The sequence below is a fragment of the Lacihabitans sp. LS3-19 genome (assembly GCF_024343575.1).
Classification (GTDB): domain Bacteria; phylum Bacteroidota; class Bacteroidia; order Cytophagales; family Spirosomataceae; genus Leadbetterella.
Map to the genome: position 1 here is coordinate 57672 of NZ_RJUA01000014.1, position 49500 is coordinate 107171.

Consider the following 49500-nt stretch of genomic DNA (forward strand, 5'->3'; position numbering starts at 1 on the left):
GTTTCGTCTTTTGAAAACTCAACCATGTTTTTGCTCAAGTTAGCCAATGGAATATTCATAGCTTCGTCAATATGCTCAGCCATATACTCTGATGGTTTTCTTACATCTTTTACAATGATTTTGCCTTCTGATTCTTTAAATTTATTAGCAAATTCTTCAGCACTGATAGATACGATGCTGTCTGTTTCTTTACCTGCATTTTCCCATGCTTGTATTCCACCTTCCAAGTATCCAATGATATTGTCATATCCAACTCTTGATAGTCTCGTTATAACGTCCTCGCGACTTTCTTCGTCAGCTATTATAAGAATTGGTTGCTCAATGTCAGTCAAAAGTGTACCCACCCAAGGAGCAAAATCACCCTTGATACCAATAAAAATAGAGTTTGGAACAAAAGCATTTTTAAATGTTTGCTGCTGACGCGTGTCTATCATGATTGCCCCAGTTTCGTTAGCTGCGGCTTCAAATGCAGCTGGAGAAAGTGCTTGTACATGAGATTTTACCGTGTCTACATCTTGTGCTCCTGACTTGTTTATCATCACGTTTTTAGGGAAGTAGTATGGTGGAGGTACTAATTCAAGACCATCCGTAACTTCTTTGATAAACTCTTCCCTGGTCATATTAGCTCTTAGGGCATAGTTTGTTTGTTTTTGATTTCCTAGCGTATCAAAAGTCTCTTTGCTCATGTTTTTTCCACATGCTGAACCTGCTCCATGGGCTGGATAAACTATCAAATCGTCTGGCAAAGTCATAATTTTGTTTCTCAGAGAATCAAAAAGATACCCAGCTAGGTCTTCAATAGTAACGGTAGATTTTTGAGCTAAATCCGGACGTCCAACATCACCAATAAACAACGTGTCTCCAGAGAAAATGCAATATTCTTTGCCGTTTTCATCAAACAATAAATAAGTTGTTGACTCCATCGTGTGTCCTGGCGTATGTAATACTTTTATTTTTAGCTTTCCAAGTTCAAGTATTTGCCCATCAGTAGCGATAAGAGCGTCAAAAGATGGAGTAGCTGTTGGTCCATAAACTATGGTAGCACCTGTTTTTTTTGACAGTTCAAGATGTCCACTCACAAAGTCCGCATGAAAGTGCGTTTCTAGAATATATTTGATTTTTGCACCATTTTCGGTTGCCTTTTCGATGTATTGATTCACCTCACGAAGTGGATCGATAATCATACATTCGCCATCAGATTCTACGTAGTAAGCTCCTTGAGCCAAACATCCCGTATATATTTGTTCTATTATCATTTTTTTAAAAAGTTTGTTTTGAAAATTATTTAAGGAGAAAATTTATTTAAAAAATAGTTCTTTCGTGATGATATAAATACCCATTATCAATACAAAATAGCCAAAAGCAGGTTTAAGTTTTTCGTCTTTGACTTTTTTAGAATAGTAGCTGCCGAGAAATATTCCTACTGCGGCAATGCTTGAAAATATCATCAAGAATTTCCAATCAATTACTTCTGAGCCGTTTACATCACCAAGGAATCCAATTAGAGATTTGAAACCTATGATTACCAAAGAAGTACCTACCGCTTTTTTCATTGGTAATTTGGCCAATAATACCAAGGCCGGAATTATTAAGAATCCACCACCAGCACCAACCATTCCTGTGACCATTCCCACAACTGCCCCTTCAATAAGAATAAGCGGATAATTGTATTTTGGTGCAGTTTCAGCTTCTTCTTTGATTTTTTTGCTTGGTTTAATCATAGAATAAGAGGCAAAAACCATGAGGAAAGCAAAAAGGAGGAGCATCAAAAGAGGCTTGTCGAGATGAAAAGTACCAATCGTAAAAATTTCTTTTGGAATAAGAGGTACTAAAAACTGACGCGTAATAAAAACACTTATAATGGCCGGAATACCAAATACGATGGCTGTACGCCAATGGATATTTCCTTGTTTTATGTGGCTTGCAGAACCTAAAATGCTGGTAAACCCGACTATAAATAATGAATAGGCGGTGGCTAGTACGGCATCGACTGAGAACAAATATACTAAAATAGGAACTGTAAGAATAGAGCCTCCGCCTCCTATTAAGCCAAGCGAAACTCCCATTAATAATGCACCTATGTATCCAATAATTTCTATCATATTCTTTTTATTCCAATCTTTATTTTTTGAATTTAATTAAAGTTTTGTGATTAATTAATAATTTATGAATAAATGATAATTTAATCATATGTATATTAAAAAAATATCAAAAATTGCATGTACAATTTTCAATACAATCTAATAAGTTGTTGATTTCTTTTAGCCTTAACGAATAATTGATAAACTGACCATCTCTACTTGATTGTAAAATTCCCTTCAGTTTCATATTAATCAAATGGTGAGAAACTAAAGATTGTTCACTTTGCAACTTCAAGCATATTTCGTTAACAGACAATTTGTTATTTTCTGTTAATAATTCTACAATTGCTAGTCGCATTGGGTGAGCGACTGTCTTCAAAATAAAGGCAGCCTTTTCAAATTTCTCTAAGTCCATTTCGTACGTCATAGTCAATAAACACAGCTTGTTTTAAAATGATTCAAATATATGGTAATATTTTCATATGTCAAGTTTTTAGAGAAAAAAGTCTATAAAAATAAAATCCATTGAATTTTTATTTTTCTTCAATGTGCTTGTAATTAGGTGGTTGGTGTTTTGTTTTTGGTTTTTATGCTGTATTTTGGATTTTCGAAAGTTTTATTAAAATTGAACAAAATTGATTTTTTTAAGAAATAATCTTTCCTTTAGCCTTTTATCATAAAGTATTTTTTGCCGGATTTATCTTTGTTTAGATTTGTGAATATTCATTATATGAAATTTTAAAATTATGAAGGCTATAAAATTTGAAAAATACGGTTCCCCAGAAAAAGTACTTAGAATAAGTGAAGTTGATAAGCCAGAACCTAAGGAAAATGAAGTGTTGGTAAAAGTGTATGCCACAACTATCAATGATTACGACTGGAGTTTGGTTAGAGGAAAACCTTATTTATATAGATTAATGTTCGGTTTTACCAAGCCAAAAAATCCAATTCCAGGCATGGAGTTGGCTGGAATAATAGAAAAAATAGGCTCGAAAGTAAAAATGTTTAAAGTTGGGGATGCTGTTTTTGGAGATATTTCTCAATATGGATTTAGTAGTTTTGCCGATTTCTGCTGCGTAGACGAAAGAGCCCTTCTTAAAAAACCTGATTATTTAAGTATGGAAGAAGCCGCTGCCATTCCCCATGCTTTGGGTTTGGCTTTTCAAGCTTTTAAACAAATAGGTGGTATAAAAGATGGACAAAAAATATTGATAAATGGTGCTGGTGGAGGAGTTGGAAGTTTTGCTATTCAATTGGTTAAGATGCACAATTGTAATGTTACGGGAGTTGATTCTGCGAACAAAATTGAAAGATTAAAGAAGCTTGGTTTTGATAATGTGATAGATTACAAAAAGGAAAATTTCACCAAAAATGGCGAAAAATATGATGTTGTATTAGATTGCAAAACAAATAAGCCAGCCTATTCATTTCTAAGGTCTTTGAGTTCGGGAGGTAAATATATTACAATTGGTGGCGAAATTAATAACTTAATTATGGTTTTTGTTTTGGGAAAAATCATTTCACTTTTTTCTTCAAAACAGTTAAAAGTTTTGGCATTAAAACCGAACTATGGAATAGCTGAGGTTTTGGAATTGATAAAAGAAAATAGGCTTAAAACGCAAATAGATGGGCCTTATAAATTTGAAGAAATCCCAAAACTTATCCAGTATTTTGGTAATGGGAAACACAATGGGAAAATCGTAGTAAAACTAAATTAAAAGCGAGGTAAAAACCTTCCAGTTTTAGCCTTGTAATTTGAATATTCTGGGTATTTGTTTTTTAGTTTTTTTTCTTCATAATTTGTTTTAAAATAAAATAAAACCAAAAGTGAAAAAGATATAATAAGGCGATAAATTGAATCTGAAAATGCTGAAAAGCCGAAAACGGTCAACAAAATTCCTGAATATATTGGATGCCGCATAAAAGCATACAAGCCTGATGTAATGAGTTCAGATTGAACTTTGGGCGTTGGAAATGCAGTGAGATTTTTATCTAAATGAAATAAGGCAATAATGACTATTGCTAAACCTAAAATTGCTATTCCCAATCCTAAATATTTTACCCAAAAGTGGATGCCAATAGAATAGGGAAAATTAAATAAAAAAGCAAAAAATAAGGTGAATTGTATGCCTACAAACCAATAGTCTTTTGGAGAACGATTTTGCATTTTGTGATTTTTAAATAATAAAATTACAATCTATAATTTTATTATTTAGTGATAAATCATACCAAAAAAAAGAAATACGGATATTCGTTGAAAATTGGTCTGAAATCTGCGATCAAAAATGCGTATTTTTGTACATTATTTTTTGAAAATATTGATTGCTAAAATAGCCAAACATATTAATTCCTTCGACTTTTTCAGGGCAGCTATCGTGAGTTTGATTCTTTCGGCTGCAATCTTTTGGGGATTCTCCACGCATCAATATCCACAAGGAATATCTATAGTAGTGGGGGTGATGTTGGCCTATTTTTCGAATATTGAAGGCACCAACCGCAACCGTATTTTCGGTATGTTTTCGAGCCTTACCTTAGGTTTGGTGGTGGTAATAATATTTTTTTTGGTAAAAGACCTTCCTGTTTTATTCAACTTGGCCATTTTATCTGATTTGATATTTGGCTCCTCAATGTTGTCGGTTTTTGGGTTTCGGGGATCAATGATAGGTTTTGCAGGGCTTTTCGCAATTGTAATGGGTTTTATGCTGAAAAAGAGCCCTTTGGCGTGGTATGAGATTGCATCTCTTGTTGCTTTTGGAGGCCTTTTTTATATTTTGGTGTCTTCAATATCTCATTTTTTATTCCAAAAACGACATACACAATTACTGTTGGCCGATTGTGTAGAATTAACTGCCAAATATTTGAAACTGAGTGATGCCATCAAATGGCACAAAAATGGGGAAACTGCTGACTCACAATTCCAATTATTGAAAGTACAGAGTGCAATAAACGATAACCATGAATTGCTCAGAAGCCTACTATTGAGTGAAAAAACAAAGCTTATTTCTAACGAGCAGAGTCAGAAATTGTATCTCTTGTTCATTGAGATGCTTGACATTTATGAGATGGCAATAGCCTCGAATCCTGAAATAGAGACTTTTCAGGAGGTTTTGGGAGACCAAATTGATCTTTTAGAGCCCTTCACTATTTATTCCGAAAAAGTCATTGAGAATTTGGAAAGCCTATGTGATGCATTGAGGAAAAATAATTCGTTTGAGCTTAGCTTGGATTTAGAAATTTTACTAATTTCTGCAGAGAAAAATATCGCCGTTTATGTACAAAAAATCAAACTTCCTGCCGCCAGAGAGGGTGCTCTGATGATGAGAAGTTTATATGATTTAAAGCTAAAACAGTTTGAAAAACTTAAATTTCTGTACAGAGTTTATAATAATTTATTGAATCAAAATAGCATTGTACCGCAGCGGAATAGTGCCTTTATAACTACAAACAACTATTCATGGAATACCATAAAAAACAACCTCAATACTGACTCTGTAATTTTCAGGCATGCTGTTAGGTTAACTGTTGCATTTTTGTTGAGTTATTTTATCGGCCAAGCTCTGAACCCCGCCTATTCAAACTGGATCATTGTAACTACAATGGTGATTTTAAGACCCAACTATGGCTTAACCAAAAGTCGAGCAAAAAGTCGAATGATTGGGACTGTTTTAGGTATGATTTTTACATTGGCATTGGTTTACTTTTCCGGTAATCATCTCTTGTATGGTTGGGTGGCTGTTGTTGCCCTTTTGGTAGGCTTTTCAAATATTCAAAAAAACTATCTTTTAGCTTCAGCTGGTTTGACAATCAGTATTTTATTGCTTTATGTTTTGAATGAAAAAGGGACTATAGATGTAATTCTATTTAGAGGGCTGTACACACTTATTGGAGTCCTAATATCGCTATTTGCTATGTATTTTGTCTGGCCAATTTGGGAAAAAGAAAACATTAAAGATGCCGTAAAAAACGCTATTTCAGCTAATCTAGCGTATTTGGAATCTGTAAATGTGGTTTATAAAACCAAAGAGCCGCTAGATACCCAATATAGGTTGGTGAGGAAAGAAGCATTTTTGAAAAATGGCAACTTGAATGGTGCATTCCAAAGGTTAAAGGACGAACCAAAATCTAAAAAGGATTCACTTAGTAATATTTATGCCATAGTGCTTCTGAATCACAATTTTCTTTCCGCTGTTGCGTCGTATTCGGCTTATATACAAGGACATAAAACTACCAAGCCTTCGGTAGAGTTTGAGATAGTAATGGAAAATGTATATCATAATCTAAACATGGCTATTGGAGTTTTTGAAGAAAAAGATATTGCGGAAATGGAGGGTAAAACCCGTAAGGCTTTTGATGTTTTAGATAAAAAATATGCTGAACTTAATATTCAAAGAAACAAAGAGATTGACTCAGGTGTAAGCATTATGTCGGACGAAATGCGAAGCAAACTCCAAGAAGGAAAAGTGATTTTGGAACAATTGCGATGGTTTATAAACCTTTCAGAGAATATTTTGGGTGCTTGTGGTGTTTTAGGGTGATGTTTTTTGCTTTCAATTTTTCTTTTTTGAATTTCCAGAAAAGAATATTTCCTCAAGTCTAAAATGTTTATTTGCCAATTCTGAAACTCAAAATCTCACCATCCCAAGGTCTCCTTCAGTTCTTTATAGCCGCTTTTGCTTACTCCCACTCTCACCCCATTTTTGAGTAATAATTGATACGAATTTTTCTCGTATAATTCTAGTTTTTGGATACATGTGATATTTACCAAAAACGAGCGATGGACTCTAAGAAAAGTAGAAGGAAGGAGCAATTCAAACTCTTTCATTGTTTTTTGTTTTAGAAACTTACCCTTCTCGGTGTAAATCCAAACATAGTCACCATAGGTTTCGAGATAGGTAATGTCTTGAAAAGGCACCATTTCTATTTTGGAGCCATCTTTTATCACGATTCTCTCAAGCGGTTTTTCGGGATGAAGAGGAGCAGACAGCAAGTTTTTGATTTCTTCTTTTGTATCTACTTTTGCTTCTATCTTCTCTTTAATTTTTGACAAAGCCTTACTGAAACGGTCCCTTGAAAACGGTTTAAGAAGATAGTCTACCGCATTTTTTTCAAAGGCCTCGATAGCATATTGGTCATAAGCAGTTGAGAAAACCACAATGGGTGGCTCAGGTAAAAGCTCTAAAAGTTCCAGTCCAGTTAGCTTGGGCATCTGGATATCAAGAAATATCAGATCTGGTTTAAGTTCGGTTATGAGTTTCATTGCTTCAAAACCATCAGCTGCTTCGCCCACAACCTCAAAGTCGGGGTCTGCTTTTATGAAATTTTGAACCAATGTCCTTGCTAAAGCTTCATCGTCTATAAGTAATGTCCTGATTTTCATGATTCTAATGGTAGATTAAGCCAAACAATAAATTTGTTGTTATCGGTTTGAGTTTTAAAAATTGCTAAGTTTTTATATATCAACTTTAGGCGTTCTTGTATATTCTTTAAGCCCGTTTTTGTGCCAATTTTTGTGCCGCTGTCTTTGTCAAAAGTGTTTTCCATGATCAGTTCGAGTCGGTTTTCTTCAATTTTTGTTTTGAAAAATATCTTTTCAGGATTCAGCGAGTTATAAATGCCATGTTTTATGGCATTTTCAAAGAGCGTTTGAAGCAACATACTTGGAATTTCTATATCTAAAGTTTCTGGTGCTACTTCAAATTCCACCTTTATTTTTTCTCCAAACCTAATCTTTTCGATATCTAAATATGCTTCACACATCTCGAGTTCTTTTTTGAGGGGCACTTTGTTCATTTTGCCATAACCAACCGTATACCTCAAAAAATCCGAAAGTTTTATCACCATTTCATGGGCTTTTTCTGGGTCAATAATAGTCAGTGAACTGATACTGTTTAGACTATTAAAAATAAAGTGCGGGTTCATTTGATTGCGTAAAAGCGTCAGTTCTGCTTCTTTTATTGACTCACTCAATCTGCTTTCAATCTCTTTTTTTTCGACATAAGAATTATAATATTTAAGCAAATAAATAGAGATCACAAAAACGATGTAAGCAAAAAAGCAAAATGGTATTTTACTCACTAAAGCTCCTGATATATAATGTTTTATTTCAGGAACTGGGAATATTAACTTTAAGAGTAAATGGGTGAGGTTAATCCAGGTAAATGAAAAAAGCAAAAAGAGCAAAAGGTGGTTTAATAAAAGCATGGGAATTTTCTGGTTTTCCCATGACATATAATTTATCGGATACCACATTCCCAACATCAAGCAGGCCATAATAAAGTTCTGAAGGAACATATCCGCCCCTAAAAAGTCTTTCGGAACATCGATCAAATTCGACATGATAATAAAGAATATCATTCCGAATAATGCCCATATAGAGAAATACCTTAAAAGCCTTAATTTGCCGCTCAATATTGGGTTTTGCATACCTTAAATTCTATATATTTCTAAGGCTCCCATTATTACGGTACCTTCTATATTCAGCACTTTATTTTCGTCAATTTGCCCTTCTAGACCATCATTGAAATCTTTAGAGGCACCCATTATGCTAGTAGCATCCAATACAACTCTCCAATCTTTTGGCACCGTGATTTTTACTGCACCCATGGTTACAAATACCTCAATGTTGGAGTTTTTAGAAGGTAAGGCTTGTGTTAAGTCTATTTGAACTTCACCCATAGCACAATTTATGTAACCATTTCTTAATTCTTCATCTTTTATGGTTTTCTTACTAGCTCCCATTAAGTTATTTACTTCAAACATCTCTTTTTCGTCCACATCTTCTTTATGTCCAGAAACTCTCTCTTGAAGTTTACCTAAAACACCTAGGCCACCAATCAAGACCAATATGATTACCAAATATTTTATAAATAATTTCCTGTTTTCCATTTTTAATAATAGTTTTTATTGAAAATATATGATTAAAATCTTTTGATTTCTACACCGCCCATTATAACATTTCCAGACAGGTAGAATTTCTTCTCTTTGTTTACTACAGAGTCAGGAAACTTTGTGATTTGGTCTTCTACACCGCCCATAATAGGTAAAACATCGATGATAACGTTCCACTCTTTCGGTATTTTTAATTCCAAGCCACCCATCAAAATAAATACATTAAGGCCTGATTTTTCGGCTAAATCTGCCTCTGTTAGGTCTATTTGTGCACCGCCCATTACACAGTTTACTCGGCCACCTTCAAAGCTCTTCGAAAACACTTTTTTGTTGGTTCCAGCCATGATATTTGACTCGTTTATTAATTCATATTCAGATCCGTCGGGCTTGAGTTCTCGCCTTGGCATATCAAATTTTGGATTGTAATATTTGTAAAGTGTCAAACCTCCAAATCCTACCAATAACAATGGCCAAAGTTTGTAATAAGTTTGGCGTTCGGCAATGGTAAGGAAATCAGGAACAAAAAATATGACTGCAATCGAGGTTGCAATAATCCCTTCCATATTTTTACCCTTCAAAAAAGCATTGATGCCAATGATTAGAGGAATTAGACGCCAAGTGAATATTTTGACAGGAAAGGCGAAATTTAATAAGCCAAAATTTCTAAGTAAAAATAAACTTCCAGCAGCTACTAAAGCTATAGACCAGAAAAAGACAGAGTTTTTGTTATTCGAATTCATAATTTGTTTTTTTTATGCTTCAAAATTATATTGAACATACTCCAAAGAAAACAGGAATTCGGTAAGGGTTCAAACTTTTACCGATAAATGAATAGTTTTTGTCGTTAAATGGAATTCAATCGAATTTGATGTTTTTAAAATCTCAGTTTTTCTTGGTAAAAATCTTTAGTTTTTCGAAAGAATTGCATTTGAATTGATAATTAAGCGAAAATTTAATTTAGAGATTTTGTTTGTTTTAATCTATTTTCAGGATTTTTTCTTAGTTAAAAACCTTTCGAAATGTTCATTTTTCGTGAAAATTTTAGAATATTTAAGGTTTTTAAATTTTTTTAAGAAATATTTAAACCCAATCCTACTTTAATTCGTTTGTTTTGAAATGTTAAAATAATTACCTGTCCTAGGGTATTGTATCGCATAAATAGAATTTGTTAAGGTTTTTTTTATAATAAATCATAATTCTAAAAGCTGTGAGATTGGAATAAATGAATAGATTTTTAAAAAATATTTTACCACTTTTAGGTATTTTTCTTTTTGGAGGGATATACCTTTCTAATGCTGTCAATCTGCAGCAGTCCAATGCTGGTGAATTTTTTAAAAATGATAACTATTCTATACAATTAACAGAATTTGCGAATTCTAATAATTTTTATTTTTCCAATTTCTTAAATCAAGAAAAACTAAGTCAGAAATTTTTAGCAGAGGAAATTGTCGAAGAGGATGAAGTTAATCATCAATTCAAATTTGTAGCCAATAGCTATTTTTTAGATCCTCTTTCTATTCCTCGAATTTTTGTAAAATACCTTATTTTCTTAATTGTATCTTTTGGTTTTTACCATTTTTGGAAATACAAAACCTTAGAAAGATACCTACTGCTGCAAGTATTTAGGCTGTGATATGCTAATTTAGCAACCCTTCTGTTGCCAGTACTCATTATTATTTTTTTGCAAACAAACCAATCAACTAGCCAGATTCTGTTGTGGTTTTTTGTTTGCCTAATCTCAATTTAACATTACAAAAAAATGAAAAAAATAAGCATGCTATTAGGCTTGGGCGTATTTCTATGCACTTTTGCCTGTAAATCTGAAAATAAAGAAATGAAAGAAGAGGCTACTAACTTTACTGTTACAAGCCCAATTAAAAAAGACACAACTGTAATAAAACAATATGTTTGTCAAATCAAATCTATTCAAAATATCGAAATCAGAGCCCTCGAAAAAGGTTATCTGAAAGGTATTTATGTTGACGAAGGAAAATTTGTAAAACAAGGCCAAATGATGTTTCAAATTATGCCAAATATATACGAGGCAGAGTTGATGAAAAACGAGGCGGAAGTTAAAGGAGCTGAAATTGAGGTTTTAAATGTTAAAACTTTGGCCGAAAAAAATGTTGTTTCTAAAAATGAACTACTCATGGCGGAAGCCAAGCTCGAAAAAGCAAAAGCAGAAAGACAATTGGCAAAAGTACATTTAGGTTTTACGCAGATTACTGCTCCATTTTCAGGAATAATGGACCGACTGAAAGTAAGAAAAGGAAGCCTTGTAGACGAAGGAGATCTACTAACGACCCTTTCGGACAACAGCAAAATGTGGGTGTATTTTAATGTTCCTGAAGCTGAATATCTCAATTATAAAACCAAAACTAGTAAAGATAAAATGTTAAGTGTCAATTTGTTGATGGCTAACAATGAGTTGTTTAAACATGCAGGAGTAGTGGAAACCATAGAGGGAGAATTTGACAATGAAACTGGAAATATCGCCTTCAGAGCTACTTTTCCTAACCCAGAAGGATTGCTTAGACATGGCGAAACGGGAAATATACAAGTAACTGTGCCTTTAAAAAATGCTATTCTTATTCCCCAAAAAGCCACGTTCGAGGTATTGGATAAAATCTACGTTTATGTGATTGACAAAGAAAATAAAGTTCGGTCAAGAGCAATTACAATAGCCGCCGAAATGCCTCACCTGTATGCCGTTGCCTCAGGTTTATCTACTGGCGACAAGATACTTTTAGAAGGCCTTAGGAAGGTAAAAGAGAACGAGAAAATCGAATTCAAGTTCGAAAATCCTTCAGAGGTAATTACGCACTTAGGCCTTTATGCTGAATAAATATTATCCACTAAAATAATTTAAAATCATGTTTAGAAATATAATTCATAGGCCAGTTTTGGCCATTGTGATTTCTGTTATTATAGTTTTTACGGGATTACTTGCTATAAAACAACTGCCTACTTCACAGTTTCCTGAGATTGCTCCCACCACGGTCAATATTTTCATTGCTTATCCTGGTTCGAGTGCTGATGTGTTGGTAAAATCAACATTAATTACACTTGAAAATGCCATAAATGGTGTGCAAGGCATGCGGTATATGGCTACCGATGCAACGAGTGCGGGAGAGGCTACACTTAGAATAATTTTTGACCCTGGTACTGACCCCAACTTGGCGGTAATTCGAGTCAAAACTAGAGTTGACCAAGTGATGCCACTATTACCTGATTTGGTACAAAGAGAAGGGGTGGTTATCACGCCTATTCAGCCGAGTATGTTGATGTACGTAAACCTCTATGCTAAAGATAAAAGCCTAGACGAGAAGTTTTTATACAATTATGCCAACGTAAAAATCATCCCTGAGATAAATAGAATAAACGGGGTGGCACGTACCCAGATTTTAGGTAGCCGCCAGTTTGCTATGAGAGTGTGGCTAAATCCTGACCGTATGCGTGCTTATAATATTTCGGCAGAGGATATTATGAAATCGCTCGCCGAACAAAGTATCGTTGGTAGGCCGGGTCGGATTGGACAAAGTTCGGGTATTTCTGCTCAGTCTCTTGAGTATGTTTTAACTTACAAAGGAAGGTTTAATACACCAGAAGAGTACGGAAACGTAATAGTAAGAGCAAACGCTGCCGGAGAAAGTATACGATTAAAGGATGTTGCAAAAATTGAATTGGGAAGTGAGTTTTTCGATATCTATTCCAATCTCGACGGACACCCGTCTGCTGCTATTTTGCTAAAACAAAATGTGGGAAGTAATGCCACCGAAGTGATAGAAAACGTAAAAAGTAAGCTAGAAGAAATGAAAGCTTCATTTCCACCTGGGGTAGATTACAAAATCAGTTATGACGTTTCGAAGTTTCTGGATGCCTCTGTGGAGCAGGTCACGCATACTTTGAGAGATGCATTTATACTTGTGGCTTTGGTGGTATTCTTATTTTTGGGGGACTGGCGATCTACGATTATTCCGATTATTGCAGTTCCTGTTTCGCTTATCGGAGCATTTTTTGTGATGCAACTTTTTGGCCTATCTATAAATCTAATCACGCTTTTTGCACTTGTACTTGCCATTGGTATTGTGGTTGACGACGCCATAGTGGTGGTGGAAGCCGTACATGCCAAAATGGAAGAGGAGCATCTGTCGCCTTACAATGCCGTAAAAAAAGTAATGGGCGAAATCAGCGGGGCAATTATAGCAATAACATTGGTGATGGTTTCTGTGTTTTTGCCAATTGCATTTATGTCTGGTCCTGTAGGTACTTTTTACCGGCAGTTTTCTATTACTATGGCTAGTGCTATCATATTATCCGCTATTGTGGCTTTGACACTTACGCCTGTTTTGTGCGGTATGATTTTGAAAAATAACCATGGCAAACCAAAGAAAAAATCGCCGATAGACTGGTTGATAGGTAAATTCAACCAAGGTTTTGATAAAATGACTGGGAAATATGTCAGTCTCCTTAAGTTAATTGTAAATAAAAGACTTCTGACTTTTCTGATTCTTTTTGGCTTTGGTTTGGGAATAATCTTTGCCAACAAAATTCTTCCAGCAGGTTTTATACCAAGCGAAGACCAAGGGACTATTTATGCAATAATACAAACTCCTCCTGGGGCTACTTTGGAACGTACCAACAAGGTGACTTTGGAGCTGCAGAAAATATGTAAAGAAGTGGAAGGGGTGGAGTCTGTATCATCCTTAGCAGGTTATGAAATCATGACCGAAGGTAGAGGCTCAAACGCAGGTACATGTTTGATAAATCTAAAGCCTTGGTCTGAACGAGAATCGTCAGTAAATGAGGTAATAGAAGAACTTGAAAAAAAATCAAAAGATTTAGGGGCAATTATTGAATATTTCGAGCCTCCGGCTGTGCCAGGCTTCGGTTCGTCTGCTGGTTTTTCTTTGCGTTTATTGGATAAATCTGGCACTACAGATTATCATGAGTTTGATAAAATCAACAAGGATTTCATGGCTGCACTGAGCAAACGAAAAGAATTGACGGGTTTGTTTACATTTTTTGCGGCAAATTATCCTCAGTACGAGCTGCAGATTGACAATAATGCCGCTATGCAAAAAGGCGTGTCTATTGGCAAAGCAATGGAAAATCTGAATATCATGATCGGAAGTACCTATGAGCAAGGTTTCATTCGTTTTGATAGATTTTTTAAGGTTTATGTACAATCGTCTCCTGAGTTTAGGAGGTTGCCATCAGATGTTTTAAACATGTTTGTGAAAAACGAAAATGGTGATATGGTGCCCTATTCTTCGTTTATGAAAATCGTGAAAAAACAAGGTCCGAATGAAATTACGCGTTACAATATGTATAATTCTTCTTCTATAAGAGGTTTGCCTTCAAAAGGTTACACTACTGCGGATGCTATTCAAGCCATCAGAGAAGTTTCCAAGGCCACCCTACCAAGAGGATATGATATTGCATGGGAAGGATTGTCTTTTGACGAAGCCCAAAGAGGCAATGAGTCTTTGTATATTTTTGGGGTTGTTTTGATATTCGTGTATTTGGTTTTGGCTGCCCAGTACGAAAGTTTCCTTTTGCCAATGGCGGTAATATTTTCACTTCCTGTAGGTATTTTTGGCTCATTTGTGATGCTGAAAGCCATGGGATTGGCAAATGACGTTTATGCTCAAGTAGGATTGATTATGTTGGTTGGTTTGCTGGGAAAAAACGCAGTATTGATTGTAGAATTTGCCGTAATGAAACGACAGCAAGGCATGAGTGTGCTAGATGCGGCTATCGAAGGAGCAAAGGTAAGATTCCGACCAATTTTGATGACTTCATTCGCTTTTGTGGCTGGTTTGATACCATTGGTACTTGCCCACGGAGCAGGTGCTATTGGTAACCGTACTATTGGTGGGTCTGCTATGGGTGGCATGTTGTTCGGTACCATGTTTGGTGTAATTATCATCCCTGGCTTGTATTATATTTTCGGTACACTGTCTGATGGTAAGCATCTTATCAAAGACGAAGACGATGAGTCGCTATCTGAAAGTTTTGTTCGCTCAGGCGAAGAAAAAGGTAAACTTCTTGAAAGAATAAAGAAATTATTAAGGAGAAATGATGAAAACAAAAATGAAGAATAACATGAAACGAAACATAATTTATATAGTTTTTGCTAGCATTTCTTTGTTTTTGAATGCTTGCAAAACGCCTGAAATTGTTGGTAAAACTGAAAATAAAAACCTGCCTTCAAGTTTTGGAAATGTAACGTCTAATTCAGCTATAGAGAGAGTAAATTGGAAAGACTATTTCCAGGATTCATTCCTAAATAGTTTGATAGATACAGCTTTGAAAAACAACCAAGAGCTGAACATCACAAGGCAGGAAATAGAAATTGCGAAAAATGAGGTAATGGCCAGAAAAGGGGAATACATGCCTTTTGTGAGATATGGCGGCTCGGCAGGTTTAGACAAAGTACCTCGATATACCAATATTGGAGCTATGGAAGCCAATACGGAAATGAAACCTGGCAGAGAAATGCCGGACCCTTTGCCTGATTTTGGTGGCGGATTGTATGCCAACTGGGAGCTGGATATTTGGCATAAACTACGAAATGCCCGAAAAGCTGCCATGTCGAGATATTTAGCAACAACTGAGGCCCGAAATTTTATGATTACGAATCTGATTGCTGAGATAGCCAATTCGTATTATGAGCTTTTAGCCCTTGATAATCAATTGGTCATCGTGAAACAGAATATTGAAATTCAAAGTAATGCACTTGGGATTGTTAATATTCAAAAGGAAGGATCTAGAGTGACGGAATTGGCCGTAAAGAAGTTTGAAGCGGAGGTTTTTAAAACCCGAAGTCTTCAGTTTGATATCCAACAGAATATTATCGAAACTGAAAACAGACTAAATTTTCTTGTTGGTAGATTTCCTTCTCCAATTCCAAGAAATTCATCGGATTTCAACACCATGGTTCCTCAGTATATGAGCACGGGTCTGCCATCGCAGCTTTTAGCCAACAGACCTGACATTCGGCAAGCTGAGCTAAATCTTGAGGCTGCTAAAATAGATGTTCAGGTTGCTAGAGCAAATTTTTATCCTTCACTGGGTATTTCGGCAGCCTTAGGTTTAAAAGCTTTCAATCCTATTTATTTGATAAATCCGAAGTCTTTATTGACTTCATTATCATCGGATTTAGTAGGGCCTTTGATAAATAAAAATGCGATAACGGCCACTTATTTTAATGCAAATGCGAGCCAAATTCAGTCAGTTTACAATTATGAAAGAACCATATTGAACGCATATCTGGAAATCGTGAATCAACAAGCGAAAATCACAAATTTAGCACAAAGTTATGAGCTAAAATCAAAACAGGTGGAGGCTCTAACAGCGTCAATTGGCATATCAAATGATTTATTTAAAAATGCCAGAGCAGATTATATGGAGGTTTTACTTACGCAAAGAGATGCTTTGGAGTCAAGATTTGAATTGGTAGAAACCAAAAAACAACAAATGAACGCAAGGGTTAATATTTATAGAGCATTGGGTGGTGGTTGGAATTAAAAACATCCCATATTCTAGATTTTAGCTTTTTCTAAAAATAATTACAATTCAGATTAGGGTTTTATTTGTAATGTTTATGCTCAGACAGGCTGTCTATATTATTTGGGCAGCCTGTTTTGTTTTTAATATTCGATTTTTTAAGTAAAATGATTCGAAAAATATTCATGCTCGATAAACATTCTCAAAACTATTTTCAAGGCCAGGTTCTAATGGAAATATCTGCTTTAAGTGATGCTTTAAATGCTCAGGGTAATCCTTCATAATATAAGCCAAAGTGGAAGGTCCTTCGTCATCGATGTAAATCACGTTTTCTAATACTGCTGGATTTACATTAGCCATTATATGTGCTATATGTAGATTAAATGTCGCCCAAAGATCAATCAATTCTGGCCAATAAGCAGCATTATAATTTTGCGATGCCACCCACTCATCTTGCCTATAACCCATGAAATGAAGCTCGGTTTCGTTCATCATTCTCACAAATTTTTGTTGATTGTTGCAAGCTGAATCTATTAAATGTCCCAAAATTTCTTTTTTCGACCATTTTTTAGGGTTTAGTTTTATGCTGGCTTCTTCATCTGAAATCAGGCTGAGTTTTTCTTTAAATTCGAGTATAATTGTTATTAGTTTTTGACTTATATTTTGCATTTTTTTAATTTTTTTGTGGGAACTTGCCAAGAAAACCTTTGGCGTAATGAACCGCTGAGTAAATTTCTTTAAATTAAAACTATTATTTGACCATTAATCACTTTTTTTCTTAGCATTTATCCTATTTATTTACTTTTGATTTTAAACAATTTCTAAAATTATAGTATTTCGAGTAAAACGGTGATTCGATTTACGCCAAAATCCTTATTTCATTTTAACAAAAAACAAACTATGACAAAAAAAATCTATGTCCTTTTGCTAGCTATCTTGGTGTTTGCAGGGTCTGCTACACATGCACAAAAGAAGAAGAAAAAGGAGGAAGCCGCCCCAGTAGAAACCCCGGCCAAAAAACCAGAAGCTCCAGCCAAAAAGCCTGACGCAGCTAAGAAAGGTCCAAAGCCTTATAAAGAGGTTATTGATAGTACTGCTGTAACCCAAGTTGGATTAATGACTGTACATAAAATGGATGATAAATATCTATTTGAAATTCCAGATTCATTAATTGGTAGAGACATAATGTCCATCACTAGATTTTCTAAGACTCCTGCTGGAGGTGGAATATTTGGTGGTGAAGAAGTTAACAGACAAGTAGTTAAATGGGAATTGGGGCAGAATAAAAATTTGCTATTAAGATCTATTACTACAGTTATAATGTCGCCAGATAGTACCAAACCTATGGCTCAAGCCGTGAAAAACTCAAGTGCTGATCCAATAATAGGAAACTTCGAGATCAAAGCCTACAAAACGGATTCGTCAGGAAAAGTGAAAATGGCCTATGTAATTGATGTAACAAGTACTTTCGATAGCGATATGCAAACATTCTCTTTGGGTTCTATTGATAAGCAGGTTTTGAATATTACCTCTTTTCAAAAGGATAAATCATTTATTCAAAAAATATCTACTTATCCTATAAATACAGAAATAAGAACGGTTAAAACTTATGCCACTACACCTCCAAGGATTTCATTAACGCCTATGCCGCAAATCGGCAGAAATCTACCTGCTGGCTTGGATGCTGGAGTTGTGACTATGGAGTTTAATACTTCTATGATTTTGTTGCCAAAAGTACCAATGCGTAAAAGAACTTTTGATGCACGTGTAGGATATTTTGCCAATAGTTATGCCGTTTTTGGTGAAGAATCTCAAAAATCTGATAAAGATGTATTTGCAGTAAGATGGAGATTAGAGCCTAAATCAAAAGAGGATGCGGAAAGACAAAAAAATGGAGAACTGATTGAGCCTAAAAAGCCAATTGTATATTACATTGACCCTTCTACGCCTGACAAATGGAAAAAATATATAAAAGCTGGTATTGACGACTGGCAGCCAGCATACGAAGCCGCAGGTTGGAAAAACGCCATCCGAGGTGAGTATTGGCCAGAAAATGACACCACAATGAGTTTGGAAGATGCAAGATTCTCAGTAGTGAGATATTTTGCAGCAGATATTCAAAATGCTTATGGTCCAAACGTTCATGATCCCCGCTCTGGAGAAATTATCGAAAGTCATATTGGTTGGTACCACAATATCATGAGTTTGTTGAGAAACTGGTATTTGATACAAACTGCCGCTGCTGACCCAGCCGCTAGAATGAAGAAATTTGATGACCAATTGATGGGCGAATTGATACGTTTTGTTTCGTCTCACGAGGTAGGACATACTTTAGGCTTACGTCACAACATGGGAGCTAGTTCGGCAACACCTGTTGAGAGTTTGAGAGATCCAGCTTTCCAAGAGAAAAACGGACATACTTCCTCTATTATGGACTATGCTAGATTTAACTATGTAGCTCAGCCTGAAGACGGCGTGAAGCACTTTTTCCCGAGAATTGGTGACTATGACAAGTGGGCAATCACTTGGGGCTATAGCTATTTTGCTGACGCCAAAGACGAGAAAGCAGAAAAGGCAATTTTGAACGATATGACCAAAGAAGCTTACAAAAATCGTAGACTTTGGTTTGGTACTGAAATTAGCCCTTATGACCCTCGTTATCAGACAGAAGACATTGGTGATAACGCTATGCGTGCATCAGAGTATGGCATTAAAAACTTGAAAAGAATCTTGCCTAACTTAATGGAATATAGCAAAGAAAATGGCGAAAGTTATCAAGAGTTAGACGAGCTATACATGAACTTGGTAGGTCAGTACAGAAGATATATGGGCCATGTAACAAAAAACGTGGGTGGTATATATGATTCGCCTAAAACTTATGACATGGAAGGTGATCAATTTGAAATAGTACCAAAAGCTATTCAAAAAGATGCCGTGGCCTTTTTGAATACGCAATTGTTTGACACGCCAATTTGGTTGATGGATCAGAAAATTCTTTCGAAAATCAAACCAGAGAATGGTGTGGAGGCTATAAAAGCTATGCAAGATGCAACACTCTCAAGTCTTTTGGCTGGTGATAGAGCCGTGAGATTGATGGAAAGTGGAGCTGCAAGTGGAAATAATTATTCTTTGGACGAAATGATGAGCGATTTGAAAAACGGAATTTTCTCAGAGCTTAAAGGAAAGTCAAGTATTGATATTTATAGAAGAAACATGCAGAAACTTTATGTAGACAAAGTAATTGCATTGTTGAAACCAGGAAAGGCTTCTGTAAGATCTATTCCAGTTGGTGTGACGTATGGTTTTAGCACAAGAACGGTTAACCTTCAAGAAACTGATTTGCCTTCTATAGCAAGAGGCCAATTGACGGCTTTGAAAAACGAAATGAAAGCATCTTCAATGAGAATGTCGGATAAATTGAGCAAATACCATTTGCAAGATTTGATAGCTAGAATAGAAGCTGCTTTGGATCCGAAATGATTTAGAGATTAGATTTTATACGAAAGCCACCTCGTTTGGGGTGGCTTTTTTGTTGTTTTTAGGAAAAGATAAAAATATTTCTTCTCTTGTAGATCCACTTCCAATTATATCCAATAAAACATTGTAAATTCGAAGAAAAAATTAAGAGACCAAATATGATTTCGTAAATTATTTTCAACCAAAAAAAATCGAAATGAGGATAATAAAATCCACCAGTCTGTTGCTGGCCCTACTAACTATTAGCAGCTTCTTTCTTATTGAATGCACAAAGTCATCTTATAATACTCTCAATAAATCTATTATTCAAAGCAGAAAACATATAAGAAATGAAAAACTCAAAAAACAACTTCAAAAAATGGATGTTTTTAGAAATGATTTTTTAGAATTTGTTTCAAATACAAAGAGTATTAACTTAGAAAACAGAAGAGACACACTAATCCTTGTTGAGTATTTCGACAACATTTGTCTAAATTGTAATTACTATGATATTACGCTTTTAGACGACAGTATCGCCTTTAAAATAAATGAGATAAACTGGACTAAAAAACCTTACCAGCATAAAATAGAAGTAGATACTCTAAGTTTCAAAACACATTCAAATTCAATTGGAGATGGGCTTTGGAATCTAAAAATTCAAAAAAACAACAATGACCCTTTTAAAAAAGATTTATATAGCAAACCTTGTTTTGATGGCTCAAGAGCAATAGTTACTTGGATTCTACCTAATCAAAAAACTATTTCAATACTTGCGGATTGTTTGTTTTAATCCGCCCTATAATTATTTCATCATTATTCGAGAATCTTGAAAATTCTATTTTTCTCTTTGAGACACCTCGAATGGCATCTTCAAAACCAGACAAAAAGGGTTTCCAATCCAACCAAGCTTTAACCTTTCTATATCCCCTACAAAAAAGTCTTTTCCAAAGCAATAGCTTGCCTTTCAGGCATTTGGGCTTCTTGAGCGAAGTTTTTCCAATTGCTCACCGTTTCTTTTACTTGGGCTATGATGTCTTTGGGTTTCTTGATGTTCATTTGTTTTGCTACGTTCAGCAAATCACTTTGATCAATACCCTCACGTTTTCCGTTCACTGACATTTGATGGCGAGCTATCCATTTGTTTTCGGGATTATAGGCATAGGTGACATCATAAGCTGGCGAAAGCTTCCATTTGCCAGAGTTGTCCATCAGAAACGAAATGTTTTTAGTGTGGTCGTCTTGGTTACGGGCAATTACGTTAAACACCATTCTGAGGTACAATTGCTCGGCATCGGTATAGGGAAGCCTTAACTCACGCATGGCCTGAAACGCCTGCTCGTAAGCGTAGGCATTCGGATTGTTGTAGTCATAATGACACAGACCGCAGAGTGTCTGCATGTGTAGTTTTTGGTTGTTGGGTAATCTATCAAACCGCTTAGTCATAAAATGGGCTCTTCCGCCTTCTTCCAATAGTTTACTTTCGGTCATGTTTATGCCGCATGCTATCGCCATTTTATAGTAGGCATATTCTATTCGGCCATAACCCTTGGGGTCGCTTAATTGTTCGTTTGTTACACCATCAAACTTTATCAACCAATGCTCAAAGCCTTCTGGGGCAACGAGCTGGCCGCTTCGTACCGCTTTAGTGAGTGGATTATAGGCTATTACGGCTTTTGCTCTTGCACCACCCGCTGATGTCCCCACCTTTACGATATCTTTCAGAGCTTCAGCTTCTGTTTGACTTAGAGCGGTACTCAATTCGGTTTTTTGTTCCAAAGCTTTTTTTGACAAAGCCACCAAATTACTTATTTCTAGATTTTTATCCGTTTCTTTCTCTTGCTTTATGGCTGGGTCAAATTCCAATGCACCCATGCCTCTGTTGCCCTGGTAGCAGAGTCGTTCTACAGGATTCATACTATTGCGGGCCCTACCCTGTGATGCCAGCCAAATATCTATCAACTGTCCACCAAATCTATCGGGAAGTGCATCGGCCAATAAACCGGGCAAACCTTGGTATGTTTCTCTTGGTAAAGCTGGAAACTGAAAAATCGTACCCTTTGATGCACTTTGAAGCGACATAGTTAGTGGGGCAATATCAAGTCCTAGACGAACAAAGGCAGCATCCATCTCAAAAGATGCTACCTCACGAGCCTCATCCCACAAAACGGCACCCACTAGCTTATCCCACAATATCACATTTGCTAGATTTACCATTCGCTTGCGGGCTTAGTTTTTTTATTTCCAGTAGCTCTTTTACGGTATTTGGCTTGTTGCTCGGCCACCATAAGTGGGCTGATGCTATCCGGAACCACAAATGCCCCAAGTATGTCAAGCTGCTCCAACCCACGTAAAATCTGAACAAAACTCAGCATATTACTTACACGCCCATTCTCAATTTCGCTAATGGTACTACGAAATATACCACTTTTGTCAGCCAACTCTTGCTGGGTAATATTGGCCTTGATACGCATACGTTTTAGCTGCTTACCAAGCTCGGTTATTATGGCAGCATCACTCATGCTATACCAATTTAAATTGTTGTATAAATACGACATTATGCTTGATGTTTTATATTAATGTTTTCTTTACACAACAAATATACCAAATAAATATGGAATAAAAAAATATGTCGCTAAAAGACAACAATAAATTACTTTAAGCACAATAATGTTGCTTTAGGGCAACATTTAAAATAAAATTAATTAAACAAAATTCCAAAAAGAAAAAAATCAAACCAAAACCTCTTTACCAACATTCAAAAGTATCAACTCCTTATCTGCACTTGAAAAAGCGGCCTTGGCCGCATGATGGTCGATTTTGATGGGCGGAAATGAATCAAAATGGCAACCGATGATTTTGCTACATTCAATAAAATCGGCAGCAATAACAGCATCTTCGTAACCCATTGTGAAATAATCGCCTATTGGCAGAATGGCGAAATCAAGCGGCGGACATATTTTTGGGAGCAATTGCATGTCTAAAGTTAAAGCAGTATCTCCTGCATAATAGAAACAATTGGTGTCGTTCCAAACCACAAAACCCATGGGATTACCTCCATAGGTGCCATCAGGAAGTACGCTGGAGTGTATTGCTATTACATTTTTAAAAGTAAAACCATCCAAACTCAATTTGCCTCCGATATTCATTCCGTGGCCTTTCAAGCCTTTTTGCTCAAACCAGCCCATGATTTCATAATTTGAAATTATCAAAGCACCTGTTTGCTTTGCAATAGCTTCAGCATCAGCCATGTGGTCGCCATGTCCATGCGAAATAAAAATATAATCGGCTTCTATTTCATCTATCTTGATGCCACTAGCCATAGGATTTCCAGAAATAAAAGGGTCGAATAAGAGTTTTTTGCCTCCAAAGTTCACCAAAAATGATGAATGACCTAGGTATTGAATTTTTGTTTGTAGCATGATATTTTAAATTAGATTTTATTTAAATTGGCAAAAAAGTGGTGTTTTTTATTTCAGTCATAACAAATTGACTTTGAGCATTGCCTATGTTTTCTAAAATAGCCAATTTGTTCACAATAAAATTTTGATATTCTTTCATGTCTTTTATTAAAACCTTTAACATATAATCGAAATTGCCTGTTACATGATAACATTCCACAACCTCGTTAAATTGTAAAACATCTTCTTCAAATTTATCCAAGAAAGGTTTTGCATGTTCCTTTAAAGATACATGGCAGAAGCCAATTAAGGTAAAACCCATTTTTTCTTTATCCAATATCGTAACATAAGCGTTTATATAACCATCTTTTTCTAAGCGTTTTATTCGCTCATATATTGGTGACAAAGACAAATTTAAATGAGTTGATAACTCTTTTGAAGTTATCTGAGCATTTTGTTGTAAAAGTTTTAATATTGTTAGGTCTACATTATCTAAATTTTCCACAGTTATTTTCGCTGAATGTTATTATAAAATTTTATAGTAAAAGTGAATTTACTTTAAATATAATCATATTTCAGTGATTTTTATTTAAAAGTATATCTTGTTTGATTTTTTTAATTAAAATTTTAAACTTTGACCAATAAAAAGTAAATAAAATGGAGACAAGAAGTTTTAGTCCTGAAAGTTTAATGATGTCATATGGCTATAATCCTCATTTGTCAGAAGGAGCCATTAAATGCCCCATTTTTCAAACTTCTACCTTCGTTTTTAAAAACGCTGAAGAAGGCAAGGCTTATTTTGAAATTGCCTACGGGCTGAGAGATAAAAAAGAAAAAGAAGAGTTAGGATTAATTTATAGCAGAATTAATAATCCTGATTTAGAAATTCTAGAAAACAGACTTACGCTTTGGGATGGAGCGGAGGATTGTGCAGTTTTTGAGAGCGGCATGTCAGCCATAACTACCGTTTTTTTGGAATTTCTAAAACCCAATGACATCATTTTAGTAAGTAGTCCTCTTTATGGCGGCACGGATCATTTTATAACTCATTTTCTTCCAAAATTCGGTATTAAGGTTGTTGAGTTTAGTCCATTTGATACAGAAGAAGAAATAATTAAAAAAGTTGAGATTTCAGAAGGCAATCTGGCAATGGTTTATTTAGAAACCCCTGCCAATCCAACCAATACTCTGATAGATATTGCAATGTGTAGAAAAATTGCAGATCGATTTCAAAAAGATGGACACGATAAGGTAATTGTAGCTGTAGACAATACCTATATGGGACCGCTTTGGCAGCATCCATTAAAATTCGGTGCCGATTTCTCAATATATTCTGCTACAAAGTATATTGGCGGACATAGCGATGTTATAGCGGGTGCAGTTTTGGGAAATAAACCTTTGATGGGTAGAATAAAAGTCTTGCGGACTTTTCTTGGCAACATGGCTGGACCTTGGACAGGTTGGTTACTGCTGAGGAGCCTAGAAACGCTCAAAGTTCGAATGGAACAACAAGCAAATAATGCCTTAAAAGTGGTAGAATTTTTACAATCTAATGACAAGATAGAAAAAGTTTATTTTCTAGGTTTATTGGAAGAAAAAGACGGAGAGCAATTCGAAATATATAAAAAACAGTATTCCTCGGCTGGAGCAATGATAGCTTTTGACCTAAAAGGTGGAGAAAAAGAAGCTTTTGTATTTTTGAATAATCTTAAACTCATAAAGCTCGCTGTAAGCTTGGGAAGCACTGAGTCATTAGTAGAACACCCTGCAACCATGACCCATGCCGGAGTGGATATTGAGCATAAAAAAAGAATGAATATCACGGATAAAATGATTAGACTGTCAGTTGGTGTAGAAAACTATTCAGATATAATTTGGGACATCGAGCAAGCATTAAATTCAATATGAAAAGAATTTGGTTGTGATTGAAATCAATACCCCAACGGACTCACTCCCTTCATTTTTTTAAACAATTTATTGAAATACGGCACATCATTAAAGCCGCTTTCATAGGCTATTTGGCTAACTGACAATTCGTTTTTTCTAAGAAGCTGACAAGCATATTGTATTCTATATTCGTTTACAATTTCTAGAAATGTTTTGCCAGTTAAGGTTTTAAAATATCTGCAAAAAGAAGTGGGTGAAAGATGTGCAATTTCTGCTATTTTCTCAAGCGATATTTCTTCGCGATAATGTTCGATTAAATAGGCGAAAACACGCTGAAATCTTATTGTTTCATTATTAGAATGTTTTATGCTTGAAAAAGATGGATCAATGGGCTTCAAATCATTTGAATTTGCCAAAATACCTAGAATTTTTAAAAGAGCTAATAGTTTTTGGTAATCGTCTTTCTCATCCAAAAGCCCCATTTCTGTTAATATTTCTGTTTTTACTTTACCCGAAATCTTTAATCCAGCGTTTGATGCTGCAAAAAGAGCTTTTATTTTTTGTATTTCGGGCAATTCCATAAAGGCAGAACCTAAAAAATCTCTTTTAAATTGAACAACTGTTGCCTCAACGGTTTCGCCTTCCGGCAAAGATTTGGAAATCCAACAATGCGGCAGATTTGAACCTAAAAAAATTAAGTCGTCCGTTCCAAAATCTTCAACTTGAGTACCCACGTAGCGTTGGCCTTCGCCTTTTTTTATATGTGTAAGTTCAAATTCGGGATGAAAATGGAAAGGTGCGTCAAAAGCAGGAAGCTCAAATTTTCGAAGTAGAAATGAGCTTGTAATATTTTGGTCTAATTTTTCAAAAACAGCTTTCAATTGTCTTTTTTTATCAAAAATATCATTAATTATTTTCATTAATGATAATATTAGACAATTTTTTGAAAATTTTGTCAAATTTATTTTCCTGAATTCTCTCCAACTTGCATCATCAAAATTTAAACCTTTTATGAAACTCGACCTAACCTACGAACTGTCGCAAGAACAAATCGACTTTTATCAAAAAAACAGATACATCAAGCTAAAAAATGTGTTTGATGCAGAAACTTTGGCTTATTATGGCCAAAAAATCTCGGAAAAAGTAAACGAACTCAACAATCAAGAAAAACCTCTTGATGCTCGTGATACTTATGGTAAGGCTTTTTTGCAGATTTTCAACCTTTGGCGAGAAGACGAAACCATTAAAGAATTTGTGATGAGCCGCCGTTTGGGTCAAATAGCCGCCGAACTTATGCAGGCAGAAGGAGCAAGAATTTATCATGACCAAGCACTTTTTAAAGAAGGTGGTGGTGGCATCACGCCATGGCATGCTGATCAATATTATTGGCCTTTAGAGACAGATAAAACAATCACCGCTTGGATTCCTTTACAAGAAATTCCACTAGAAATGGGCCCCTTGGAGTTTAGTGCGGGCAGCCATGCTATAGTTGAAGGTAGAGAATTGGCCATCAGCGATGATAGTGAAAATATGATTGCCCAAAAGTTAAGAGTTACTGATTTCAAACATGTTATTGAGCCATTTGACTTGTGCGAAGTAAGTTTCCATTCGGGTTGGGTTTTTCACCGAGCAGGTGCCAACCAAACAGATAAGATGCGTAAAGTAATGACGGTAATTTACATGGACAAAAATATGATTTTAAAAGAACCTGAAAACGAAAATCAAAAGAAAGATTGGGAAGTTTGGTGTCCGGGTGCACAAATTGGAGAGGTGATAAATACGGAATTGAATCCTGTGGTTTACTGAAACTGTACTTTATTTCAGAAAAAATAAATTTTTGATTTTAAAGTAAACTCATGTATTCTTTCCAAAATTAATTTAGATGAAAATAAAACAATTCTTAATAATTTGTTTGTTGCTGTCCTATGATATTTCATTTGCACAGTCACTAAATGAAAAATACCATGCCCTGCCATTTGGAAGTATCAAACCTAGCGGATGGCTGAAAGAACAAATGCAAAAAGACCTGCAAGGGTTTGTAGGAAACTTAGACAGATTAGTTCCTTCTTTAATCAATGACCCCATATATGGCGAGGGCCGAATGCACAAAAATAGCAAAGAAAAGGACCTGGGAAATTCGAAATCGGGAGATATCGAAGGCTCAAGTCAGTACATGTGGTGGAATTCTGAAACGCAATCCAATTGGTGGGATGGCTACATGCGAAATGCTTTTTTGTTAAATGATAAAGCGGCCATTGAAAAGTCCAGAAAACATGTTTATGAAATCTTAAAAACCCAAGATAATGATGGGTATTTAGGTATTTATGATAAAGAACTGCGGTATAATTTCAATTCTGAAAATGGAGAATTATGGGCAAAAGCTACTTTGTATCGTGGACTTTTGGGGTATTTTGAGGCTACTCAAGATACAATTGTATGGAAGGCACTACAGAAAGCGGTTGCTAATGTAATGGAGAATTATCCGATTTATAAATCCCATCCTTTTTATTCAGGTGATGGATTTTCGGGTGGTGTAGCCCATGGACTTACCTTTACGGATGTTTTGGATAGGATGTATCAGTTGACCAATGATAAAAAATATTGGGAGTATGCCGCATTTTTATACGCTGATTTTTCAGAAAATCATACTTCGGAGTCAGATGCTCAATTAAATAATATTTTAGATGAAAAGTACCTTTTAAGGTCTCATGCCGTTCATACTTACGAACACCTTCGACCGCTCATTACGGCCACTTATGCTACTGGAAATCCTCAATTAGAAAAGGCATTAAAGCTCTATTTAACGAAAATAAAAAAGGCAACTACCATGACTGGAGGTGCTACTGGAGACGAATGGATTTGGAAACAAATAGCCGATGCCACCGCTACTGGTTATGAGTATTGTTCTTTGCATGAGTTGATGGATAGCTATACTTCATTGTTACAAAAAAGTGGAAATGCGGCTATTGCAGATGATATAGAAAATATTTTTTACAATGCCGCCCAAGGTAGCCGTGACCCCAATCATTCGGCTATTGCCTACCTTAAAACCGACAATAGTTTCGTAATGGATGGTACAAAAAATGGGGAGGTAGAACCCAACCGAAAACAAACCCGCTATAAGTATTCTCCAGCTCACCAAGATGTGGCAGTTTGTTGCAATCCTAATGCAGGCAAAATAAGTCCGTATTTCGTAAAATCTGCCTGGATGAAACAATCTGATAATACTTTGGTAGCCACATTACTTTGTCCAAATATTTTGGAAACAACGATAAATGGAATCCCAGTCAAAATTGAAGAGATAACAGAATATCCTTACAAAAATGAATTTAAATTCAAAATTACTGGTGAAAAAGCGATAGGTTTTAAACTAAAAATCAGGAAACCAGAATGGGTAAAAAATATCATTACAAGAGAAAAGTTTAGTATCGAAGATGGGTATATAGTAATAGAAAGAGAATTTCAAAAAAATGATGAATTTTCGATTAACTTTACTACATACATCGCAATAAAGGAAGATTTAAATAAGGAAAAATATTTTAAATATGGAGCCATTGTTTACGCAAAACCAATAGCCTCAATTTCCGAAATTGGGAAATCTTATGCCGACGCTTTTAATGATTTAACCTATAAACCCAAATCGAATCAAAGATTTAAATTTGTTGAAAACCATAAGGCAACTTATAAAAATGGAAATATTATAGCTCAGCTTAAAAATTTAGAAAACAACAAAATTGAGCCTGTTACTTTAATACCTTTCGGAAAAACGGTTTTAAGACAAACAAGTTTTTAAAAATATGATAAAATCTAAAGCAGCAATAGCATCAGGCGAGGGTAAATTTTCGATTCAAACCATCGAAATATCAGAACCTATAAACGATGAAATATTGGTAAAAATAAAGGCCGCAGGTATTTGTCATACCGATTGGGATTCGCAGTCGTGGGGCAAAACTTTGGTAATGGGCCACGAAGGTGCTGGCGAAGTTGTGGCCATTGGCGAGGCTGTTAAAAACTTTTCTCTTGGAGACAAAGTAATGCTCAATTGGGCGATTCCATGTTATGAATGTTTTCAGTGTCAAGAAGGAAACCAACATATTTGCGAACGTAATTCGGCAGTAACGGCTGGAAATAAAGTAAGTGGAGGCCATGCTACTTTTGAGTCAACCATCTTTAATGGCCAAGCCATCGAAAAAGCATTTAGCTTAGGAACCATGTCGGAATACACCTTGGTAAGAGAAGCTGCTTGTGTTAAAATTCATGTAGATATGCCATTTACTTCAGCTGCAATAGTAGGTTGTGGTGTAATGACGGGTTACGGTTCTGTTATCAATGCCGCCAAAGTAAAGCCAGGAGCCAATGTGGCGGTATTGGGAACTGGTGGCGTTGGTCTCAATGTGATTCAAGGAGCAAGAATAGCGGGAGCAGGCAAAATAATTGCTGTTGATGTAAATCCTTTAAGACTTGAAATGGCCTTGGAATACGGTGCTACGCATACACTTTTGACAGAAAAAGAAGATGTCGGTTTATTAAAAGCAGCCGAAGCCGTAAAAGATTTGTGTGGTGGGAGAGGAGCAGACTATGCTTTTGAATGTACTGCCATTCCTGACTTAGGAGCTGCACCATTGGCTATGATACGCAATGCAGGTACGGCAGTTCAAGTCAGTGGCATTGAGCAAGAAATCACGATAGACATGAATCTTTTTGAATGGGATAAAGTGTATATAAATCCGCTTTATGGAAAATGTCGACCGCAAATAGATTTTCCTATTTTGCAAGATCTATATGCCAAAGGCGACTTGTTTTTGGATGAAATGGTTACGCGAACTTACGCTTTAGAAGACCTAGCTCAAGCATTCCAAGATATGCACGAAGGCAAAAATGCCAAAGGCGTGATTCGATTTGAAGATTGATTTGATTGATTCGATTTGATGATTGATTTGATTTACGATTAATTTGATTTACGATTTTAGATTTTCGATTAATGCGATTTTAGATTAATTCGATTGACGATTTTAGATTTATAATTGAATTGATTTAAAATTAATTTCATCTGACAAAAATATTGAAAATTAGCATTCTAAATCTTAGACAATTTGAACCCCGAAGAGGTGACATTATTATAACAAAAACGAACCTCTTTGAAAAAAAAAACCATGAAAGGGTTTAATTTTCATACGCTTGCATTTGTTTTATGGAGGTAAATATTTAACGAATACTATGAGTAGTTTTTTTACAACAGAAATAGCTGATTATCAAAACCTTGAATTCATTACTGTAAAAAGCAATGCTCTAAAAAAGCGTGCCGATATCACGGTTTATAATCCTTCAAAAGACGATATAAATGCAAAATCTTTACCCGTAGTTATTCTTCTACACGGCGTTTATGGTAGCCACTGGGCTTGGGCGATGAAAGGCAAAGTGCATGAAACAGCTCAGCGTTTAATTTCTGAAAGTAAAATAAAACCAATGGTCTTGCTTATGCCTTCGGACGGACTTTTTGGAGATGGAAGTGCGTATATTCCTCATAAAACCGAGAATTACGAAAAATGGATAGTGGAAGATGTGATAGAAGTAGCTAAAGAGCTAATACCGAAAGTTGACGAAACTTCGCCTGTTTTCATTGCTGGACTTTCAATGGGTGGTTTTGGAGCTTTGAGATTGGGAGCAAAATATCCAAAGATTTTCAAAGCATTTTCTGGTTTATCGTCGATTACCCATTTTGAGCAAATAGAACAATTTGTATCTGATTTTTCTGAACTTAAAAACCAAGCTTTGGAGCTAGACGGGGTGTTGGATTGGATGATAAAGAACAAATCAGAACTTCCACCTTTTAGGTTTGATTGCGGCTCAGAAGATATTTTAATTGAACAAAACAGGAAACTCCACGAAGATTTGACAAATTACAATATCGAGCACACTTATAAAGAAAATCTTGGTGCTCACCAGTGGGAATATTGGTCGGAGCATATTGTCGAAACATTGGAGTTTTTTAGTAGTAAACTTTGAAGAGGCAGCAAATTGGCCACCTCTCCATAACTATTTCTTATAATATACCTTTAGCGAATTTTAATACGCCACCCAAAGAATCACGTACTTTTGGCTCAGCCGCTGCACCACCAGTTTTCAAAAGATTAACACTCGACATAGCCGTTGAAATCAAAGAACCGCCAGAAGCAGCCGAACTTCCACCCAAAAGCGACAGGCCACTTTTCATCATACCCAAATTGCCAGTTAATGCAGAAGCTTGTCCAACAAGACTTTTTCCACCCATAAGCGAGCTTAATTTATTTGCTCCCAAAGCCATCTTTACCATTGCTATAGCTTTTTGCAGAACGCCGCTTTGAACACCACCACCCGAAATCAATGGAATAAGTTTTTTCAAATTCCCAACTTGACCTAAGAGTTTGTCTTTAAACTCGCCAGAAGAACTTTCAGAAGACTTTTCGATGCTTTCAACAGTCTTGGTCAATGCCATCGCTGTAGCTGCATTATCTTTTCCAGCACTCAAGCTCAGTACATTATCCAACATCATTTCAGTAGAATCTGTAACAGCGTCAACTGTTTCAGCAGGCTTTGCAAGTGCCTTTGGGAATTGAGCAAAACTTACACTGGAAATAGCCAATAATGCTACAATTAAGATGCTTTTTGTGGTTTTCATATTTTAAAATTATGATTTGATTATTTGTAAAATTAAGCAAATGTTCGCTTTCCTGACATTAGAAATAGATTAATTTACATAAACACAAAAAAGGCAGCCTCAGAGAAGCTGCCTTTTACATCAAATTATTAGCTATTACATTACTTCAATACTTACATCTTTTTGCAGAGCTTCTTTTGACTTAGGAAGAGTGATTATCAAAACCCCATCTTCGTGCTTGGCTGAGATGTTTTCTATATCAACTTTTCTATTTAAGGCTACTACTCTTTCGAATGTTTTCACAGGAAATTCCTGTTGGGTAAATTTCGGTGGATTTTCAATTTCTTTTTGGCCGTTGATGTACAAAACATCCTCTTTTACGGCTATCGAAATATTTTCTTTGCCAAATCCCGTGGCATAAACTTGTACCAAATATTCGGTTTCATTTTCCGAAATATTCAAAGGTACATTGTATTTTGGACGACGGAAACCTCCGCTGAAGTTAGGCATTTGACGAAATGCCGGATGAAAATGAGCTCTATCTCTACACATGGTTTTAATTGTTTTTTTGGTTAATATTATCTTGAGTTTCATGGCCCTTTTCGCAATGATTTGCGTGGCGGCCGTGATGGTTTCCGTGGTGTCTCCAGCCGAAATGGGCCGTCAGTGCACCGAAAGTGAGCATAGCTGCTATGATACTCACAAAAAATCTTGGTCTTCTTTTCATAATTTGTACGATTAAAAATTAATCTATATTGATGATTTGGCTATTTTGATTTCTGTTTTTGAAAACCACGCTTTCAAATCCAGACATAGCATACACATCATTCCTAACGGTGCGATAGTGGGCCTGGGCATATCGCATTCTTCTTCTAAATCCCATACCCATAATGAAGAAGAACAGCAAAAAGAACAACATAATAAATGGAGCAAAAAATAAAGCGGCTCCCATAAATACTCCGAAAAAAATTGATCTTAACATTTTATATTTCTTGTTTATATAATGGAAGACGAGCAAGTGGAGATTTTACTTTAAAATTTTTGAAGTTTTCTTAAGTTTTAATTCTAACTGTTTAATTTTTAATGTTTTAAAGTATAAAAAAAGGCCTTTCATTGTTGAAAGACCTTTAAGTTTTATTGTAAAAATTGGACCTCACTTCCCGCACCTTTGCCTCCATTGTTCTTTAAAAGCCCGCTTTTCTTCATCGCTCATATCCATAAATTTTTCTTTGAATTTCGGATTCCCAAAGGGCGGTTTTCTGTAGCCTGCACCTCTGAAATTAAACCCACCAAACAAAATCCGGCTCAAAACAAAAAGACCCAAAGCTTGCAAATAATTGATTTTAGACCAATGAAAAATACCCGGAACCAGCCAGTTCCAAAGCGTCATTACCACCCATCCAAAGGCCAAAACCCCTGCCATGATTACCGGAATAAAGAAAAGCCGTTTTTTCATTGTCTTAATAATTTAATTCTTCGTATAAATAATTCAATCTATTTCTCAAGTGTTTCACAGCATAGCCCTTCCTGCTGATGATCGTCTTCAATTTTTCTCCTTTCAGGTCCGCTATCTGCTGCAAAGTTAAATCTTCCATTTCGTTTAACACAAAAACCTCCCGCTGGTTTTCGGGCAATTCCTCCAAAGCTTTTTCAAGTTCTTTCCAAAAAGTCTCCTTAAAAAGTGCCAAATCAGGGTCATTGCTGTCGTCCAAAAGCAATATTTCCTTAAAAATCAAGTCGCCGTCAGCGTCTTCAAAAGCATAATCGTCCAACGAGTCCGTCGATTTCTTCCTATACCTGTCTGTCACCTTATTTCTAGCCACTTGATAGAGCCACGCCGACACATTTTCGATGTCTTCCAGATTGCCAAAACTCGAAAGCTGATACCACACATCCTGAAGAATATCCTCAGCGTCTTCGTTTGACCGAACTTTCCCACGGATAAACCCGAACAGCTTTTTTCCAAAAGCCTGAATAGTGGATTTAATCGTTTTGGTCTCTTCGCTCATTTGCTAATAATCTTCTTTTTTTTGAGTAGACGTATCAAGCCCGATTTTACTTTAATTTTTTCAAAAAAACTTTCAAATAATCTTTAAAACCCTCTTCCCAATCTTTTCAAATACAATATTGACCTTTTTTTGTTAACAAATTTCGCACTAATGTTTTTTATTTTTTTGGGCAGCGGCCGGGCTTTCGCCACTCGCTCTTTGTCTGCGGCTATCGCCAGCAAACAAAGGAGCTCAAACAAAGGCTCTATCCCTGCTGCAAGGGCAACTCGCTTTTAATCAACAGCTTAATTGTCAAATTTCATCATAATTTCTTACTGAATTCCCCAAAATCACAGCCAAGAATGTCACCCTTCCGACAAAAAACAAAAACTTATTTTACAAATTGATTCAAATCCGCCATTTTTGACGTTAAAGAACTAAATGCCTTACCAACAAGAATTTATTTTTAAACAAAATCCTAAGTTTACACGTAAGTAAGACATAACGAATGAAATAATTTAAATAAAACAATAATATAAAAAATGAAAACCTTCTCAAATCTCCTTTTACTGTTTTTCTTGTTTTTTAGTATAACAGGTTGTTCGCAATCACGCAAAAAACAAAAAGTTTCTGCTCCTAAGGCAGCCTACCTTGGATTGGCTGCTGAAGATACCACTTGGACCGAAAAAGTTATAAAATCTGACAAAGAGTGGAAAAAAATCTTGACCCCGCAGCAATATTACATCACCCGCGAGCAAGGAACCGAACGTCCATTTTCAAGCGAACTGAACCACGTAAAAGGCGACGGAATATTCTTTTGTGTTTCTTGCAAAAATCCCTTGTTTAGTTCAGCCACAAAGTTTGACTCAGGCACGGGCTGGCCTAGTTTCTGGCAGCCATTGGCCTCAAAAAGCGTTTCTGTAGGTATGGACAATTCCCTCGGAATGGTACGTGACGAAGTGGTTTGTGCTCGTTGTGAAGCTCACTTAGGTCATGTATTTAACGATGGCCCCAATCCAACAGGATTGAGATATTGCATGGACGGAGATGCCATGTATTTCCAGAAAGCCCCAATGTTAGAAAAAGCCGTTTTTGCACAAGGTTGTTTTTGGTGTGTAGAGGAGATTTTCGAAATGGTAAATGGTGTGCAGGAAGTGATTTCGGGATACGCAGGCGGCACAGAGAAAAATCCCACCTATGAGCAAGTGGGCAGCGGTGTTACATCTCATGCGGAGTCTGTTGAGGTTATTTACGATCCCAAAGTCGTAACTTACGAGCAATTACTCAAAGTGTATTTTAATTCAGGCGACATCACGCAGGTAAATGGACAAGGACCAGACAGAGGAAGGCAATACCGTTCTATTATTTTTTATAAAAACGAACAAGAAAAACAACAAGCCGAGGCATATATCAAAACTTTAGATGCATCTGGTAAATACAAAAGCAAAGTTTCGGCGGCAATTGAGGTAGTTCCTTTTACCAAATTTTATGAGGCTGAAGGCTATCACCAAGACTACGTAAAGCTTAATCCAAACCAGGGATATGTGCAAGGAGTATCTTTACCAAGGTATTACAAAGCAATCAAAAACTTTCCTGAATTATTAAAGAAAGGCGTAAACCAATAAGCATTTTATCGTCTTGATTAAGAGCAGTTTTCTGAAACGGAAACTGCTTTTTTTGTTTGTCGGCAAAGCGACAATCTAACAATATGTTTTTTTCCTTCTTTGCAAAAAAAAAATCAAAATGAAAAAAATATCAATATTGCTCTTTGTTTTAATCAACACCAATTTATTGGCTCAACAAAAAAATAATTATGCTGAAATAGGTGGAGGCATTGGTGCTTCGTCTGGTAGTTTTGGAGCGGCACTCCACAAAAACTGGACTTTAGGAAAGAATAATAAATTTGTAATAGGAACTGGTCTGAGATTTACATCATTTTTTGGAACTGACATCAATTTTATCACGGCACCAGCAGACTTGACCTCAGACCCTAAAAACCTTGATACGCTTTTAGCTCCAAAGCCATCTCTTAGTTCTTTAAATGCAATGATTAATTTGGGCTATAGACTCAACAAAAAAATTGAATTTGGATTTAATATTGATGCTCTTGGCCTATCGTATGGGCCGACAGGCTCGCCTTCTTATATCACCAACGGAAAAAGCACCGTTGTGTCTGCAAAACCAACAAGTCTTAATCTTTTACTGGTTGGCGACAGAGATAAAGGTTCTTTAAATTCACATCTTTATGCAAAGTATGATATTTCAAACAAAATCGGACTTAAGCTAGCCTATCAGTTTTTGTTTAATGAATTGACTACCAGTACCAAAGTACAAACCGTTCCATCAGACAATGATAGATTCCGAGTGAAATCCTCTATGGTGTTTGTTGGTGTTTCTTATGGATTTTGATATTATCATTTCGGATGATAATTCCTAACCGCATCTTTAATAACCTGTGCTTTATCCAATGTCATTTTTTTTGTTTCTTTATTTAGATACAAATCCATTTGACTGGCATAATTTGGGTCGCTTTCGTGGTTAGATGCTCCATAATTTATTACTGATTCTATTTCTGGCAGTCCAACCTTGGGGAATCTTACCAATTCTATGTAAGATTCTCCAGCCTCGGCTTTCATGGTGCCATTTTTGTAGGGTTTAGAATGTATGGCCGTCAAAACATCTGGCATTCCCCAAATCGCCTTTTCGTCTTTTCCTCTTACCAATTTCTGTAATTCTCCCAAGTTGATTTCTTCCTTTCCGAAATTATCCACCAAATATTTTTTTACATACGTCAAGGCTTCTATGCAATCATCCTTGCTCAATTTTGTATCAAAACCGCTTTCTGTATTTTTTAGTTTTTTGAATAAATAATAATACATCACCAAAAAACTCGCCGCTCCTTTGCTTTCTATTTCAGCTTTTTTGTTCCAGTTTTGGATGCTCTCTATTTGGGTTTTTATAGCGGGATGTTCTGCGGATTTCAAAAGATAGAATTCACTCAAATCTGTCTGAAACGCCAGTTTTTCGGGCAACTGACTATCGTATTTTATTTTTTTAAAGTCCTCATAACTAAGTTTTTGATGTTGAGCTATCAATTCCTGAAACCGCATGCTGCGGTTATTGTCATGGGTTTCATAGCCCATCGTTTCATCAAATTTTTCGGCTTTCAGATTATCCTTTTCGCCTGAAGCATTAAAGGGCGTATTGTTGGTGTTAAACAAATACCCACTTTCAGGATTTACGTATTGTGGCAAATCTTGAAGTTTATGGAATCCCGTAGTCAGCGTGGCAGAAGTATTGCCCGGAAGTGTATTTTTCCAGTCATAACCTGTTGGTCTCAAGGGGATTTTGGCATTGCTCACATAAAAAATCGTGTCGTTTCGGTCGGCGTAGATGGTGTTAAACATCGGAATGGCCACCATTTCCATGGCTTTGTAAAACTCCGAATAGTTGCGGGCTTTGTCCATTCTGTACCATTGCTCCATGCCTCTGATGTCTTGGTTGGCACCGTATCTTATCGCAAATGTGCCCTTGTCGGTTTGCACCGTGGCACCGTATTTACTCCAAAGAGCCTTCTTTTTTACGGGTATTACTATCGGGCCTAATTTTACCTTTAGTTTTACCGTTTTTTGGTTAAGCGTTTCCCAATTATTATCGAATTTATATTGGTATTTGTTGGCAGGATTTATTTCCATCTGGTACACATCTATTCTGTCAGGATAGTTTACGGTATGTGCCCAACCCAAGTTTTCGTTTACGCCATGCAGCACCACTGGCGAGCCCGGAAATAGGCCACCGATAATGTTCAGTCCCTCTTCGCTACACAAATGTGCCTCATACCACGCCACAGGCCCTTCGAGCGGTTGGTGGGAGTTGATGTTGAGATAAGGCACGCCGTCCGTAGTTTTTGAACCCGATATAGCAAAAGCATTAGAGCCAGCCGCTTTGAAACTCTCCAGCGTCTTTATTTTTCCTTTAAAAATATCGCCCAAAACGCCATCCACGCCCGAAATAACCGAAAGTGAAAGCGTAACCGTCGTCATATAATCTTCGGTATTGACGGGGAAAGACTTTTTGACCAAAACCTCCTTTGGGTGATTTTTGGCATACGCATTTAGGCCTTGCACATAGCCTTCTATCAATGCTTTGTAATCTTCCGAGAGGTCGGTTTTATATTTTTCTTTTACGATTTCGCGGCAATGCAATAGTTCTACCACATAATCTACCGAGGCTCCTTCTTTGCCCTTTAGTCTGCCCAACATACCTTTTCCGGCCAATAAAGTCAACTGAATGGTTTTAAAATCATCCTCGGCATGTGCGTAGGCTAGGCCATAAGCCACCTCAGGATCCGTTTTGGCAAAAATGTGCGGAACGCCCCATTTGTCTCTCAGAATGTTGATTTTTTCAGGATTTATTTGAGCAAATGCAGAAATGGACAGGAAAAGGAATACGACAAGTTTCATTTATTTTAAATAAGGTTAAGAATAAACTTAAAATTACGCAATAAAATATCTTAAAAACACACAGAGAATACAAATTTAGAAATCAGATGAAATATCATGGAAGGTTTTAGATTTCTTGGAAATTTCTTTTCTTAGTATTTTCTTGAAAATAAATTTTTCACCAAAATATTAAATCCAAAAAATAAGGATAAAAAGATGGAAATTAGGTGGCGAAATGAGCTTGATTTTGCTCAAAGGTTTTTTACTATTCGGTTAGCATTTATTCTTGAAAATGAATAAGTTTGTAATGAAATAAAAATTAAGGAAACACAAAAATATCGGTTTACGAAACTCCAAAACTCACATGAAAATATTAACACTCCGCATGATAAAACACAAACATTTATTTATCAATTACTTAGAAAAAATAATCACAAAAAAACCAATTGCGATATTTACGCTACTCTTAAAAATAGTAGCGTAAACTGACTTGTTATCGGAAATAAAGATTAAAACAAAAAATAGATGTCTGACATTATCTTAAAGTTTTGGCCTCAGGAAGAAGTTGCTGAAATAAAAATAGAATTAATAAAGGAAGGGCTTACAAAGGCCAAAATTATTGGAGGTGTTAAAGATTTTTTGGGCAAACCTGCTTATGAACCTGGATTGTCAATTAACAATTATCTTGAGCCCCAACTTGATAGAAACCATTATTATTTTAAAGATATTTCTCTGTTAATTTCAGAATCTAACTATGGTGTTATGGAGGGCCCAGAAGATTTTGAATATATTGATAGAAATAATGTTGTTTCTATTGAAGGAGGAGATGGAGAGCTAGAAGGTTGGACTAAATTTTGTGAAAAATTAAAAGAAATTACTGGAGACGAGTATGTAGGTGGTTGGGAACTTCTATAATAACATAAAACTCTATAAAACATGTTTAAAAACTTATTTAAAAAGAAAGATGGAAGTCACGTTCCAGAAATCGACTTGAATAAAATATTTCCAATACTGAAAGGTAAACTGACTAATTCATTGACAAATAGTGTTGTCGGAGAACCAATTAGTATTCAATTATTCGACGACATTGATATTCTTTTCGCTATTGACAAAGGTGAACAGTTTGAGTTCATCAATGAAACGACTTTGATAGCTTTGAAAATTAATAAAGATGAACTTCGGTCTATAGCAATAGAAAACCTTAAGAAATATGTAAATCTAAAAGGTATTAATATTGAAGGTGACGAAAATATTCAAATGATTAAGCTTGATAGGGTTTTAGAATCATCATTAATCCTTTATGATGAACTTTGGACTAAATTCTGCATTGATTACTCAGACGACATTGTAATAAGTATACCTTCAAGAGAATTACTACTTATTTCTTTAGCAAGTAACCCAACAGGTATTCAACAATTGAAAGAAGGAGCTCAAGATTTATTCCAAAATGGACATTATAAACTTACAGAAAACCTTTTTATTAAAAGACTTGACGGAACACTCAAAAAAATGGAATAAATCCGATAACACGAGGCTATAAGAAAGCGGTTGCAAACCGCACAAGGCTAACGCACAAAACCGCCTTCTCATAGCCCAATCGTTACAACATTTGTTACCCAACCCGCTGCAAATAAACAAATTAATAAAATATTAGAATAAAATAAATGAACTGTAATAACTGTAAAACCGAGGTAAGCTCAAAGTTTTGTCCGGACTGTGGGCAACCTTCTGCTCTTAAAAGAATTGATGGACATTATATAATCCACGAAATAGAACATGTCTTACATTTTGAACGTGGAATTTTATATACAATTAGAGAACTCACTATAAATCCAGGTCAAAATATTAGAAGGTATCTTACTGAGAACAGAAGCCGACTTGTTAAACCAATTATTTTTATTATTCTGACTTCATTAATTTACTCTATTATTATCAACTTTTTTCATATCGAAGAACAGTATGTGAAATTTGAAGGTGATGGGGCGAAGTTGGGAACACCAATGAAAGTTTTCGCTTGGATAAAAGGCCACTATGGTTATGCAAATATTATTATGGGTGCATTCATCGCGTTTTGGACAAAGCTGTTCTTCAAAAAACATCAATATAATTACTTTGAAATCTTAATATTGCTTTGCTTTGTTTTAGGTATTGCGATGTTAATTTTTTCAATATTTGCGATGCTTGCTGGACTGACAAACCTGAAAATATCACAAATAGGTGGCATTGTAGGCATGATCTATATTTCTTGGGCAATCGGACAATTCTTTGGAAGAGACAAAATATTCAATTATGTAAAAGCCATATTTGCATATTTATTAGGTATGTTAACTTTTGGAATTTTGGCTTTCCTTTTGGGGATGTTTATTGACCTAATTATAAAACACTAAAATATTATAGTAAAACAGGTTTCAATAGCGTTTTCAGCTCTTCGCCCTGCTCCAAATGACATACCGAAGCTAAATAAGACAGGATTTCCAATCCTATTTATTTTAATTTTCAAAAACTTAGGCCAACAAGTTTAGAGTTGATATTTGAAAAGGTTTGTTGTGATAATTATGAAAAATTTTTGGAACTTAAGTCTTGGGAATTCATAATTCAGATTTAAAATCCTCATAATATTACTGTAAGATGTCTTGCATAACAAGTGGAAAAGCGGAATACCAAACCCAAAAATAATAAGGACAAAAAGATGGAAATTAGGTCGGTGAAGGGAGCTTTTTTTTGCCTTAAATTTTATTGTTATTCAGATAGTATATATTCTTGAAAATGAATAAGTTTGTAATGAAATAAAAATTAAGGAAACACAAAAATATCGGTTTACGAAACTCCAAAACTCACATGAAAATATTAAAGCTATAAAATACGAAACACAAATACTTATCTTTCAGTTACTTAGAAAAAATAATCACAAAAAAATCAATTGCGATATTAACGCTACTCTTAAAAATTGTAGCGTAAACTGACTTGTTAGGCACAATGATATGGAAAAGCAACAAATCATAGAAGAAATAATTTCTGAAATATTGGATTCGGACATTATTTTTTTTGCTATAGGTGGCTTTGGCAAATATCTATATGACGACAAAATCGATATTAAAGATTTAGATTTCTACATACCTGCTGAGTTAAATAATTCAGAAAAGTTGATAGGACTAATATTAAAATTTGATCGACGAAACAAACTAAACAACTATATCTTCGATAAAATAATACGAATTAATTATAAATCATTAACTATTGACCTCTTACCAAAAATTGATGGAGTTAATTTTGAAAGTGTAATGGAAAATTATGAAATTAAATATTTTAATAATTTACCTATTCGGACATTAAGTCAAAATAAAATTGAAGAAAACATAAATTTCATAAAAAATCAAATTGAATAAATATGGCAAGACCACGAAATGAAAGACACCAAGTAATAGCTTTTATTAGAGCTAACTGTGAGGCAATAATGTCTTTGGAAGACTTAGAAAATCTTAACAATAGATTTGAAAAATATGAAATTGAAGATTTTAAAACTTATAAATTTATTATTCATTACGAGCCACTTTATAAAATAATCACATCAAGTTATAGAATTCCAGATGAAGATAACTTTAATGGAACAAAAGAAGAAATAGAAAAAATAGAAAAATATATTCCAGAGGCAACCATTGAGACTTTGAGTTATTTTGATTATGTGGGAGAAAAAATTCATAGTTGTATAAAACAAGGGGAAGATTATTGGGATGATGATTTAGACACATCTGATTCATCTGACATTTACAAACTCATGACTGGCTTGCATAATTACCTAACCAAAAATTACATAGAAGAATATCATGAAGAAACAAAGCACGAAACTGAAAATCTGAAATTTATGGCGGAATTTGCTCAAAAGTATAGTTTAGAAATAAGATTTTATGATGGCTACTTTTGGCAATAGAACGAATCACTGTGCCTAACAACGTATTGCCAATATGGTGGCAGACGGAAGTAAATGAGCTTTTTATTCGATATTGGGCAGTATTTCCAGCTGACGGAAACCGACTGAACTTTTGTAATATTCCTCAGCAATTGGTACATTTATGAAATTTTGTTGCGGGCTGAAAGTATTTCAAATCCCACCACATCAGCAATACTTTTACGTTATGACCTATGTTAAAAAGACATTGAAGCAAGTAATATTCATACTGACAATAATACTTTTTGTGACAAGTTGCGATTTCAAGTCAGCTAAAGACTATTTGAACGAAGCGGACAAACTTTCTGAAAAGGGGAAATATAAAGAAGCAATAGAATTACTTGACAAAGCAATTGAGAAAGATCCTAAATATCTTGGTTCATATATAAATCGTGGAGCAGAGAAATCAGCACTTGGAGACTATAAGGGAGCTATCGAAGACTACAAAAGTGTTTTACAAATTGACCCAAAAAATACACTTGCACTTTTTAACATTGGGAATAATTACAAACGAATTGCCGACTTCAAAACAGCAGTTGAATATTATGATAAAGCTTTTGACACCAAAGGCGGACAAATAATTTATTTAGACCTAACTCCAAACGATTTTATTGACCTTAGTGAGTTTGACGTTCCAGGACACGAAATACATTATGAAAGGGGAATCGCTTATTATAACATTGACAGTTTGCATAGAGCATTCAATGACTTTAATGCGGCAATACAAAAAAATTATATGAAAGGAGAGTGCTATTTTTGGCTTGGCTTTATTTATATTTCTACAGGACAGACTGACTTGGCTTGCGAGAACCTTAAAAAGTCAAAACAACTTGGCTACAAAGACGCTGAAGAAGAATTAAAGAAATATTGCAACGAATGACAAGAAACACGGGGCTATAACAGCACCCACCAGAAATTGGCGGTTCAGTGCTTAAATGAAGGTTTGTGGTTCGTATCAAGTTCAGTGCTGGCAGACAGTTTTCGTCACCGAAATCGCCAACTTCTTGTAGTTGCAAACCGTCACTGCACAAAACCCTTCACAGCAGTATTTCTAGTACTCACGTGCGTTTTGAGAATAGGCAGAGCGGCTGTGAAATTAGACAGATTCGTCAAATTGGTATAAGGCGATACTTCCTTTTCGCTTCCATTTACAAATGGCGTTATCATATTTGTGGCATTGTCAAACAAAGTGTTCATTTTGCTGGTAGTGAATACGTTATCATTAAATTCTTTCACGTAGGTTTTGTATTTAGCATAGTAAACTGGATCTTCGGCCACGTATTTTATCAATGGCCAATTGCTGGCCACGCCAGACAAATTTAAGTTTACTCTGGCGGCACTGGTCAAGGCTTCGTTGTTGTCCCATGGTATCCAAACCACCTTTTCGGTAGGGTGATTGTAAAGGTAATAATTGTGAGCCATGGCACCGTAGGTATCCCAGTTTACGAGGGTGGTATTTACGGCCAACCATTTTACAAATTGGTCCATGTTCATGTTTTCCTCCAATTTACTTCGCCATGCTGCAGCGTCGGAGGTTCTGTTGGTGGCATTTAGGGCAGAAATGATATTTTTAACATCCGAAAAATCCGCCGCCTTGCTGTTGTTTTTCTTTTCAAAATTGGCCTCAACAAACGAAGTGAAATTGGACTCAGGTTTATAGATATTGCCATCATCACCACCAAATTGAGACTTTATCATCGTGTCGTCAATTACTTCTACTGTAGTGTAAACGCCGCAGTATTTTAGTCCATCGCCAAAGTCGATATACACCTTACAGAAAGCAGTTTGAGCGGCAGGAATGCCCGCCATTCTGAATATATCGGCAGACACTTTTTCTCTAATGAGCGAATTGTCTTTGGCTCCAGGCGAAAACGAAAGCTCTTTAAAGCCGTACAACCTTTGGTTGGATATTTCGGGATGTTCGTCTTCATATTTGTCCATATTTAGTCTGAATGGCAATTTATAAATGCCTGACTTCCAGGTCGAATTTAGGGTGGAATTGCCTTTTAATCTAAATCCTGCATTCTCCCATTTTTTACCATTAAAGTTTAGCGTAACTGGTACGTAGGCTGGCTCTTCGCCAAAGTCAGTTATTCCGCCACCGCCAGGTTGACCGCCACCTCCGGGCATTCCGCCACCTTGAGGGCCGCCACCACCTACACCAAATGTGCCTTTATTTTTGGCTACCATATCTGTCTTTATGGCTTCCCAATTCGTCTTCCCGATGATTATTTCTAAACTGTTTACTTTGTCTTGCGGGAATACCACGCTATAGTCTGGCTCGCCTTCTTTGGCGTGCGAGGCCGTGGTCCAATCCGAATTGGTGCTTCCTATTTCAGGATCTACGGTGTCTTTTGCATTTTTCTCACATGAAAAAAACGTTAGAAGCGAAACAATCAGTAAAAGCTTAAATTTTAAATTCATATTGGTTTTACTTTTAAACTGAATACGCAGTTTAGTTTAAAGCTGCTGCTTTTGGGGATTTGAATTGAAAAATATTCTTTTTTAAACTATTTTAAATTAGATTTTTAAGGACTGATAATAAAATATACTTTATGTGCCTTGCCAGGCGGGCATTCTTTTTTTTCGAAAAAAAAGAATCAAAAAAAACACTTTTTTTGCAATGATCCTCTGAAAAATTTCGTCAAACACTTTTTGGGCTATAAAAAATCCTTTTGAAGCGAAATTTTACAACGGACTGCAAAAAAAATATAAGGACCAATTAGTATTTATTTAGAAATTAGTAAAATACTGATAATATGCATTTTAAAATTTCGAAAATATTTTAAATGATTGATTTTTAGTGCTTTAATTTACACGGAAATTTTAGTTAAATAACTTACTTCAATCCAAAAATCTTGTTCATTCGTACCCATTTTTCCCCTGGTTTGGCCATTGGAAGGGCCTGTTGGAATGTCCACATGAAATTCTCCCATTTTTGCACAATCGGATTTTCGGCATCGGCTTTGGCTTTGGCTTCGAACGAAAAATCATCTTCCGTATCCATAATCATAAACATCCTGGTGCCTATTCTGTATATCTGCATGTCCTTGATTGCAGCATCTACAATCGTCTGCCTTATTTCGGGCCAAATACTCTCATGAATCTTTTCGTATTCCGCTATTTTTTCGGCGTCGTCTATTAGGTCGAGAGCAAAACAATATCTTTTCATTTCTAATTCTGTTTGTTTGTCAATATGCTTTTTGAGAATGGCACACGGATTTTATGGATTGGACACGGATTTTTAATTTTTTAAAATCAGTTTGGCTCAAAAGGCCATCTAATTTATGTTTATCAAAAAAAATCATAGATTTTTATTAAATGAAATTACCTTCATTCTTCGATATAATTTATTTTCAAAATAAACTGCAATAATTTAACAATTAGGTTGTTACATCTTTTAAATTTAGAATATTTAAGTCTTTTAAATATCTTTTATTTTGCAATATGTCCCAATTTTTTTAAAATCCAATGTCCACGCTTCATTTGTTTTTATCCAAATTCTGTTTCAATAAATTATCTACCTTTGTGTATGGAAAAAATCTTAGCAAAAATAGGCATTGCGGCATTGAACGAAATGCAAAAAGCCACTATCAAAAGCATAGCCGAAAACGAAAACACCCTCTTGCTTTCTCCAACTGGTTCGGGCAAAACTTTGGCGTTTTTGTTGCCACTTTTGGACATACTCGAAAACATCGAAAACCAAATACAAGTGATGATATTGGTGCCTACGCGTGAGCTTTCGCTACAGATAGAGGCCGTTTGGAAAAGCCTCGGTACGGGGCATAAAATCAACGCTTTTTATGGTGGTCACAGCATGGAAGTTGAGATAAATAGCCTTAAAAATCCGCCTGCCGTGTTGGTGGGTACGCCTGGGCGTATAGCAGACCACTATACCCGCCGCACCATAGACAGCCGCCAGGTTAAAACCCTCATTTTTGATGAGTTTGACAAGTCGCTGGAGATGGGTTTTCATGAGCAAATCCAGTTTATATTGGAGCATTTGCCCAAAATCAACAAACAGGTTTTTGTGTCGGCCACGCAGGGAATTTCTCTGCCAGAATTTATAAAAACCCCAACACTAAACCAACTGGACTACATAAGCGATGGCCAAAAAAACCGAGGTTTGGCACTGAAACTTGTAAAAACCACCGATAAAATACAAGGCCTTGGGCTGCTTTTGGGGCAGATAACACAGTCGGCCACGCTGATATTTTGCAACCAAAGAGACGAGGTGGAAGAGGTGGCAGGCTTAATGGCCAAGCGAGGCATAAACTGCGGCGTGTTTCATGGAAAAATAGAGCAGGTAGACCGCGAAAAAGCCCTGATAAGATTCAGAAACGGCAGTGTGCGGTATTTGATCAGTACCGATTTGGCAGCCAGGGGATTGGACATACCGGAGGTTGAAAACGTGATACATTACAGCCTGCCTTACCACGAGCAGGAGTTTGTACACCGCAACGGACGCACGGCCAGAATGAACGCAACAGGCGTAGCTTATTTTTTGATTGACAAAACCGACAAACTGCCAGCCTACCTTGGCGACGCCGTGGAGGAGCTGCAGCTAAAAGACGAAAAGTCTGAGATAAAAGCGGAGGAATTTACGACGATATATATCAGTGGAGGAAAAAAAGACAAGATAAATAAGATAGACATAGTAGGGTTTTGTATGCAAAAAGGTGGCCTTGAAAAAGACGCCCTCGGCAAGATAGAAGTGCAAGACTTTGCCTCCTACGCCGCCATAAAAACAACAGCCCTAAAGACCTTCCTAAAAAACATACAAGACCAAAAAATAAAGGGCAAAAAGATGAAAATTGAGGTGGCAAGATGAGCTTGTCTATGCCTTAAAGTTTTTTATTTTTCGGGTAGTATTTATTCTTGAAAATGAATAAGTTTGTATAGTAATACAAATTAAGGAAGCACATAAATATTGGTTTACGATACTTTTAAACTCATATTGAAATAGTAATGTAACACAATAGAGGATGCAAGTTAATCAATATCAGTAACTTAGATAAAATATTCGAAAAAAAACAATTGAGATATTTACGCTACTCAAAAAAGTAGTAGCGTAAACTGACTCGTTATGTGGCATTTTAAGAGACCCAACGAATAAACAATGAACCAAAGAGAAATCGACATAAACGAAATTCAAAGATTAATAGCGGAAAAAGACTCTTTGGGTGTTGAAGAAAAAGCTTTTGGCTTTATTCAATGTTATCCAAGAGACGAAGAAATCCTATTATTACTTTGTGAGATATTTGAATCCGATTGGCATTTAAGACAGGAAGATTTAGCTTCCAGCTTTCAGTTTGTCAAAAATCCAGTAACTGCAAAATCATTATTTCGAATGGCATTCAAGCTGACTGAGTATGATAAATGGAATGATACATTCCCAATGCAAAGAAAATGTGTTTGGGCTTTAGCAGACATTGGAACAATTGAGGCAATAAATTACTTAAAAGAAATTGAATCAAAAGCCAATAAGACAGTTGCTTCTTTTGCAACTAAAAGACTTCAAAATTGGGAAAGTGAATTACGAAGAAAAGGACAAATGTTAAGAAGTGACGTAAATTATTCTTTCAATATTTCTCTTGATAACTATTCAAATAGTATTAAAGAATTACCAAAAGACGGACAGAGGATAATTGGATTCAATCAAAATATACTACATCACGAGGTTGAAAATTATCAAACAGGTAAGTTAAAAACTATCGTTGATAATTACATAGTTGTTTATCAAGCTTACAAGCCAAGCATTGCTGATTTTGCAGTTAAAAACCAAAAACTTGGTGGGAACGATTTTAATTATTCAAGAATGAGTTGGATAAAACCCAATTTCCTTTGGATGATGTACAGGTGTGGTTGGGCAGAAAAAGAAAATCAAGAAAGGGTCTTGGCGATTTGGATAAAGAAAGAAGTTTTTGAAGAGATTTTAAGAAATTCAACATTTACTTCATTTCAACCTAATTATTTTTCAAGCGAAGACGAATGGCGAAGTGAATTAGAAAATAAAAAAGTACGATTACAATGGGACCCAGACCACAACTATAATGGTGATAAAATAGAAAGACGAGCTATTCAACTTGGCTTAAAAGATGAAGTCCTTGAAAAGTTTGGAAAGGAGCAAATCGAATTTATAATGGACATTACAGAATTTGTAAAAGAGCAAAAGTCAAATATTGATAAAAATCAAATTGACAAACTACTTGTTCCTAAAGAAAGAGTACTTGAATTTACCGACAAAGAATTAATGAAAAAAATTGGAAACGAAATATAAAACGCCACATAACAACTAAGGCTTCGTTCGGCACAACGTGCCTAGAATGAAGCCAATGTTGAACTTAATCTTTGGTAGTTTTTTCCTTATAAACACCTGATTTTCCGCACCTATGGGGTTTTCGTGATGTTTAGCCTTGCTTTTTGAGAGTGATCTGACACTCTGATATGAAGTTTTGTTTGGATTTGATGTTTTTATCCCATTTCTAGTCTGATTCTATAAATTTTGGGCATACCTACCCTTACCCACGTTCATACCAGAACCGAGCGGTTTAGCTTTTCCCAAATTTCCTTGTAAAACTCTGGAGGCCCTCGCTGGTCAAAGCATAGTATTGTTCGCAAACTGCCCGTTTTGCAACATTTGCAAGGTCTTACTCTTTGAGTTTTCCCTTTGATTTCTGTTTGTTTTTGTCCAAGTTTTTGCTGCAATGCAGGTAATCTGGCTCGTTTCCAAGTGCTGCTCAATATTCCATAATGCCGAATTCTGACAAGTCCTTTAGGAAGAATGTGCTGGCTAAATCGCCTCACAAACTCCTCATGACTTAGTGTCATTTCTTTGATTTGGGCACCCGTTTTGTAGTCTTTGTAGCTGAATGTTATCGTCTTGTCATCAACAATTTTAATCCGATGATTGCTAATGGCTACCTTATGGGTATATCTACCCAGATATTCCACTACCGATTTAGGACTTCCAAACGGACGCTTGGCATACACCACCCAATCTTTCTTGTAAAGAGCATTAAGTAGCGTTTGGGGTACTTTTTCCTTTAGCCTTTGCCTGAGTTCAGCTAGGTATTTTGCTCTGAATACCACACTCATGGCTTTTACAGGAAACAGAAATTTGCCTTTAGAGCGAGCTTTTCGCCAATGTCCTTTGGCATCAACTCCACCACCGGGCACTATGCAATGCAAGTGCGGATGAAGACTCAAATTCTGTCCCCAGGTGTGCAATACGGCTATCATGCCTGCCTGTGCATTGAGATGTT

The 49500-nt window shown here is 35.8% G+C and carries 48 protein-coding genes (1 of these 48 cut by a window edge); 24 read left to right on the forward strand and 24 right to left on the reverse strand.

Features of this window, described 5'->3' with window-relative positions:
* From EGI22_RS11650 to EGI22_RS11660, 3 genes are all read right to left on the reverse strand, one after another.
* Nucleotides 1–1256 carry the 5' portion of a rhodanese-like domain-containing protein gene (locus tag EGI22_RS11650; protein ID WP_255068573.1) on the reverse strand. The gene continues 163 nt to the left of window position 1, outside the view, so only the first 1256 of its 1419 coding nucleotides appear in the window; it begins with the start codon at nucleotides 1254–1256; its stop codon lies beyond the left edge, outside the window.
* Between the two features lie 42 nt (nucleotides 1257–1298).
* Entirely contained in the window at nucleotides 1299–2102 is an 804-nt protein-coding gene (locus EGI22_RS11655; RefSeq protein WP_255068574.1) for a sulfite exporter TauE/SafE family protein, read from the reverse strand.
* 106 nt (nucleotides 2103–2208) lie between these two features.
* A complete protein-coding gene (locus tag EGI22_RS11660; protein WP_255068575.1) occupies nucleotides 2209–2508 on the reverse strand; it encodes a helix-turn-helix transcriptional regulator in 300 nt (99 codons plus the stop codon).
* A gap of 319 nt (nucleotides 2509–2827) precedes the next feature.
* On the opposite strand from EGI22_RS11660, the gene EGI22_RS11665 reads away from it, so the two are divergent.
* The gene (locus EGI22_RS11665; RefSeq protein ID WP_255068576.1) at nucleotides 2828–3799 is read left to right on the forward strand and encodes an NAD(P)-dependent alcohol dehydrogenase; all 972 of its coding nucleotides are present in this window, start codon (nucleotides 2828–2830) and stop codon (nucleotides 3797–3799) included.
* Here EGI22_RS11665 and EGI22_RS11670 read toward each other — a convergent pair.
* Nucleotides 3796–4248 carry an isoprenylcysteine carboxylmethyltransferase family protein gene (locus tag EGI22_RS11670; protein WP_255068577.1) on the reverse strand — a complete coding sequence of 151 codons (453 nt, stop codon included), beginning with the start codon at nucleotides 4246–4248 and terminating at the stop codon, nucleotides 3796–3798. The two genes, EGI22_RS11665 and EGI22_RS11670, sit on opposite strands and share 4 nt — an antisense overlap.
* A gap of 118 nt (nucleotides 4249–4366) precedes the next feature.
* On the opposite strand from EGI22_RS11670, the gene EGI22_RS11675 reads away from it, so the two are divergent.
* A complete protein-coding gene (locus EGI22_RS11675) occupies nucleotides 4367–6616 on the forward strand; it encodes an FUSC family membrane protein (protein ID WP_255068579.1) in 2250 nt (749 codons plus the stop codon).
* 95 nt (nucleotides 6617–6711) lie between these two features.
* On the opposite strand, the gene EGI22_RS11680 is transcribed toward EGI22_RS11675, so the two are convergent.
* The 4 genes from EGI22_RS11680 to EGI22_RS11695 are packed head-to-tail and all read right to left on the reverse strand — an operon-like array spanning nucleotide 6712 to nucleotide 9709.
* Complete coding sequence (locus EGI22_RS11680; RefSeq protein WP_255068581.1) at nucleotides 6712–7458, reverse strand: LytTR family DNA-binding domain-containing protein; 747 nt, start codon at nucleotides 7456–7458, stop codon at nucleotides 6712–6714.
* Nucleotides 7455–8504, reverse strand: coding sequence for a sensor histidine kinase (locus EGI22_RS11685; RefSeq protein ID WP_255068583.1), 1050 nt, complete (start codon nucleotides 8502–8504; stop codon nucleotides 7455–7457). Before EGI22_RS11685 ends, EGI22_RS11680 begins: the two co-directional genes overlap by 4 nt.
* Nucleotides 8505–8507: 3 nt before the next feature.
* Nucleotides 8508–8966: a LiaF domain-containing protein gene (locus EGI22_RS11690; RefSeq protein WP_255068585.1), complete on the reverse strand. Its 459-nt coding sequence runs from the start codon at nucleotides 8964–8966 to the stop codon at nucleotides 8508–8510.
* 32 nt (nucleotides 8967–8998) lie between these two features.
* Nucleotides 8999–9709, reverse strand: a complete 711-nt coding sequence (locus EGI22_RS11695) for a DUF5668 domain-containing protein (RefSeq protein ID WP_255068587.1) — start codon at nucleotides 9707–9709, stop codon at nucleotides 8999–9001.
* 482 nt (nucleotides 9710–10191) lie between these two features.
* Between EGI22_RS11695 and EGI22_RS11700 the strand changes: the two genes are divergently transcribed.
* From EGI22_RS11700 to EGI22_RS11715, 4 genes are all read left to right on the forward strand, one after another.
* Nucleotides 10192–10602 (forward strand): hypothetical protein, encoded by a 411-nt coding sequence (locus EGI22_RS11700; protein ID WP_255068589.1) that lies wholly within the window; start codon nucleotides 10192–10194, stop codon nucleotides 10600–10602.
* A 126-nt stretch (nucleotides 10603–10728) separates the two neighbouring features.
* Nucleotides 10729–11814 carry an efflux RND transporter periplasmic adaptor subunit gene (locus EGI22_RS11705; protein WP_255068591.1) on the forward strand — a complete coding sequence of 362 codons (1086 nt, stop codon included), beginning with the start codon at nucleotides 10729–10731 and terminating at the stop codon, nucleotides 11812–11814.
* 28 nt (nucleotides 11815–11842) lie between these two features.
* The gene (locus EGI22_RS11710) at nucleotides 11843–15076 is read left to right on the forward strand and encodes an efflux RND transporter permease subunit (RefSeq protein WP_255068593.1); all 3234 of its coding nucleotides are present in this window, start codon (nucleotides 11843–11845) and stop codon (nucleotides 15074–15076) included.
* Between the two features lies 1 nt (nucleotide 15077).
* Nucleotides 15078–16502, forward strand: a complete 1425-nt coding sequence (locus EGI22_RS11715; RefSeq protein WP_255068594.1) for a TolC family protein — start codon at nucleotides 15078–15080, stop codon at nucleotides 16500–16502.
* 162 nt (nucleotides 16503–16664) lie between these two features.
* Here the strand turns inward: EGI22_RS11715 and EGI22_RS11720 are convergent, their stop codons facing one another.
* Nucleotides 16665–17150, reverse strand: a complete 486-nt coding sequence (locus EGI22_RS11720; protein WP_255068595.1) for a DinB family protein — start codon at nucleotides 17148–17150, stop codon at nucleotides 16665–16667.
* A 231-nt stretch (nucleotides 17151–17381) separates the two neighbouring features.
* On the opposite strand from EGI22_RS11720, the gene EGI22_RS11725 reads away from it, so the two are divergent.
* Both EGI22_RS11725 and EGI22_RS11730 read left to right on the forward strand, forming a co-directional pair.
* Complete coding sequence (locus tag EGI22_RS11725) at nucleotides 17382–19961, forward strand: zinc-dependent metalloprotease (protein ID WP_255068596.1); 2580 nt, start codon at nucleotides 17382–17384, stop codon at nucleotides 19959–19961.
* A 193-nt stretch (nucleotides 19962–20154) separates the two neighbouring features.
* Nucleotides 20155–20727, forward strand: a complete 573-nt coding sequence (locus tag EGI22_RS11730; protein ID WP_255068597.1) for a hypothetical protein — start codon at nucleotides 20155–20157, stop codon at nucleotides 20725–20727.
* Nucleotides 20728–20864: 137 nt separating this feature from the next.
* Here the strand turns inward: EGI22_RS11730 and EGI22_RS11735 are convergent, their stop codons facing one another.
* The 4 genes from EGI22_RS11735 to EGI22_RS11750 all read right to left on the reverse strand — a co-directional run bounded on the left by EGI22_RS11735 (nucleotide 20865) and on the right by EGI22_RS11750 (nucleotide 23840).
* Nucleotides 20865–22151, reverse strand: a complete 1287-nt coding sequence (locus tag EGI22_RS11735; RefSeq protein WP_255068599.1) for a type II toxin-antitoxin system HipA family toxin — start codon at nucleotides 22149–22151, stop codon at nucleotides 20865–20867.
* The gene (locus EGI22_RS11740; protein WP_255068600.1) at nucleotides 22145–22492 is read right to left on the reverse strand and encodes a helix-turn-helix transcriptional regulator; all 348 of its coding nucleotides are present in this window, start codon (nucleotides 22490–22492) and stop codon (nucleotides 22145–22147) included. The genes EGI22_RS11735 and EGI22_RS11740 overlap by 7 nt, the downstream gene beginning before the upstream one ends.
* A gap of 174 nt (nucleotides 22493–22666) precedes the next feature.
* Nucleotides 22667–23356, reverse strand: a complete 690-nt coding sequence (locus tag EGI22_RS11745) for a metal-dependent hydrolase (RefSeq protein WP_255068601.1) — start codon at nucleotides 23354–23356, stop codon at nucleotides 22667–22669.
* A gap of 22 nt (nucleotides 23357–23378) precedes the next feature.
* The gene (locus EGI22_RS11750) at nucleotides 23379–23840 is read right to left on the reverse strand and encodes an Lrp/AsnC family transcriptional regulator (protein WP_255068602.1); all 462 of its coding nucleotides are present in this window, start codon (nucleotides 23838–23840) and stop codon (nucleotides 23379–23381) included.
* A 152-nt stretch (nucleotides 23841–23992) separates the two neighbouring features.
* Here EGI22_RS11750 and EGI22_RS11755 point away from each other — a divergent pair, with 152 nt between their 5' ends.
* On the forward strand, nucleotides 23993–25243 hold the full coding sequence (locus EGI22_RS11755; protein WP_255068603.1) for a cystathionine gamma-synthase family protein: 1251 nt from the start codon (nucleotides 23993–23995) through the stop codon (nucleotides 25241–25243).
* Between the two features lie 23 nt (nucleotides 25244–25266).
* On the opposite strand, the gene EGI22_RS11760 is transcribed toward EGI22_RS11755, so the two are convergent.
* Nucleotides 25267–26142, reverse strand: coding sequence for an AraC family transcriptional regulator (locus EGI22_RS11760; RefSeq protein WP_255068605.1), 876 nt, complete (start codon nucleotides 26140–26142; stop codon nucleotides 25267–25269).
* 91 nt (nucleotides 26143–26233) lie between these two features.
* On the opposite strand from EGI22_RS11760, the gene EGI22_RS11765 reads away from it, so the two are divergent.
* The 4 genes from EGI22_RS11765 to EGI22_RS11780 all read left to right on the forward strand — a co-directional run bounded on the left by EGI22_RS11765 (nucleotide 26234) and on the right by EGI22_RS11780 (nucleotide 31228).
* Nucleotides 26234–27028: a phytanoyl-CoA dioxygenase family protein gene (locus tag EGI22_RS11765; protein WP_255068607.1), complete on the forward strand. Its 795-nt coding sequence runs from the start codon at nucleotides 26234–26236 to the stop codon at nucleotides 27026–27028.
* Between the two features lie 76 nt (nucleotides 27029–27104).
* Entirely contained in the window at nucleotides 27105–29015 is a 1911-nt protein-coding gene (locus tag EGI22_RS11770; RefSeq protein ID WP_255068608.1) for a beta-L-arabinofuranosidase domain-containing protein, read from the forward strand.
* A gap of 4 nt (nucleotides 29016–29019) precedes the next feature.
* Nucleotides 29020–30132: a Zn-dependent alcohol dehydrogenase gene (locus EGI22_RS11775; RefSeq protein ID WP_255068609.1), complete on the forward strand. Its 1113-nt coding sequence runs from the start codon at nucleotides 29020–29022 to the stop codon at nucleotides 30130–30132.
* 307 nt (nucleotides 30133–30439) lie between these two features.
* On the forward strand, nucleotides 30440–31228 hold the full coding sequence (locus EGI22_RS11780; RefSeq protein WP_255068610.1) for an alpha/beta hydrolase family protein: 789 nt from the start codon (nucleotides 30440–30442) through the stop codon (nucleotides 31226–31228).
* A 37-nt stretch (nucleotides 31229–31265) separates the two neighbouring features.
* On the opposite strand, the gene EGI22_RS11785 is transcribed toward EGI22_RS11780, so the two are convergent.
* From EGI22_RS11785 to EGI22_RS11810, 6 genes are all read right to left on the reverse strand, one after another.
* On the reverse strand, nucleotides 31266–31880 hold the full coding sequence (locus EGI22_RS11785; protein ID WP_255068611.1) for a hypothetical protein: 615 nt from the start codon (nucleotides 31878–31880) through the stop codon (nucleotides 31266–31268).
* Between the two features lie 135 nt (nucleotides 31881–32015).
* Nucleotides 32016–32411 (reverse strand): Hsp20/alpha crystallin family protein, encoded by a 396-nt coding sequence (locus tag EGI22_RS11790; protein ID WP_255068612.1) that lies wholly within the window; start codon nucleotides 32409–32411, stop codon nucleotides 32016–32018.
* Between the two features lie 4 nt (nucleotides 32412–32415).
* Nucleotides 32416–32586 carry a hypothetical protein gene (locus EGI22_RS11795; RefSeq protein ID WP_255068613.1) on the reverse strand — a complete coding sequence of 57 codons (171 nt, stop codon included), beginning with the start codon at nucleotides 32584–32586 and terminating at the stop codon, nucleotides 32416–32418.
* Nucleotides 32587–32604: 18 nt separating this feature from the next.
* Nucleotides 32605–32841: a hypothetical protein gene (locus EGI22_RS11800; protein WP_255068614.1), complete on the reverse strand. Its 237-nt coding sequence runs from the start codon at nucleotides 32839–32841 to the stop codon at nucleotides 32605–32607.
* 171 nt (nucleotides 32842–33012) lie between these two features.
* The gene (locus EGI22_RS11805) at nucleotides 33013–33315 is read right to left on the reverse strand and encodes a hypothetical protein (protein ID WP_255068615.1); all 303 of its coding nucleotides are present in this window, start codon (nucleotides 33313–33315) and stop codon (nucleotides 33013–33015) included.
* Nucleotides 33316–33319: 4 nt separating this feature from the next.
* Nucleotides 33320–33868 carry an RNA polymerase sigma factor gene (locus tag EGI22_RS11810; RefSeq protein WP_255068616.1) on the reverse strand — a complete coding sequence of 183 codons (549 nt, stop codon included), beginning with the start codon at nucleotides 33866–33868 and terminating at the stop codon, nucleotides 33320–33322.
* 521 nt (nucleotides 33869–34389) lie between these two features.
* Between EGI22_RS11810 and msrA the strand changes: the two genes are divergently transcribed.
* Both msrA and EGI22_RS11825 read left to right on the forward strand, forming a co-directional pair.
* Nucleotides 34390–35472, forward strand: coding sequence for a peptide-methionine (S)-S-oxide reductase MsrA (msrA, locus tag EGI22_RS24070; RefSeq protein WP_310588147.1), 1083 nt, complete (start codon nucleotides 34390–34392; stop codon nucleotides 35470–35472).
* 118 nt (nucleotides 35473–35590) lie between these two features.
* Complete coding sequence (locus EGI22_RS11825) at nucleotides 35591–36256, forward strand: hypothetical protein (RefSeq protein ID WP_255068617.1); 666 nt, start codon at nucleotides 35591–35593, stop codon at nucleotides 36254–36256.
* Between the two features lie 5 nt (nucleotides 36257–36261).
* On the opposite strand, the gene EGI22_RS11830 is transcribed toward EGI22_RS11825, so the two are convergent.
* The gene (locus EGI22_RS11830) at nucleotides 36262–38310 is read right to left on the reverse strand and encodes a penicillin acylase family protein (RefSeq protein ID WP_255068618.1); all 2049 of its coding nucleotides are present in this window, start codon (nucleotides 38308–38310) and stop codon (nucleotides 36262–36264) included.
* Between the two features lie 504 nt (nucleotides 38311–38814).
* On the opposite strand from EGI22_RS11830, the gene EGI22_RS11835 reads away from it, so the two are divergent.
* The 7 genes from EGI22_RS11835 to EGI22_RS11865 all read left to right on the forward strand — a co-directional run bounded on the left by EGI22_RS11835 (nucleotide 38815) and on the right by EGI22_RS11865 (nucleotide 43115).
* The gene (locus EGI22_RS11835; protein WP_255068619.1) at nucleotides 38815–39204 is read left to right on the forward strand and encodes a hypothetical protein; all 390 of its coding nucleotides are present in this window, start codon (nucleotides 38815–38817) and stop codon (nucleotides 39202–39204) included.
* Between the two features lie 21 nt (nucleotides 39205–39225).
* Nucleotides 39226–39807 (forward strand): DUF1444 family protein, encoded by a 582-nt coding sequence (locus tag EGI22_RS11840; RefSeq protein WP_255068620.1) that lies wholly within the window; start codon nucleotides 39226–39228, stop codon nucleotides 39805–39807.
* 146 nt (nucleotides 39808–39953) lie between these two features.
* Nucleotides 39954–40676 (forward strand): DUF3667 domain-containing protein, encoded by a 723-nt coding sequence (locus EGI22_RS11845; protein ID WP_255068621.1) that lies wholly within the window; start codon nucleotides 39954–39956, stop codon nucleotides 40674–40676.
* 594 nt (nucleotides 40677–41270) lie between these two features.
* Nucleotides 41271–41675, forward strand: a complete 405-nt coding sequence (locus EGI22_RS11850) for a hypothetical protein (protein ID WP_255068623.1) — start codon at nucleotides 41271–41273, stop codon at nucleotides 41673–41675.
* A gap of 2 nt (nucleotides 41676–41677) precedes the next feature.
* Nucleotides 41678–42217: a hypothetical protein gene (locus EGI22_RS11855; RefSeq protein ID WP_255068625.1), complete on the forward strand. Its 540-nt coding sequence runs from the start codon at nucleotides 41678–41680 to the stop codon at nucleotides 42215–42217.
* 11 nt (nucleotides 42218–42228) lie between these two features.
* Entirely contained in the window at nucleotides 42229–42363 is a 135-nt protein-coding gene (locus EGI22_RS11860) for a hypothetical protein (RefSeq protein WP_255068626.1), read from the forward strand.
* Between the two features lie 80 nt (nucleotides 42364–42443).
* Complete coding sequence (locus EGI22_RS11865; RefSeq protein WP_255068627.1) at nucleotides 42444–43115, forward strand: tetratricopeptide repeat protein; 672 nt, start codon at nucleotides 42444–42446, stop codon at nucleotides 43113–43115.
* A 140-nt stretch (nucleotides 43116–43255) separates the two neighbouring features.
* Here the strand turns inward: EGI22_RS11865 and EGI22_RS11870 are convergent, their stop codons facing one another.
* Nucleotides 43256–44659 (reverse strand): CotH kinase family protein, encoded by a 1404-nt coding sequence (locus tag EGI22_RS11870; RefSeq protein ID WP_255068628.1) that lies wholly within the window; start codon nucleotides 44657–44659, stop codon nucleotides 43256–43258.
* A gap of 415 nt (nucleotides 44660–45074) precedes the next feature.
* The gene (locus EGI22_RS11875; RefSeq protein ID WP_255068630.1) at nucleotides 45075–45407 is read right to left on the reverse strand and encodes an L-rhamnose mutarotase; all 333 of its coding nucleotides are present in this window, start codon (nucleotides 45405–45407) and stop codon (nucleotides 45075–45077) included.
* 360 nt (nucleotides 45408–45767) lie between these two features.
* Between EGI22_RS11875 and EGI22_RS11880 the strand changes: the two genes are divergently transcribed.
* Both EGI22_RS11880 and EGI22_RS11885 read left to right on the forward strand, forming a co-directional pair.
* On the forward strand, nucleotides 45768–47066 hold the full coding sequence (locus EGI22_RS11880) for a DEAD/DEAH box helicase (protein WP_255068631.1): 1299 nt from the start codon (nucleotides 45768–45770) through the stop codon (nucleotides 47064–47066).
* Nucleotides 47067–47354: 288 nt separating this feature from the next.
* Nucleotides 47355–48515: a DUF4291 domain-containing protein gene (locus EGI22_RS11885; RefSeq protein ID WP_255068632.1), complete on the forward strand. Its 1161-nt coding sequence runs from the start codon at nucleotides 47355–47357 to the stop codon at nucleotides 48513–48515.
* A gap of 251 nt (nucleotides 48516–48766) precedes the next feature.
* Here EGI22_RS11885 and EGI22_RS11890 read toward each other — a convergent pair.
* Nucleotides 48767–49500 (reverse strand): transposase (locus EGI22_RS11890; RefSeq protein WP_255068633.1); only part of this gene is annotated, 734 nt, incomplete at its 5' end.

Excerpts from the sequence above, each read along its gene's own strand:
- EGI22_RS11670 (WP_255068577.1), bottom strand. The coding sequence starts at position 4,248 with ATGCAAAATCGTTCTCCAAAAGACTATTGGTTTGTAGGCATACAATTC.
- EGI22_RS11835 (WP_255068619.1), top strand. The coding sequence starts at position 38,815 with ATGTCTGACATTATCTTAAAGTTTTGGCCTCAGGAAGAAGTTGCTGAA.
- EGI22_RS11715 (WP_255068594.1), top strand. The coding sequence starts at position 15,078 with ATGAAACGAAACATAATTTATATAGTTTTTGCTAGCATTTCTTTGTTT.
- EGI22_RS11755 (WP_255068603.1), top strand. The coding sequence starts at position 23,993 with ATGGAGACAAGAAGTTTTAGTCCTGAAAGTTTAATGATGTCATATGGC.
- EGI22_RS11880 (WP_255068631.1), top strand. The coding sequence starts at position 45,768 with ATGGAAAAAATCTTAGCAAAAATAGGCATTGCGGCATTGAACGAAATG.
- EGI22_RS11730 (WP_255068597.1), top strand. The coding sequence starts at position 20,155 with ATGAGGATAATAAAATCCACCAGTCTGTTGCTGGCCCTACTAACTATT.
- EGI22_RS11840 (WP_255068620.1), top strand. The coding sequence starts at position 39,226 with ATGTTTAAAAACTTATTTAAAAAGAAAGATGGAAGTCACGTTCCAGAA.
- EGI22_RS11810 (WP_255068616.1), bottom strand. The coding sequence starts at position 33,868 with ATGAGCGAAGAGACCAAAACGATTAAATCCACTATTCAGGCTTTTGGA.
- EGI22_RS11845 (WP_255068621.1), top strand. The coding sequence starts at position 39,954 with ATGAACTGTAATAACTGTAAAACCGAGGTAAGCTCAAAGTTTTGTCCG.
- EGI22_RS11685 (WP_255068583.1), bottom strand. The coding sequence starts at position 8,504 with ATGCAAAACCCAATATTGAGCGGCAAATTAAGGCTTTTAAGGTATTTC.
- EGI22_RS11805 (WP_255068615.1), bottom strand. The coding sequence starts at position 33,315 with ATGAAAAAACGGCTTTTCTTTATTCCGGTAATCATGGCAGGGGTTTTG.
- EGI22_RS11735 (WP_255068599.1), bottom strand. The coding sequence starts at position 22,151 with ATGGTAAATCTAGCAAATGTGATATTGTGGGATAAGCTAGTGGGTGCC.
- EGI22_RS11680 (WP_255068581.1), bottom strand. The coding sequence starts at position 7,458 with ATGAAAATCAGGACATTACTTATAGACGATGAAGCTTTAGCAAGGACA.
- EGI22_RS11765 (WP_255068607.1), top strand. The coding sequence starts at position 26,234 with ATGAAACTCGACCTAACCTACGAACTGTCGCAAGAACAAATCGACTTT.
- EGI22_RS11760 (WP_255068605.1), bottom strand. The coding sequence starts at position 26,142 with ATGAAAATAATTAATGATATTTTTGATAAAAAAAGACAATTGAAAGCT.
- EGI22_RS11770 (WP_255068608.1), top strand. The coding sequence starts at position 27,105 with ATGAAAATAAAACAATTCTTAATAATTTGTTTGTTGCTGTCCTATGAT.
- EGI22_RS11690 (WP_255068585.1), bottom strand. The coding sequence starts at position 8,966 with ATGGAAAACAGGAAATTATTTATAAAATATTTGGTAATCATATTGGTC.
- EGI22_RS11795 (WP_255068613.1), bottom strand. The coding sequence starts at position 32,586 with ATGAAAAGAAGACCAAGATTTTTTGTGAGTATCATAGCAGCTATGCTC.
- EGI22_RS11740 (WP_255068600.1), bottom strand. The coding sequence starts at position 22,492 with ATGTCGTATTTATACAACAATTTAAATTGGTATAGCATGAGTGATGCT.
- EGI22_RS11825 (WP_255068617.1), top strand. The coding sequence starts at position 35,591 with ATGAAAAAAATATCAATATTGCTCTTTGTTTTAATCAACACCAATTTA.
- EGI22_RS11870 (WP_255068628.1), bottom strand. The coding sequence starts at position 44,659 with ATGAATTTAAAATTTAAGCTTTTACTGATTGTTTCGCTTCTAACGTTT.
- EGI22_RS11830 (WP_255068618.1), bottom strand. The coding sequence starts at position 38,310 with ATGAAACTTGTCGTATTCCTTTTCCTGTCCATTTCTGCATTTGCTCAA.
- EGI22_RS11705 (WP_255068591.1), top strand. The coding sequence starts at position 10,729 with ATGAAAAAAATAAGCATGCTATTAGGCTTGGGCGTATTTCTATGCACT.
- EGI22_RS11660 (WP_255068575.1), bottom strand. The coding sequence starts at position 2,508 with ATGACGTACGAAATGGACTTAGAGAAATTTGAAAAGGCTGCCTTTATT.
- EGI22_RS11745 (WP_255068601.1), bottom strand. The coding sequence starts at position 23,356 with ATGCTACAAACAAAAATTCAATACCTAGGTCATTCATCATTTTTGGTG.
- EGI22_RS11780 (WP_255068610.1), top strand. The coding sequence starts at position 30,440 with ATGAGTAGTTTTTTTACAACAGAAATAGCTGATTATCAAAACCTTGAA.
- EGI22_RS11850 (WP_255068623.1), top strand. The coding sequence starts at position 41,271 with ATGGAAAAGCAACAAATCATAGAAGAAATAATTTCTGAAATATTGGAT.
- EGI22_RS11785 (WP_255068611.1), bottom strand. The coding sequence starts at position 31,880 with ATGAAAACCACAAAAAGCATCTTAATTGTAGCATTATTGGCTATTTCC.
- EGI22_RS11790 (WP_255068612.1), bottom strand. The coding sequence starts at position 32,411 with ATGTGTAGAGATAGAGCTCATTTTCATCCGGCATTTCGTCAAATGCCT.
- EGI22_RS11675 (WP_255068579.1), top strand. The coding sequence starts at position 4,367 with ATGCGTATTTTTGTACATTATTTTTTGAAAATATTGATTGCTAAAATA.
- EGI22_RS11710 (WP_255068593.1), top strand. The coding sequence starts at position 11,843 with ATGTTTAGAAATATAATTCATAGGCCAGTTTTGGCCATTGTGATTTCT.
- EGI22_RS11700 (WP_255068589.1), top strand. The coding sequence starts at position 10,192 with ATGAATAGATTTTTAAAAAATATTTTACCACTTTTAGGTATTTTTCTT.
- EGI22_RS11695 (WP_255068587.1), bottom strand. The coding sequence starts at position 9,709 with ATGAATTCGAATAACAAAAACTCTGTCTTTTTCTGGTCTATAGCTTTA.
- EGI22_RS11775 (WP_255068609.1), top strand. The coding sequence starts at position 29,020 with ATGATAAAATCTAAAGCAGCAATAGCATCAGGCGAGGGTAAATTTTCG.
- EGI22_RS11800 (WP_255068614.1), bottom strand. The coding sequence starts at position 32,841 with ATGTTAAGATCAATTTTTTTCGGAGTATTTATGGGAGCCGCTTTATTT.
- EGI22_RS11720 (WP_255068595.1), bottom strand. The coding sequence starts at position 17,150 with ATGCAAAATATAAGTCAAAAACTAATAACAATTATACTCGAATTTAAA.
- EGI22_RS11875 (WP_255068630.1), bottom strand. The coding sequence starts at position 45,407 with ATGAAAAGATATTGTTTTGCTCTCGACCTAATAGACGACGCCGAAAAA.
- EGI22_RS11655 (WP_255068574.1), bottom strand. The coding sequence starts at position 2,102 with ATGATAGAAATTATTGGATACATAGGTGCATTATTAATGGGAGTTTCG.
- EGI22_RS11725 (WP_255068596.1), top strand. The coding sequence starts at position 17,382 with ATGACAAAAAAAATCTATGTCCTTTTGCTAGCTATCTTGGTGTTTGCA.
- EGI22_RS11665 (WP_255068576.1), top strand. The coding sequence starts at position 2,828 with ATGAAGGCTATAAAATTTGAAAAATACGGTTCCCCAGAAAAAGTACTT.
- EGI22_RS11885 (WP_255068632.1), top strand. The coding sequence starts at position 47,355 with ATGAACCAAAGAGAAATCGACATAAACGAAATTCAAAGATTAATAGCG.
- EGI22_RS11855 (WP_255068625.1), top strand. The coding sequence starts at position 41,678 with ATGGCAAGACCACGAAATGAAAGACACCAAGTAATAGCTTTTATTAGA.
- msrA (WP_310588147.1), top strand. The coding sequence starts at position 34,390 with ATGAAAACCTTCTCAAATCTCCTTTTACTGTTTTTCTTGTTTTTTAGT.